At 72.2% G+C, this 43,005-nt stretch carries 39 protein-coding genes and 1 riboswitch; of the genes, 13 read left to right on the forward strand and 26 right to left on the reverse strand.

What is annotated here, in order from left to right; genetic code table 11:
* Positions 1 to 2: 2 nt before the first annotated feature.
* Entirely contained in the window at positions 3 to 1,346 is a 1,344-nt protein-coding gene (locus M8I34_RS36925; RefSeq protein WP_250057308.1) for a class II 3-deoxy-7-phosphoheptulonate synthase, read from the reverse strand.
* A 258-nt stretch (positions 1,347 to 1,604) separates the two neighbouring features.
* Between M8I34_RS36925 and M8I34_RS36930 the strand changes: the two genes are divergently transcribed.
* Positions 1,605 to 3,611 carry an anthranilate synthase family protein gene (locus M8I34_RS36930; RefSeq protein WP_250057271.1) on the forward strand — a complete coding sequence of 669 codons (2,007 nt, stop codon included), beginning with the start codon at positions 1,605 to 1,607 and terminating at the stop codon, positions 3,609 to 3,611.
* On the opposite strand, the gene M8I34_RS36935 is transcribed toward M8I34_RS36930, so the two are convergent.
* The 5 genes from M8I34_RS36935 to M8I34_RS36955 all read right to left on the reverse strand — a co-directional run bounded on the left by M8I34_RS36935 (position 3,577) and on the right by M8I34_RS36955 (position 8,796).
* Entirely contained in the window at positions 3,577 to 4,593 is a 1,017-nt protein-coding gene (locus M8I34_RS36935; protein ID WP_250057273.1) for a 2-hydroxyacid dehydrogenase, read from the reverse strand. The genes M8I34_RS36930 and M8I34_RS36935 overlap by 35 nt on opposite strands.
* Before the next feature lie 172 nt (positions 4,594 to 4,765).
* A complete protein-coding gene (locus M8I34_RS36940) occupies positions 4,766 to 5,794 on the reverse strand; it encodes a 6-phosphofructokinase (RefSeq protein WP_053210157.1) in 1,029 nt (342 codons plus the stop codon).
* Positions 5,795 to 5,993: 199 nt separating this feature from the next.
* The gene (locus M8I34_RS36945; RefSeq protein ID WP_244419955.1) at positions 5,994 to 6,638 is read right to left on the reverse strand and encodes a response regulator transcription factor; all 645 of its coding nucleotides are present in this window, start codon (positions 6,636 to 6,638) and stop codon (positions 5,994 to 5,996) included.
* A gap of 26 nt (positions 6,639 to 6,664) precedes the next feature.
* Positions 6,665 to 7,951 carry a MacS family sensor histidine kinase gene (gene macS, locus M8I34_RS36950; RefSeq protein ID WP_250057309.1) on the reverse strand — a complete coding sequence of 429 codons (1,287 nt, stop codon included), beginning with the start codon at positions 7,949 to 7,951 and terminating at the stop codon, positions 6,665 to 6,667.
* A 98-nt stretch (positions 7,952 to 8,049) separates the two neighbouring features.
* Positions 8,050 to 8,796: a 1-acyl-sn-glycerol-3-phosphate acyltransferase gene (locus tag M8I34_RS36955; RefSeq protein ID WP_244415328.1), complete on the reverse strand. Its 747-nt coding sequence runs from the start codon at positions 8,794 to 8,796 to the stop codon at positions 8,050 to 8,052.
* A 162-nt stretch (positions 8,797 to 8,958) separates the two neighbouring features.
* On the opposite strand from M8I34_RS36955, the gene M8I34_RS36960 reads away from it, so the two are divergent.
* Together M8I34_RS36960 and M8I34_RS36965 are read left to right on the forward strand one after the other, a co-directional pair.
* Positions 8,959 to 9,756, forward strand: a complete 798-nt coding sequence (locus M8I34_RS36960; RefSeq protein WP_250057276.1) for a carboxylesterase — start codon at positions 8,959 to 8,961, stop codon at positions 9,754 to 9,756.
* Positions 9,743 to 10,339, forward strand: a complete 597-nt coding sequence (locus M8I34_RS36965) for a hypothetical protein (protein WP_250057278.1) — start codon at positions 9,743 to 9,745, stop codon at positions 10,337 to 10,339. The genes M8I34_RS36960 and M8I34_RS36965 overlap by 14 nt, the downstream gene beginning before the upstream one ends.
* Before the next feature lies 1 nt (position 10,340).
* Here the strand turns inward: M8I34_RS36965 and M8I34_RS36970 are convergent, their stop codons facing one another.
* The 6 genes from M8I34_RS36970 to M8I34_RS36995 form a co-directional block, all read right to left on the reverse strand.
* Complete coding sequence (locus tag M8I34_RS36970) at positions 10,341 to 11,090, reverse strand: endonuclease/exonuclease/phosphatase family protein (RefSeq protein ID WP_284051230.1); 750 nt, start codon at positions 11,088 to 11,090, stop codon at positions 10,341 to 10,343.
* A gap of 124 nt (positions 11,091 to 11,214) precedes the next feature.
* Positions 11,215 to 12,156 carry an ROK family glucokinase gene (locus tag M8I34_RS36975; RefSeq protein WP_244415322.1) on the reverse strand — a complete coding sequence of 314 codons (942 nt, stop codon included), beginning with the start codon at positions 12,154 to 12,156 and terminating at the stop codon, positions 11,215 to 11,217.
* Between the two features lie 122 nt (positions 12,157 to 12,278).
* Positions 12,279 to 12,755: a DUF5304 domain-containing protein gene (locus M8I34_RS36980; RefSeq protein WP_250057283.1), complete on the reverse strand. Its 477-nt coding sequence runs from the start codon at positions 12,753 to 12,755 to the stop codon at positions 12,279 to 12,281.
* A gap of 105 nt (positions 12,756 to 12,860) precedes the next feature.
* The gene (locus tag M8I34_RS36985; protein WP_250057285.1) at positions 12,861 to 14,063 is read right to left on the reverse strand and encodes an ArsA family ATPase; all 1,203 of its coding nucleotides are present in this window, start codon (positions 14,061 to 14,063) and stop codon (positions 12,861 to 12,863) included.
* 2 nt (positions 14,064 to 14,065) lie between these two features.
* Complete coding sequence (locus tag M8I34_RS36990) at positions 14,066 to 14,569, reverse strand: SRPBCC family protein (RefSeq protein ID WP_244415316.1); 504 nt, start codon at positions 14,567 to 14,569, stop codon at positions 14,066 to 14,068.
* Positions 14,570 to 14,820: 251 nt separating this feature from the next.
* Positions 14,821 to 15,597 carry a metallophosphoesterase gene (locus M8I34_RS36995; RefSeq protein WP_244415314.1) on the reverse strand — a complete coding sequence of 259 codons (777 nt, stop codon included), beginning with the start codon at positions 15,595 to 15,597 and terminating at the stop codon, positions 14,821 to 14,823.
* Between the two features lie 273 nt (positions 15,598 to 15,870).
* On the opposite strand from M8I34_RS36995, the gene M8I34_RS37000 reads away from it, so the two are divergent.
* A complete protein-coding gene (locus M8I34_RS37000) occupies positions 15,871 to 17,667 on the forward strand; it encodes a long-chain fatty acid--CoA ligase (protein WP_250057287.1) in 1,797 nt (598 codons plus the stop codon).
* A gap of 198 nt (positions 17,668 to 17,865) precedes the next feature.
* On the opposite strand, the gene M8I34_RS37005 is transcribed toward M8I34_RS37000, so the two are convergent.
* A complete protein-coding gene (locus tag M8I34_RS37005; protein ID WP_244415310.1) occupies positions 17,866 to 19,008 on the reverse strand; it encodes a glycosyltransferase family 4 protein in 1,143 nt (380 codons plus the stop codon).
* A 224-nt stretch (positions 19,009 to 19,232) separates the two neighbouring features.
* Here M8I34_RS37005 and M8I34_RS37010 point away from each other — a divergent pair, with 224 nt between their 5' ends.
* Positions 19,233 to 20,555, forward strand: a complete 1,323-nt coding sequence (locus M8I34_RS37010) for a glycosyltransferase 87 family protein (RefSeq protein WP_250057310.1) — start codon at positions 19,233 to 19,235, stop codon at positions 20,553 to 20,555.
* 94 nt (positions 20,556 to 20,649) lie between these two features.
* Here the strand turns inward: M8I34_RS37010 and M8I34_RS37015 are convergent, their stop codons facing one another.
* From M8I34_RS37015 to M8I34_RS37035, 5 genes are all read right to left on the reverse strand, one after another.
* On the reverse strand, positions 20,650 to 22,035 hold the full coding sequence (locus M8I34_RS37015) for a hypothetical protein (protein ID WP_250057289.1): 1,386 nt from the start codon (positions 22,033 to 22,035) through the stop codon (positions 20,650 to 20,652).
* Between the two features lie 51 nt (positions 22,036 to 22,086).
* A complete protein-coding gene (locus tag M8I34_RS37020; RefSeq protein ID WP_250057291.1) occupies positions 22,087 to 23,127 on the reverse strand; it encodes an NlpC/P60 family protein in 1,041 nt (346 codons plus the stop codon).
* A gap of 233 nt (positions 23,128 to 23,360) precedes the next feature.
* A complete protein-coding gene (locus tag M8I34_RS37025; protein ID WP_250057293.1) occupies positions 23,361 to 24,386 on the reverse strand; it encodes an NlpC/P60 family protein in 1,026 nt (341 codons plus the stop codon).
* A 303-nt stretch (positions 24,387 to 24,689) separates the two neighbouring features.
* Positions 24,690 to 26,063, reverse strand: a complete 1,374-nt coding sequence (locus tag M8I34_RS37030; protein ID WP_250057294.1) for an NYN domain-containing protein — start codon at positions 26,061 to 26,063, stop codon at positions 24,690 to 24,692.
* Positions 26,064 to 26,081: 18 nt separating this feature from the next.
* On the reverse strand, positions 26,082 to 26,321 hold the full coding sequence (locus M8I34_RS37035; RefSeq protein ID WP_030086623.1) for a hypothetical protein: 240 nt from the start codon (positions 26,319 to 26,321) through the stop codon (positions 26,082 to 26,084).
* Between the two features lie 292 nt (positions 26,322 to 26,613).
* Between M8I34_RS37035 and M8I34_RS37040 the strand changes: the two genes are divergently transcribed.
* Both M8I34_RS37040 and M8I34_RS37045 read left to right on the forward strand, forming a co-directional pair.
* Entirely contained in the window at positions 26,614 to 27,294 is a 681-nt protein-coding gene (locus M8I34_RS37040) for a rhomboid family intramembrane serine protease (protein WP_244419952.1), read from the forward strand.
* Complete coding sequence (locus M8I34_RS37045) at positions 27,291 to 27,572, forward strand: Lrp/AsnC family transcriptional regulator (protein WP_244415300.1); 282 nt, start codon at positions 27,291 to 27,293, stop codon at positions 27,570 to 27,572. Before M8I34_RS37040 ends, M8I34_RS37045 begins: the two co-directional genes overlap by 4 nt.
* Positions 27,573 to 28,132: 560 nt before the next feature.
* Here the strand turns inward: M8I34_RS37045 and M8I34_RS37050 are convergent.
* The 3 genes from M8I34_RS37050 to thiO all read right to left on the reverse strand — a co-directional run bounded on the left by M8I34_RS37050 (position 28,133) and on the right by thiO (position 30,444).
* Positions 28,133 to 28,873 carry a thiazole synthase gene (locus M8I34_RS37050; RefSeq protein WP_250057311.1) on the reverse strand — a complete coding sequence of 247 codons (741 nt, stop codon included), beginning with the start codon at positions 28,871 to 28,873 and terminating at the stop codon, positions 28,133 to 28,135.
* A 123-nt stretch (positions 28,874 to 28,996) separates the two neighbouring features.
* A complete protein-coding gene (gene thiS, locus M8I34_RS37055; RefSeq protein ID WP_030086555.1) occupies positions 28,997 to 29,224 on the reverse strand; it encodes a sulfur carrier protein ThiS in 228 nt (75 codons plus the stop codon).
* Positions 29,221 to 30,444, reverse strand: coding sequence for a glycine oxidase ThiO (gene thiO / locus M8I34_RS37060; protein WP_250057295.1), 1,224 nt, complete (start codon positions 30,442 to 30,444; stop codon positions 29,221 to 29,223). Before thiO ends, thiS begins: the two co-directional genes overlap by 4 nt.
* A riboswitch (TPP riboswitch) is annotated at positions 30,442 to 30,554 on the reverse strand. Its footprint overlaps the gene before it by 3 nt.
* A gap of 152 nt (positions 30,555 to 30,706) precedes the next feature.
* On the opposite strand from thiO, the gene M8I34_RS37065 reads away from it, so the two are divergent.
* From M8I34_RS37065 to M8I34_RS37085, 5 genes are all read left to right on the forward strand, one after another.
* Entirely contained in the window at positions 30,707 to 31,948 is a 1,242-nt protein-coding gene (locus tag M8I34_RS37065; RefSeq protein ID WP_250057296.1) for an FAD-dependent oxidoreductase, read from the forward strand.
* 119 nt (positions 31,949 to 32,067) lie between these two features.
* Positions 32,068 to 32,433, forward strand: a complete 366-nt coding sequence (locus M8I34_RS37070) for an Rv2175c family DNA-binding protein (RefSeq protein ID WP_030992359.1) — start codon at positions 32,068 to 32,070, stop codon at positions 32,431 to 32,433.
* 119 nt (positions 32,434 to 32,552) lie between these two features.
* Complete coding sequence (gene thiE / locus M8I34_RS37075) at positions 32,553 to 33,215, forward strand: thiamine phosphate synthase (protein ID WP_250057297.1); 663 nt, start codon at positions 32,553 to 32,555, stop codon at positions 33,213 to 33,215.
* 173 nt (positions 33,216 to 33,388) lie between these two features.
* The gene (gene metF, locus M8I34_RS37080) at positions 33,389 to 34,306 is read left to right on the forward strand and encodes a methylenetetrahydrofolate reductase [NAD(P)H] (RefSeq protein WP_250057298.1); all 918 of its coding nucleotides are present in this window, start codon (positions 33,389 to 33,391) and stop codon (positions 34,304 to 34,306) included.
* A 36-nt stretch (positions 34,307 to 34,342) separates the two neighbouring features.
* Positions 34,343 to 35,614, forward strand: a complete 1,272-nt coding sequence (locus tag M8I34_RS37085) for a hypothetical protein (protein ID WP_250057299.1) — start codon at positions 34,343 to 34,345, stop codon at positions 35,612 to 35,614.
* A 163-nt stretch (positions 35,615 to 35,777) separates the two neighbouring features.
* Here M8I34_RS37085 and M8I34_RS37090 read toward each other — a convergent pair whose 3' ends face one another.
* The 5 genes from M8I34_RS37090 to M8I34_RS37110 form a co-directional block, all read right to left on the reverse strand.
* On the reverse strand, positions 35,778 to 37,295 hold the full coding sequence (locus tag M8I34_RS37090; protein ID WP_250057300.1) for an NAD(P)/FAD-dependent oxidoreductase: 1,518 nt from the start codon (positions 37,293 to 37,295) through the stop codon (positions 35,778 to 35,780).
* Positions 37,296 to 37,387: 92 nt separating this feature from the next.
* On the reverse strand, positions 37,388 to 38,008 hold the full coding sequence (locus M8I34_RS37095; RefSeq protein ID WP_250057301.1) for a DUF4126 domain-containing protein: 621 nt from the start codon (positions 38,006 to 38,008) through the stop codon (positions 37,388 to 37,390).
* Positions 38,009 to 38,382: 374 nt separating this feature from the next.
* Positions 38,383 to 38,997 (reverse strand): TetR/AcrR family transcriptional regulator, encoded by a 615-nt coding sequence (locus tag M8I34_RS37100; RefSeq protein WP_030992349.1) that lies wholly within the window; start codon positions 38,995 to 38,997, stop codon positions 38,383 to 38,385.
* Positions 38,998 to 39,132: 135 nt separating this feature from the next.
* The gene (locus tag M8I34_RS37105; protein WP_250057303.1) at positions 39,133 to 41,340 is read right to left on the reverse strand and encodes a YhgE/Pip domain-containing protein; all 2,208 of its coding nucleotides are present in this window, start codon (positions 41,338 to 41,340) and stop codon (positions 39,133 to 39,135) included.
* On the reverse strand, positions 41,312 to 42,304 hold the full coding sequence (locus M8I34_RS37110) for an ATP-binding cassette domain-containing protein (protein ID WP_250057304.1): 993 nt from the start codon (positions 42,302 to 42,304) through the stop codon (positions 41,312 to 41,314). Before M8I34_RS37110 ends, M8I34_RS37105 begins: the two co-directional genes overlap by 29 nt.
* A 228-nt stretch (positions 42,305 to 42,532) precedes the next feature.
* Between M8I34_RS37110 and M8I34_RS37115 the strand changes: the two genes are divergently transcribed.
* On the forward strand, positions 42,533 to 43,005 hold a 473-nt coding region (locus M8I34_RS37115; protein ID WP_250057306.1), incomplete at its 3' end, for an SAV_6107 family HEPN domain-containing protein.

Consider the following 43,005-nt stretch of genomic DNA (forward strand, 5'->3'; position numbering starts at 1 on the left):
CCTCACTGATCGCGGTACATCTCCGCCACCAGGAAGGCCAGGTCCAGCGACTGGCTGCGGTTGAGCCGCGGGTCGCAGGCGGTCTCGTAGCGCTGGTGGAGGTCGTCGACGAAGATCTCGTCGCCGCCGCCCACGCACTCGGTGACATCGTCACCGGTCAGCTCGACGTGGATACCGCCCGGGTGCGTACCGAGGCTCTTGTGGACCTCGAAGAAGCCCTTGACCTCGTCCAGCACATCGTCGAAGCGCCGGGTCTTGTGACCGGAGGCCGCCTCGAAGGTGTTGCCGTGCATCGGGTCGCAGATCCAGGCGACCTGCGCGCCGGAGGCGGTGACCTTCTCGACCAGCTCGGGGAGCTTGTCGCGGACCTTGTCCGCTCCCATGCGGGTGATGAAGGTCAGCCGGCCCGGCTCACGCTCCGGGTCGAGCCGCTCGATGAGCGTCAGCGCGTCTTCCGCCGTGGTCGTCGGGCCGAGCTTGACGCCGATGGGGTTGCGGATGCGCGCGGCGAACTCGATGTGCGCACCGTCCAGCTGACGGGTGCGCTCGCCGATCCAGACCATGTGGCCGGAGACGTCGTAGAGGTTGCCGGTGCGCGAGTCGACACGGGTCAGCGAGGACTCGTAGTCGAGGACCAGCGCCTCGTGGGAGGCGTAGAACTCGACGGTGCGGAACTCCTCCGGGTCCACTCCGCAGGCGTTCATGAAGTTCATCGCGCGGTCGATCTCGCGGGCCAGCGCCTCGTAGCGCTGTCCGGAGGGCGAGGACTTCACGAAGTCCTGGTTCCAGGCGTGCACCTGCCGCAGGTCGGCGTAGCCGCCGGTGGTGAAGGCGCGCACGAGGTTCAGGGTCGCCGCGGAGGCGTGGTACATCCGCTTGAGCCGCTCGGGGTCCGGGATGCGGGCCGCCTCGGTGAACTCGAAGCCGTTGACGGAGTCGCCGCGGTAGGTCGGCAGCGTCACCCCGTCGCGGGTCTCGGTGGGCTTGGAGCGCGGCTTGCTGTACTGGCCGGCGATCCGGCCGACCTTGACCACCGGGACGGACCCGGCGTAGGTCAGGACGGCACCCATCTGGAGAAGCGTCTTGAGCTTGTTACGGATGTGCTCGGCGGATACGGCGTCGAAGGCCTCCGCGCAGTCGCCGCCCTGAAGCAGGAACGCCTCACCACGGGCGACGGCTCCCAGGCGCTCGCGCAGCTGGTCGCACTCGCCCGCGAAGACGAGCGGCGGATAGGACTCGAGCTCCGCGATCACATCGCGCAGAGCCTCTTGGTCCGGCCAGTCAGGCTGCTGCGCCGCGGGCAGGTCTCGCCAGGTGTGGCCACCGGCGTGGGTTTCAGCGTTCACGGTCACAAGCCCCACATTACGGGGTCCGCCGAGGCTGTCCGTCCGGGCATCCGGACTTTGAGACGCACTGCACTCGGACGGTCCGGTAGGGTGCCCCTCATGTGCACGCAACCGGCCATGAACAGGAACTGGTGGTGGACCGCTCATCCGGCGGCCCACTGATTCGCGCGCACACCACCTACTTCGCGAAGGCCGCCCGAGGGGCGGCCTTCAGCCTTTCCGGCGGCCGTTCCTCCCCTGTCCGGAAGGAACCCCGTCATGCACCGCGAGCCCCCAGCCCGCACCGACGCCGCCGCACTCGTCCAGCGGCTGCTCGACCCCGCCTGCCCGCCCTTCGCGCTGCTGCACCGCCGCTCCCCGGGGCGGGAGACGGCCTCCCCCACCGTCGAGGTGCTGATCGGCGAGGTCGACGAGGTCGGGCGGCTGGCCGACATCCCGCTGGGCGAAGGGGTGCCGGACGCGCCGGTGACCGATGCGCTCGCCCTGATCCCGTTCCGGCAGATCCGCGAGCGCGGCTTCCGGGCCCATGACGACGGCACCCCGCTGGCCGTGCTGCGCCCCCGCGAGAGCGCCGAGCTGCCCCTGGACGAGGTGCTGGCGGCACTGCCCGGGCACGACGTACAGGTGACGGACGGGGCGTTCGACGTGGACGACGACGCCTACGCCGAGATCGTCGGGCGGGTGGTACGGGACGAGATCGGCACCGGCGAGGGCGCGAACTTCGTGGTCCGCAGGACGTTCGAGGGCACCATCGCGGACTTCTCGGCGGCCGACGCGCTGGCGCTGTTCCGGCGGCTGCTGTCCGGTGAGCGCGGTGCGTACTGGACGTACGTGGTGCACCGCCCCGGGGTGCGCACTCTGGTCGGCGCCAGCCCCGAGGTGCATGTCCGGATGACCGGCGGGAGGGGCGGAGGCGAGGCGCTCCCGTCCGAGGACGGCGGGCGGGCGGCCGGAACGGTCGTGATGAACCCGATCAGCGGCACCTACCGCTACCCGGAGGGCGGCCCCACCCCCGAGAGTCTGCTGGCGTTCCTCGGCGACCGCAAGGAGGTCGAGGAGCTGTCGATGGTGGTGGACGAGGAGCTGAAGATGATGTGCACCGTCGGCGACAAGGGCGGGGTGGTGATCGGGCCCCGGCTCAAGGAGATGGCGCATCTCGCGCACACCGAGTACGAGCTGCGCGGCCGGTCCACCCTCGATGTGCGCGAGGTGCTCAAGGAGACGATGTTCGCGGCGACGGTCACCGGGTCGCCGGTGCAGAACGCCTGCCGGGTGATCGAGCGGTACGAGCCGGTGGGCCCCGACGGGCGGGGCCGCGGCTACTACGCGGGGGCGCTGGCGCTGATCGGCCGGGATGCGGGCGGCGCACAGACGCTGGACTCGCCGATCCTGATCCGTACCGCCGATATCGCCGCCGACGGCCGGCTGCGGGTGCCGGTGGGCGCCACCCTGGTCCGCGCCTCCGACCCGCACAGCGAGGTCGCCGAGACACATGCCAAGGCCGCGGGTGTGCTGAGCGCGCTGGGCGTACGGCCGGCGCCGGCCCGTCCGGCGGGCGCGGACCGGGGGCAGCGGCTGGCCGACGACCCCCGGGTGCAGGCCGCGCTGGATGCCCGCCGCGCGGACCTGGCGCCGTTCTGGCTGCGGATGCAGACCACCGCGCCGACCGCGGAGCTGAGCGGGCATGCGCTGGTCGTCGACGCGGAGGACACCTTCACCGCGATGCTGGCGCATCTGCTGCGCACCTCGGGGCTGACCGTCACCGTGCGCCGTTTCGACGAGCCGGGGCTGCGCGAGGCCGCCCGTGCGCACCGGGGCCCGATCGTGCTGGGCCCGGGACCGGGCGACCCGTCGGACGCCGCCGACCCCAAGATGCGCTTTCTGCGGTCGCTGACCGCCGAGCTGGTCGCCGGGCACCGCGACGGCCTGCTGGGGGTGTGCCTGGGTCATGAACTGCTCGCCGCCGAACTGGGGTTGGAGATCGTCCGCAAGGAGGTGCCCTACCAGGGCGCGCAGGAGCGGATCGACTTCTTCGGGCACCAGGAGACGGTCGGCTTCTACAACACCTTCACGGCCCGCTGCGACGACACCACGGCGACCGAACTCGCCATGCACCGCGTCGAGTTGAGCCGGGACGCGGAAACGGGAGAGGTGCATGCGCTGCGCGGTCCGGGCTTTGCCGGCGTGCAGTTCCACCCCGAGTCGGTGCTGAGCCTGGACGGCGCCTCGGTCACCGCCCAGCTGTTGGCAGCTGTCCTCGTGTGACCAGCATGTTCTCGTTGGTGCGGTGGGCCAGATAGTCCTCGACATTGGCCACGGTGGCCTCGACGATCTGACCCACCGCCTCCTCGGTGAAGTACGCCTGGTGCGAGGTGACCAGCACGTTCCCGAAGGTCATCAGGCGGGCCAGGGTGTCGTCGTCGATGATGTCCAGGGACTTGTCGAAGAAGAAGAACTTGGCCTCCTCCTCATAGACGTCCAGCCCGACGCCGGTGAGCCGGCCGGCCTTGAGCGTCTCGACGAGGGCCGCGGTGTCGACGAGCCCGCCGCGGCTGGAGTTGACGAGGATCGCGTCGTCCTTCATCGCGGCCAGCGCGGCGGCGTCGACGAGCCGCCGGGTGTCCGCCACCAGCGGGACATGGAGGGTGATCAGATCCGCCTCGGCGAACAGCCGCTCCCGGGTGACGTACTTCATGCCCAGCTCGACGCAGCGCGGGTTCTCGGCGAGGTCCCAGCCCAGCAGGTTCATCCCGAAGCCATGGGCGATCCGGGTGAAGGCCTCGCCGATCTTGCCGGTGCCGACCACCCCCGCCGTACGGCCGCGCAGATCGCGGCCCATCAGGCCGTCCAGCCGGAAGTCGAAGTTACGGGTGCGGTTCGTGGCCCGGACGATCCGCCGGTTGACGGCCAGCGCGAGGGTCCAGGCGAATTCGGCGACCGCGTGGGGGGAGTAGAAGGAGACCCGGCCGATGCTCATCCCGAGGTCGGCCGCGGCCTCCAGATCGATGTTGTTGAAGCCCGTGGAGCGCTGGGCGATCATCTTCGTCCCGCCGGCCGCGAGGGTCTGGAGGACGTCCGCGCCCAGATCGGCGTTGACGCTGGAGCTGACGATCTCGTAGCCGCGCGCGATGGGGGCGGTGTCGCGGTTGAGGAAGACATCGAGGCTGCGGACCTGGTGACGGCCGGCGAAAGCCTTCTCCAGGAACGGCTGCTCATCCGCCTGCACACCGAAGGCGATGATCTCCACGAGCTCTCCCGGTTCTCCCGCCGGTTCCGTTCTCCCGCCTATGGGCGATAGGCCGGATATGCCGCGTAGGGCGAATATACGGCCCATCGCCCGGTGGTGCCGCCCGGAGTACGGGGCGGCGGCGGGAGGGCTACGGGATACGGGGTACGGGGAGAAGGGGCGGCGGTGCCGCTCAGCCGAAGAACACCCCGACCTCGGCATAGAGCGCCGGATCGACGGTCTTCAGCTTCGCGGTCGCCTCCGCGATCGGCACCCGGACGATGTCCGTGCCGCGCAGCGCGACCATCTTCCCGAAGTCGCCGTCGCGCACCGCGTCGATGGCGTGCAGCCCGAAGCGGGTGGCCAGCCACCGGTCGAAGGCGCTGGGCGTCCCGCCGCGCTGGGTGTGCCCGAGGACCGTCGTCCGCGCTTCCTTGCCCGTCCGTGCCTCGATCTCCTTGGCCAGCCACTCCCCCACCCCGGACAGCCGGACATGCCCGAAGGAGTCGGTGGAGCTGTCCTTGAGCACCATCTGGCCGTCCTTGGGCATGGCGCCCTCGGCGACGACCACGATCGGGGCGTAGCGGACCTTGAAGCGGGAGTCGATCCACCGGCAGACCTGCTCGATGTCGAAGCGCTGCTCCGGGATGAGGATGACGTTCGCCCCGCCGGCGAGGCCGGAGTGCAGCGCGATCCAGCCGGCGTGCCGGCCCATCACCTCGACGACCAGCACCCGCATATGGGACTCGGCGGTGGTGTGCAGCCGGTCGATGGCTTCGGTGGCGACACCGACGGCGGTGTCGAAGCCGAAGGTGTAGTCCGTGGCCGACAGGTCGTTGTCGATGGTCTTGGGGACGCCGACACAGGGGATCGCGTGTTCGCCGGAGAGCCGGGCGGCGACGCCGAGGGTGTCCTCGCCGCCGATCGCGATCAGCGCTTCGACCTCCTCCTTGGCGAGCGTCTCCTTGATCCGGCGGACGCCGTCGTCCTCCTTGAAGGGGTTGGTCCGCGAGGAGCCGAGAATCGTGCCGCCACGGGGCAGAATGCCGCGCACCGCCGGGATGTCCAGCGGCACCGTGTCGCCGTCCAGCGGCCCGCGCCAGCCGTCCCGGAAGCCGACGAATTCGTATCCGTACTCCTGGGTGCCCTTGCGGACGATGCCTCTGATCACTGCGTTCAGACCCGGGCAGTCGCCGCCGCCGGTCAGTACTCCGACCCGCATCGCTGCTTCACCTACATCCCGTCAGTGGCCGCGCACGGCCGTGTGTGAGCCGACCCCGGTCACGCTAATGGTGATCTGGGTCACTCAGGGGTGGGACAAACGGTGATGTCGGTGATTTAACGGGGAGTTGACCCGGGCCGTTCACCCGTACGAGCGGCTCCGGCCGGGTCATGGCCGGCCCGGCCGGTGACCGCGCCGGTCACGCCTCGTCGAGGCCGCGTTCTATCGCATAGCGCACCAGCTCCACGCGGTTGTGCAACTGGAGCTTGCCGAGGGTGTTCTGGACGTGGTTCTGCACCGTGCGGTGCGAGATGACCAGCCGTTCGGCGATCTGCTTGTACGAGAGTCCCTTGGCGACCAGGCGCAGCACCTCGGTCTCCCGGTCCGTCAACTGCGGTGCGCCCGGCTCGTCCGGCGTGGCCGGGGTCGGCTCGGTCGCCAGCCTGCGGTACTCGCCGAGCACCAGACCTGCCAGGCCCGGTGTGAACACCGCGTCGCCTGCGGCCGTGCGCCGCACCGCGTCCAGCAGTTCCTCGGTGCTCGCCGACTTCAGCAGATAGCCGGTCGCCCCGGACTTGACCGCCTCCAGGACATCGGCGTGCTCACCGCTCGCGGACAGCACCAGCACCCGCAGCGCCGGATTGGCGCCGACCAGCTCCTTGCACACCGCCACACCGGGCAGCCCCGGCAGATTGAGGTCCAGGACCAGCACATCGGGCCCCGCGGCCTGCGCCCTGCGCACCGCCTGGAGACCGTCGCCGGCCGTCGCCACCACCTCGCACCCGGCCTCCGCCAGATCCCGCGCGACCGCGTCCCGCCACATCGGGTGGTCGTCGACCACCATGACCTTCAGCCCCTGCTCGTTCACACTCAGGCCTTCCCCCGTTTTCCACCCCCGGGCGCGCCGCCCTTGGGGACCGTCAACTCCACTTCCGTGCCCTGGCCGGGGACCGAGACCCACTCCGCGCTGCCGCCCAGGTCGCGCAGCCGCCCGCGGATCGACAGGGCCACTCCCAGACGGCCCTCGCGCTCGGCGTCCGCGAGGCGGCCCTCGGGAATGCCGGGGCCGTCGTCGCGGACCGTCACGATCACCGCATGCGGTTCGTCCTCCACCAGGATCCATGCGTGGGCCGCGGCCCCCGCATGCACCCGTACATTGTCCAACGCGGCACTGACAGCGGCCGCGAGTTCGGCCGCCGCGGCGGCCGGCAGCGTGACCGGGGCGCCGGGCTCGGAGAAGGTGACACCGGCCCCCGCGTACGGCGCGAGCAGCGCCCGGACATCGCACGGCCCGTCGCCCGACGACGCCGAAGCGGCCCCGGTGGTCGCCGGGGTGTCCTCCCGTACGCCCTCGCCCGCCGGGTGCGGCACCGTGGACGCCGCGCCGCCGAACCGGATCCCGGGCGGCGACACCAGACCGCCGGCGACCAGGGTCCGCAGCGCGACCTCCTGTTCACCGGCCATCCGGCCGAGTTCGGTCGCCTCGCCGCCGATCTCGGCGCCGCGCCGCTGCACCATCGCCAGCACCTGGAGCACGCTGTCGTGGATGTCACGGGCCAGCCGTTCCCTCTCCCGGGTGGCGGCGTCGATCTGTAGGGCCCGGGCGAGGGTGCGCTCGCTGGAGCGGGCCACCTCGACGACATAGCCGAGGCCGACGCTGGCCACCCACACCAGCACCACGTTGTGGATGGTGTCGCGGGCCAGCTCCTGGCGCTCGACGAGATTGGCCACCGCCACGATGGTGGAGGCCACCGCGGCCCAGCGCCAGCCACCCTTGATCGCGAAACCGAGGACGGCGCCCGCCGTCCAGATGGACGGCAGCGTCGGCCCGCCGTCCATGATCCGGGCGTGGCTGTCGACCACGAGCGTGAGCAGGATGCCGCCGATCGCGAAGCCGAGGTCGGCGACCAGGAACTGCCGGGTGCAGCGCTCCGCCGAGGTCGTACAGCGCCAGGTCAGCACCATCCAGACGGTGAGCACGCCCATGTAGGCGGCGGCGCCCAGCGGATGGTCGTACTGCTGGTAGGAGAGCGCGACCAGGCACAGGGTGTAGACGAGGGTGAGGATCCGGTAGCCGGTGAGTGCGCGCCACAGCGGGAGTTCGACCGACATCCGCAGCACCTTCGGTGGGCGCTTGCCATGGCGTCTGGCGGCCATGGCCCCGCTCACCGTCGGTATATCCGTATCCGTGTCCGTATCCGTCATTGCCGTCCCCCTCGCCGGGCGCGTTCACGCCCGGTGTCGGCCCTGCCCGTCTATTCGGCGGCGGCCTTCCTGGCCCGCTCCGCCTCGGCCTTCTTCTTCGCCTCGGCCTGTGCCGTCTCGGCCTTCGCGGCATCGGCCAGCTGCCGCTTGGCCGCGGTCGCGTAGATGTCGACGTACTCCTGGCCGGACAGCTTCATGATCTCGTACATGACCTCGTCGGTGACCGACCGCAGGATGAAGCGGTCGCCCTCCATGCCCTGATAACGGGTGAAGTCCAGCGGCTTGCCGATGCGGATGCCCGGCCGGATCATCTTCGGCACGACCTTGCCCGGAGGCTGCACCTTCTCGGTGTCGATCATCGCCACGGGGATGACCGGCGCCCCGGTGGCCAGCGCCACCCGCGCCAGACCGCCCGGCTTTCCGCGGTAGAGCCGGCCGTCCGGGGAGCGGGTGCCCTCCGGGTAGATGCCGAACAGCTCACCGCGCTCCAGCACCTCGATACCGCTCTTGATCGCCGCCTCGCCCGCGCCCCGGCCGCCCGAGCGGTCCACCGGCAGCTGGCCCACGCCCTTGAAGAACGCGGCGGTCAGCCTGCCCTTCACACCGGGCGAGGTGAAGTACTCGGACTTCGCGATGAAAGTGACCTTCCGGTCCAGTACCGCGGGCAGAAAGAAGGAGTCCGAGAAGGAGAGATGGTTGCTCGCGAGGATCGCCGGGCCCTCGGCGGGGATGTTCTCGATGCCTTCCACCCAGGGCCTGAAGGCAAGCTTCAGCGACCCGCCGATGGAAAACTTCATTGCGCCGTAGATCAACCGACTGCCTCCTGTGTGTGACGCAAAGACCTTAACCTGCCCCGGTGGCGCGCTCGCGCCGCGGCGGTCGCCGGACCTATCCGCCCGCCGTCACTTTGCGTACCCTGAGGTAACTCGCCAGGCCCCCTCATCGATCGGAGTCCCCCCGTGCCGCTCCTTCCCGGAGCCGAGCCGTTCCGCCGTGACGGCGGAGAGGTCGGTGTCCTTGTGTGCCACGGCTTCACGGGCTCCCCCCAGTCCGTACGCCCCTGGGCCGAATATCTGGCCGACCAAGGACTCACGGTCAGTCTGCCGCTGCTGCCCGGTCACGGCACCCGCTGGCAGGACCTCCAGATCACGACCTGGCAGGACTGGTACGCCGAGGTCGACCGCGAGCTGCGGGCGCTGACCGAGCGCTGCACCTCGGTCTTCGTCTGCGGCCTGTCGATGGGCGGCGCACTGGCCCTGCGGCTGGCCGCCAAGCACGGCGACGCCATCAGCGGGGTGGCCGTGGTCAACCCCGCCAACAAGGTGCACGACGCCGCCGGGCCGCTGCTGCCGGTGCTGCGTCATCTCGTACGGACGACCAAGGGGCTGACGAGCGATATCGCCAAGCCCGGTTCCGAGGAGGTCGGCTACGACCGGGTGCCGCTGCACGCCGCGTATTCGGTGCGCCGCTTCTTCCAGCAGGTCGACTCCGAACTCCCCGGTGTCACCCAGCCGTTGCTGGTGATGACCAGCCCGCAGGACCATGTCGTACCGCCGGTGGACTCCGAGCGCATCCTGAGCCGGGTCTCCTCGACGGACGTCCGGCAGACGCTGCTGGAGCGCAGCTACCACGTCGCCACGCTCGACCACGACGCGGAGCGGATCTGCCAGGACACCTTCGCCTTCATCACCCGCCTCGCCCCCCGTGCGGGGGCGGACGCGGCTCAGGAGGGGACGGCGGCCAGTGGCGGAGCGTAGCCCCCGCGACCCCCGGGACCCGCTGGACGAAGAGGCCGCCTGGGCCGAGATCGTGGCGGGCTACGGCGACCAGCCGTCGTTCGCCGCGGGCGACGGCGACGGCAAGGCCGAACCGGCCGGGAGCAACGGCAAGAAGGACACCGAGCAGGACGAGGCCGGGGACGGCACGGCCGGGGACGGCACGGTCGGCGACAGCAAGACCGGCGACAGCAAGACCGGGGACAGCAAGGACGCGCCCGCCCGTCCGGGCAGCTTCGTCGTCTTCGCGCCGGGCGTCGGCCCCCGCAACTGGAGTGCCGCGGAGGCGTCCGACGACGACTTCGACGAGACCGACGAGGGCCACTTCACCCCGCCCGAGCCGCCTCCGCTGCCGGAGGCCGATGTCACCACCAAGTTCGCCTGGCTCGCGGTGATCGGCGGCCCGATGCTGCTGGTCGCCATGGTGCTGCTGCAACAGCCGGTGACGTGGTGGGTCACGGTCCTGGGCATCGGCGGCTTCCTCGGCGGTTTCGCCACCCTGGTGGCCCGGATGAAGAAGGACGACGAGGACGACGACCTGCCGGGCAGCGGCGCGGTGGTGTGAATCAGCCCGCGGCCGGCATCCGCAGTGCGGCCAGCACCGGCAGATGATCCGTCGCGGCCGTGAGGTCGCTCTCCCGTACCCCGGGCAGCCCGTGCGGCACACCGCAGCCGAGGACCTCCACGCCCTTCGTGGCGAAGATCGCGTCGATCCGCTGCTGCGGGTCCCGGGGCGTGGAGGTGAGCTCCCCGCCCCACGGCTCGGCCGCCCAGGCATCGGTCAGCGAGGCCGCCAGCCGCCGGAAGCTCGGGCCCTGCGGCCGCTCGTTGAGGTCACCCCCGGCAACGGCGTACGGCACGTCCATGGCGGCCAGCCGCTCCAGCAGCAGCCCGGCCTGCTCGTCCCGCTCCCGGGCGGCGAGGCTGAGATGGCAGCTGAGCACCCCGAGCCGGACCCCGCCGATGCGGACCACGGCCGTGGCGAAACCGCGCTGGTGCAGTCCGGGGGTGCGGGGCAGCAGGACGTCCTCGGTGTGCTCCACATGGGCGCGCAGGGTGGAAAGGATCATCGGTCCCGCGGCCGTGCCACCGCCGGTGACGTACACCAGACCCGCCGCGCGGGCCAGCCGCTCGGCGGCCTTGCGCCAGCGGAAGAACCGCGGCGCCTCCTGGATCAGCACGAGATCGGCGGCACAGGCCCGGATGACCCTGGCCAGCGCCGTCCGGTCGTCGCGCATCGAGCGGATGTTGTAGCTGAGCACGCGGATCACGGCCGTACCGTCGGGCTCGGTACGGGAGTCGGGAAGCGGGATCAAGGCGGCGGGTCCTCTCACCGGGATCGTCACGCGGGCCAAGATAGAGCACCGTCCGCCGCTTCCCCGGGGGGACGCGACGGACGGTGTCCTGCGAAAGAGCGGGCGTGGCAGGGCGCCCGGCCGCTCAGCCCTGGCGGGCCAGGTCGGCCGCGCCGACCAGACCGGCCTTGCCGCCGAGCTGGGCGGCGAGCACCTGGGCGTGCGGCCGCCACTGGTTGCCGACCAGCCAGCGGCGGAAGGACTTGCGGATCGGGTCCAGGACCAGTTCGCCCTCGTCCGAGACGCCGCCGCCGACGATGAAGGCCGATGGGTCGAAGAGCGAGGCGAGGTCGGCGAGACCGGCACCGGCCCAACGGGCCAGCTCGCGGAACGAGTCGATGGCGACCGGGTCGCCCTGGCGGGCGGCCTCGCTGACGTGCCGGCCCTCGATGCCCTCGGAGGTGCCGTCGCCGAGCGCCAGCAGGATCTCGGCGTTCTCGGGGGTGGCGAAGGCACGCTGGCGGGCGTAGCGCAGCAGGGCGCGGCCGGAGGCGTACTGCTCCCAGCAGCCCTGGCTGCCGCAGCCGCACAGCAGGCCGTCGGGCACGACCCGGATGTGGCCGAATTCGGCGGCGACGCCGAAGCGTCCGCGGCGCAGCTTGTTGCCGATGATGATGCCGCCGCCCAGGCCCGTGCCGAGGGTGATGCAGATGACGTCGCTGTGGCCCTGGCCCGCGCCGAACTTGTACTCGCCCCAGGCCGCGGCGTTGGCGTCGTTCTCGACCACCACGGGGAGGCCGACGCGCTGCTCGACCTTGTCCTTGAGCGGTTCGTGGCGCCAGTCGATGTTCGGCGCGAACAGGACCGTGGCCCGCTTCTCGTCGACATAGCCTGCGGCACCTATGCCGACGGCCTCGATGTGATGCCCGGACCCGACGGTCCGCACCGCGTCCGCGATGGCCTCGGTCAGCGCCTCGGTGGCATGCGGAGTCGGAACCTGGCATGTCTCAAGGATCGAGCCCTCTTCGTCGACCACGCCGGCCGCGATCTTCGTGCCGCCGATGTCGACGCCGATGGTGAGTCCCATGTGTCCCTCAGTTTTTCGCTCGAACCCCGCCAGGTCCCACCGTACCGGAGGTGGGGATGCCGCCCGTGCTCTTCAGGTGGTGGACCTGGGCGGCTTCCGCTGGGGTGCGAGGCCCTGAGGGATCAGTCGAGATCGATCCGCTCGGTACCGGTCGGGCCGTCGTCGTCGCGCGGATCGTCACCGCGGCGGCCCTCGGGATCCTCGTCGAGATCGTCGCGGGTCCAGCGGCGCTCGCTGCTCTCGACGGCGGAGCGGTAGGCGGCGAGCAGCTCGGAGCCGGCCGCGGCGAGGTGGTCGAAGAGGTCGGGGTTGCGCTCGATGACCGGCTCGACGGCGGCCTTGGCCTGCTTGAACAGCTGGCTGACGGCACCCTGCGCGGCGATGCCGCCCAGCGCGCCGGGCAGCTGGATACCGGCGAGCTTGTCGGTCACCGCCTCGGCGAGCTTGCGCAGTTCCTCCGTCGCGCTGCCCGGCTGCGGGCCGTGGGCGGCACGGTGCCGGGCCTTCTCGGCCGCGAGATCCTCGGCGCAGGCGGCCGCCCAGGCGTCGGCATCGGGCTCGGCCCCGCGGTCGGCGGGGCGCTCGGTGGCATCACTCATGAGGAACTCCGTGACTCCTGCGGCGAGGCGGTACGGCGAAAGGTGCGGGACGGACACGTCGGAACACAGCCCACCCTCGACGGTACCCGAACGGCGGTGCCGCGTTCAGTCGCTCTTGGGCCACAGGTCAGGATCGGGCGTGAATCGGATCTCCAGGGCGCCGTCGCGCAGTCCGGCGCCGGAGACGGTGCAGCGGCGCAGCGCGGAGGGGAGCGTACGGATCCGCCGGAAGCGGCCGACGGAGACCACGATCTCGTCACCGCGGCGCACCAGCCCGAGGCCCTTCCGGTCGGCGCCGGGCAGCGGCACCCGCCAGACGAGGATGCCGTCGGAGGCCAGCCGGTCCTCGACGGTCCAGGGGTCGGGGCGGTCCCCGTCGGCGGGCCCGTCCGTGCCGATCTCGCCGGCCGGTCCGTCGATCAGCTCGTCGAGCTCGTCGACGCCCTGCGGGTCGCGGCCCAGGTGCGCCACCTCGTGGACGGGGAGGTCGGGGAACTCCTCCCGCAGCGCCTTGAGGGCGGTCTGCTGACTGCCGGAGAGCGCGGCGAGGAACGGGTCGGACGAGCCGGTGGGCAGCAGCCGGTTGACGACCACACCGTCGGTGCGGCGGCCGTGCAGCGCGAGTCCGGCGCGGATGGTGCGCAGGTTGGCGGCGGCGACCGGGCCGGCGTCGGTGACCAGGCGTACGGAGGTGCCGGGGTCGTCGATCGCCCGCTGGACGGCGGCGAGTTCGCTCTCCCAGCGCTGGGCGGCGTCGTAGAGCTTCTGGGCCGGCATCGGGACGCCGGCGAGCTGGGCGAGCACCGGGCGCAGCGCGCGGGCCGCCTGCCGCTCGGGCGGCAGCAGACGGCGCAGATAGCGGCGGACCTGGGCGGGCAGGGCGAGCAGCCGGATCGTTTCGGCGGCGGAGGGCATGTCGACGACGACCATGTCCCAGTCGCCCGAGGCGTGTTCGGCGCGCAGCGCGTGCAGCAGCGCGAAGTCCTCGGAGCCGGGGAGTTCGGTGAGTTCGTCCTCGTCGAGGGGGCTGGCGCCGAGCAGGTCGAGGGCCGCACCGGCCCGCTCCTGGAAGGCGAGGAATTCCTGGCGGAAACGGTCGCCGGGGTCGATGCGCAGGGCGTGCAGGCCCGGCGCTATCGGGGTGGGTGCGTCGGCGCCGAGGGCGGTGCCCAGCACCGTTTCCGGCGCGCTGCTCTCGGTGGTGAGCAGGAGTGCCCGCGCGCCCCGGCGGGCGCCGGCCAGGGCGGTCGCGGCGGCGAGCGTGGTGCGGCCCGCGCCGCCGGGGCCCGTGACGAGGACGATGCGCACGCTCAGAGCTTCTTGGCCTCGTCGGTGGACTCGGCCGCGCCGGCGGGCCCGGCGGCGTGGTCGGCGGGGCCGCTCTCCACGCGCTTCTTCAGCCCGGCCAGCGCACGGTCGATGATGACCTTCTCGGCCTTGCGCTTGATCATGCCGAGCATCGGGATCTTGACGTCGACGGTGAGCTGGTACGTCACCTCGGTGCGGGCGCCCTCGCCCAGCGCGGCGAGACGGTAGGAACCGTCGAGCGCGCGCAGCATCTGGGACTTGACCAGGGACCAGCTGACCTCGTTCTCGCCGGTCCAGGTGTAGGCGAGGGTGTGGTCGTCCTTGATCGCCCCGGCGTCCAGCAGCAGGCGCACCTGCTCGGCGCGGCCACGGTCGTCCTTGGCCAGCACCTCTGCTTCCTTGACCTCGCCGGTCCATTCCGGATAGCGGTCAAAGTCGGCGATCACTCCCATCACTTCGGCGGGTGCCGCCTCGATCGTGATGCTCGAGCTGGTGTGTTCGGCCATCGCCGTGACTCCTCCATGCCGCTTCATGCCGGTCCGCCGACTCCTCCCCGGCTCTCAGCTTCTCCCCCACTCTCGACTTCGCCTGAGCGGGAGGACCCCCATGAGCCGGGGAGACCCTAATTTACGCGGTGTCTCTGCTGCTGAAGGCTACCGCGCGGGCAACGGCGGGCGGACACCAGCAGGCCCGGCACGACGGGGCGGGGCGGCGGCCGGCCGCTCACCGCCGGGCCCGCGACCAGAGGCGTCCGGGCTCACCACTCCATGACGTAGGGCGTCCCGGTCGCATTGAAATGGCCGACATTGATGCATTCCGTGCCGCCGATCCGGGCCCGGCGGGCGAGCGGCTGGTGCACGTGGCCGAAGAGGGAGTAGCGCGGCCGGGTGGTGCGGATGGCGTGCAGCAGGGCCGCGCTGCCGCGCTCGAAGCGGCGGGCGACGGTGTCGTAGCAGAGCTCGGGGACGTCGGGCGGGATATGGGTGCAGAGCACGTCCACCTCGCCGACCGCCTCGACCTTGGCGGCGTACTCCTCGTCGCTGATCTCGTACGGCGTGTTCATGGGTGTGGTCAGGCCGCCGCCGACGAACCCGAAGACCCGGCCGCCGATCTCCACCCGCTGCCCGTCCAGGACGGTGGTGCCCGGTCCGGTGAACTCGGGCCACAGGCGCGGGATGTCGACGTTGCCGTAGGTGGCGTACGTGGGTGTGGGGAAGGCCGCGAAGAGTTCGGCGTACTGCTTGCGGACCGCGCCCTCGATGACCGACTCGCGGCTCACGCCGGCGCGGTCGAGCCCGGCCCACAGCCGGCGGCCCAGCTCGCGGGCCTCCTCGAAGCGGCGGGCGGTGCGCAGTTCGACCAGCGCGTCGGCGTTCCCGACGCCGAAGAGGTCGGGGAAGATGCCGCGCGAATGGTCGGCGTAATCGAGGAAGAGGACCAGGTCACCGAGGCAGAGCAGGGCGTCGGCGCCGGTTCCGGCCGCCGCGAGGTCCCGGCTGTTGCCATGTACGTCACTGACCACATGCACACGCATGGCGTCACCCTAAATCGCGCGGGCGGGCGCGGGGAGGGGTACGCGGACCTGGGGTTACTTTCGGGTCACCTACCCGCTGGTCTAGTCTGCGCGGGACAGTCCCCACGGCGTGTCCCGCGGTGTGTGACGCATCAAACATCTGGCCTTTCCCCCCTATCCCAAAAGCAATACCCATGGGTAACGTCCGGGCAGTCCAATCCCCCCTGCATGTCGTGGACCGCCGCCGGTGTACACACAGCGTCGTGGCGCCGGCGCTTTTGAGGAGCAGCAGTCTTGCGCGAGTTCAGCCTTCCGGCCCTGTACGAGGTCCCCGCGGACGGCAACCTGACGGACCTTATCCGTCGAAATGCCGCGCAGCACCCGGATGTTGCCGTCATGGGACGCAAGGTGAACGGCGCATGGCAGGACGTCACCGCCGTCACCTTCCTCGCCGAGGTCCGCGCCGCCGCCAAAGGTCTGATCGCCTCCGGCGTGCAGCCCGGTGACCGGGTCGGCCTGATGTCGCGCACGCGCTACGAGTGGACGCTGCTGGACTTCGCCATCTGGAGCGCCGGCGCCATCACCGTCCCCGTGTACGAGACCAGTTCCGCCGAGCAGATCCAGTGGATCCTCGGCGACTCCGGCGCGGTGGCCTGCCTGGTGGAGTCCCCCACGCACGAGGCGACCGTCGAGTCGGTCCGCGACCGGCTGCCGGGGCTGGAGAACATCTGGCAGATCGAGCGGGACGCCATCGCCCGGCTGCGGGCCGCCGGCGCCGACATCTCCGACGCCGAGGTGGATGCGCGCAGCGCGCTCGCCGACGCGGACTCGCCCGCCACCATCGTCTACACCTCCGGCACCACCGGCCGCCCCAAGGGCTGTGTGCTCAGCCACCGCAGCTTCTTCGCCGAGTGCGGCAACATCGTCGAGCGGCTGCGCCCGCTGTTCCGTACCGGCGAGTCCTCGGTGCTCCTCTTCCTCCCCATCGCGCATGTCTTCGGCCGGCTGGTGCAGGTCGCCGCGGTGATGGCGCCCATCAAGCTGGGCCACGCCCCCGACATCAAGAACCTCACCGACGACCTCGCCTCCTTCCGGCCGAAGCTGGTCCTGGGCGTGCCCCGGGTCTTCGAGAAGGTCTACAACTCGGCGCGGGCCAAGGCGCAGGCCGACGGCAAGGGCAAGGTATTCGACAAGGCGGCGGACGTCGCGATCGCCTACAGCCGCGCGCTGGACACCCCGGAGGGCCCGTCCCTCGGCCTGAAGGTGAAGTACAAGGTCTTCGACCGGCTGGTCTACGGCAGGCTGCGCGCCGTCCTCGGCGGCCGCGCCACCCACGCCATCTCCGGCGGCGCCCCGCTCGGTGAGCGCCTCGGCCACTTCTACCGCGGCATCGGCTTCACCGTCCTGGAGGGCTACGGCCTGACGGAGTCCTGTGCGGCGACCGCCTTCAACCCCTGGGACCGGCAGAAGATCGGCAGCGTCGGCCAGCCGCTGCCCGGTTCGGTCGTGCGGATCGCCGACGACGGCGAGGTGCTGCTGCACGGCGAGCACCTGTTCACCGAGTACTGGAACAACCCGTCGGCCACCAAGGAGGCGCTGTCCGACGGCTGGTTCCACACCGGCGACCTCGGCACCCTCGACGAGGACGGCTACCTCGCCATCACCGGCCGCAAGAAGGAAATACTGGTCACCGCGGGCGGCAAGAACGTCGCCCCGGCCGTGATCGAGGACCGCATCCGGTCACACGCCCTGATCGCCGAGTGCATGGTCGTCGGCGACGGCCGGCCGTTCATCGGCGCGCTGGTCACGCTCGACGAGGAGTTCCTGCCCCGCTGGGCCGAGGAGCACGGCCACTCCGCCGATGTGACGCCGTCCCAGATCGCCGAGGACCCGGAGCTGCTGGCCGCCGTCCAGCGCGCCGTCGACGACGGCAACGCGGCGGTCTCCAAGGCCGAGTCGGTACGCAAGTTCCGCGTACTGCCGACCCAGTTCACCGAGGAGTCGGGCCATGTCACGCCGTCGCTGAAGCTCAAGCGGAACGTGGTGGCGAAGGACTTCGCGGAGGAGATCGAGGCGATCTACCGCGGGTAGGGCCTGACCCGGACGACAGGCGCTGGGCGCGTCCGGCCCGCGCCGGGGCCGAGGCCGGTCCGGTACGAACGAAAATCCGCCGTCGTGGCTGCTCGCCACGGCGGCGGATTTTCGTTCGGCCGGGACACAGAACGCGGAACACGGAACACGGAACACGGAACACGGAACACGGAACACGGAACGCAGAACGCGGCAGCCCTACAGCAGTTCCTTCAGCCGTTCCGCCAGCAGGTCCCAGCGCCACTTCTCCTCCACCCAGGCGCGGCCGCGCGCGCCCATGGTGCGGCGCAGGGCGGGGTCCCGGAGCAGGGTGATGAGGCGGTCGGCGGTGGGGGCCGGGGAGCCGCCGGGGACGACCCAGCCCGTCTCGCCGTCCAGGACGGCGTCGGGGGCGCCGCCCGAATCGCCCGCCACCACGGGGAGTCCGGTGGCGGACGCCTCCAGGTAGACGATGCCGAGGCCCTCGACGTCGAGTCCGCCGCGGCGGGTGCGGCAGGGCATCGCGAAGACATCGCCGGCGCCGAAGTGGGCCGGCAGCTCCTCCCACGGGACCGCGCCGGTGAAGCGCACCGAGTCCCCGACGCCCTTCGCCAGGGCCAGCGCGTGCAGCTCCTTCTCGTACGGGCCGCCGCCGACGATCAGCAGGACGGCGTCGGGCACCGCGGCCACGATGGCCGGCATCGCCTCGATCAGGGTGTCCTGGCCCTTGCGCGGCACGAGCCGCGAGACACACACCACCACCGGCCGGCCGGTGAGCCCGAGCGCGGCCCGTACGGCGTCGCCCCCCGAACCGGGATGGAAGGTCTTCTCGTCCACCCCGGGCGGGAGTTGGACCATCCGCCCGGCGGCTTCCGGGGTGAGCGCACCGGCGATCCGCGAGCGGGTGTACTCGCCGAGGTAGGTGAGCGTGTCGGTGCCTTCGCCGATCCGGCGCAGCAGCCCGCGGGCGGCCGGCAGCTGGGCCCAGCCCGCCTCGTGGCCGTGCGTGGTCGCCACGATGCGGCGCGCGCCGGCCGAGCGGAGCGCGGGCGCCATCAGCCCGAGCGGCGCCGCCGCGCCGAACCATACGGAGGAGCAGCCGTGTTCGCGCAACAGCCCGGTGGCCCGCCGGGTCACCCTCGGGGTGGGCAGCAGCATCGTCGTACGGTCCCGTACGACCGGGAACGGCTGCTCGGCGTCGAAGGCGGCGGTGGCCGCGAGACCTTCCGCACCGCGCTTCCAGGTCGAGGCGTAGACGACGACCTGGGAGGGGTCCAGGCGCAGCGCCATGCTGTGCAGGAAGGCCTGGATGCCGCCGGGCCGGGGCGGGAAGTCGTTCGTGACGATCAAGGTCTTGTGCACGATGGTCTCTCGGCGGTCGGTCTCGGCGGTTCCGGCCCGACAGTACCGCTCGGCGGGCCCGGCGGGGCGGCCCGCCCTGCCGGTCCGGCCCTCGTCTACGGTCGTGACCAGCCGCCTACGGCGCCGTGCGGGCAGCGCGAGCGGGGAGCGGTGTGCAGGGCACAGTGTCCGGGGGCCGCAGACGGCGCCGGCGGGCAACGGCCGAGGAGGACGACGAGGTGACGATGAGCGGCATCGGCAGAGCACGCGGGGTGTGGCTCCCGGTCGCGGTATGGGCCGTGACCCGGGCCGTGGTCCTGCTGTGCGTCCTGAGGGTGCTGGTGCTGCCGGGGCCGGATGTCACCACCGATGTCTCGGTGATCTATCAGGGCTGGTCCGGGATCCTGAAGACCGGCACCTTCCCGCTGGCCGATGTGACCTGGCAGTACCCGCCGGCCGCCGCGCTCGCGATCCTCTCCCCCGGTCTGCTGCCGTTCCTGGACTACGCCCCGGCGTTCTTCACCCTGATCCTGGTCACGGACGCGGCGGCGCTGGCGCTGTTCCTGCGGGCCGGGCGGCGGGCGGGCCATCGCCCGGCGGGGGCCTGGGTGTGGATCGCGGGCGTCGCGCTGCTGGGCCCGACCGCGTACGCCCGCTACGACCTGATGGTCGTCGCCGTCGCCGCCGCCGCGCTGTTCGCAGCCGCCCGCCGGCCACGGGTGGCGGGCGCGCTGGTCGCCTTCGGTGCGCTGCTGAAGGTCTGGCCCGTACTGCTGCTGACGGGGGCGGCGGTGCGCGGCCGCCGGGCGCGCACCCTGTGGTGGAGCGCGGCCGGCACCGCGGCCGGGCTGGCCCTGCTCTTCGCGGCCGCCGCACCGGGCGCGTGGGCCTTCCTCACCTTCCAGCGCGACCGCGGTACGGAGGTCGAGTCGCTCGGCGCGCTGGTCTTCCATGTGGCCCGCCAGTACGGCTGGGACGGACAGGTGCTGCTGCACTACGGCTCGCTGGAGTTCCTCGGGCCTGGCGTTCCGTTCGTCAGCACCCTGGCGCTCACCCTGAGCCTCGCCGCCGTGGGCTGGCTGTTCCTGTGGCGGGTGCGCGCCCGGGAGTCCGGCCCCGCGACGCTGTGCGATGCCGCCTTCACCGCCACCCTGCTGTTCACGACCACCAGCCGCGTCATCAGCCCGCAGTACATGCTCTGGCTGGTGGGGCTCGCCGCCGTGTGTGTGACCGTACGGGCCAGCCGGCAGGCGCTGCCGGCGGTGCTGGTGCTGCTCGCCACCGGGGTCACGCTGCTGGAGTTCCCCGTCTGGTTCGCGGATGTCGTGGCGAGCGATCCGCGGGGCGTCGCGCTGCTGGTCGTGCGCAACGGGCTGCTGGTCGCCGCGTCACTGCTCGCCTGCCGCCGGCTGTGGGTCGCGACGCGCGGCAGCGGGCCCGGCCGTACGGAACCCGTCGGCGTGGTGGGCGCGCGCCGGCCGGTCGGCGAGACCACCGCCGCGACCGGGCGGCTCACGCGCCCCGCCCCGCAGGCACCGGCGGGCGGGCCGGCCGCATCGGGCCGGTGAACCGCCGTGGCGCACTGCCACCGCTCGCCCCCGCAGGACATGACGGACATCGGCACCCGCGCGGCCGGCCGGCCCGGCGGGCGCCCGCCCCCGCTCACCGCCGCAGCTGGGCCTTCACATAGGCCCGCCACTGCCGGGTGAACTCCGTGAGGTTGATGCCCAGTTGGGAGCGAAGGGCGCCGTCCGTCCGGTCGGCGCGGGCCGGCCGGCGGTGCCCGTCGCCGACGGCCCGTGAGGCCGGGCGGGAGCCGGCGGGGACCGCCGTGGCCGCCTCCATCGGTGCCCCCGCGCTCCCCGACGAGGCACGAAGCGCGCTCCTGCCCGCCGCCCGGTAGAAGGCGATCAGCTTGACCTCGCCGTACTTGCCGGCGATCATCCGGCAGGCCAGCCAGCTTCCCTCGTAGGCCTTGGCCAGCCGGCTCGCGCCGGCCTTGAAGCCGAAGTCCTCGTCGGTCGGCAGACGGGCGGGGACCTTGCCCCGGGCGAGCGCGCGCGTGAGTTCGGGGGCGATGGTGGCGGGCTTGCGGTGGCTGCCCCGGTAGGCGACCCAGTCGGCGAAGCCCTCCGAGAGCCACAGCGGGGTGGCCACCGTGGTGGCCGTACGGGTGGCGACATGCGCGGTCTCGTGGGTGAGGACCACTTTGCGCCCCAGGTCGTTGAGTTCCTCGTAGGCCTCGGGGTTGATGATCACGCGGTCCGCGGGCGTGGCCGTCGCGACACCGGCCTCACCGGTGGTGACCGCCGCGATCCCCGCATAACCGGACGCGTCGTCGCTGCCCATCAGCTGCGCCATCCGCTCGACCGAGTCCGGAGCCTCCACCACGACCTTCTCGGACCACTTCCCCTTCCAGGCGTCGGAGACCGCGGGCACCGCCCGGTCGACCCGGCGCGCGAGATCCTTCAGCCGGGCCAGATGCGCGGGCCCGCCGAGGACCAGGCTGTGCCGGCCGCGGACCAGTCGCACCGGGCCCTGGTCCCACAGCTGGCGGGTGCCGCTCTTGCCCGCCGCCGCGCCATCGGTGTCGGAGGAGATCAGCCAGCGGCCGTCGCGCCGGATCAGGGTGAGGTACTGGACGGCGTGCACCGGCGAGCTGTCGTAGCCCTTGAGGCGGTAGCGCAGCCGTACCTTGGCGGCCAGCCGCGCGTCGGATTCTCCGGCCCGGAGCGGGAAGGCCCCGGTCGAGTCGAGGTCGTAGTGCCAGTCGGCCAGCGGCACGCCTGCCAGATGGCCGAACATCGCGCGCTGACGGTCCCGGTATCCGGTGGCCCGCGGGTCGACGGAGGCGAGGAAGCCCGCCGCGTCCCGCCGCTCGACGGCCTGCGCACGGGTGTCGAGCATCCGCTGGACGTCCGGGAAGCGGGCCGGTGTCGAGGTCTCGGGCGCACAGCCGGCCACCGGGGCGAGCAGCGCGAGCAGCAGGGCGGCACAGCCCGCCGCCGCGGCCCGCGACGGCCGCCGTCTCGCCCACTGGTGTGACATGCGGACGATCGTAGATCCGGCCCGGCCGGGGCAAAAACGCTGCGCCCGGCCTCAGGGCCTGGTGATGGACGAGATCGGCATCATCCCGACGGGGTCGTAGCGGACCCGGGCGCCGGGATAGGGCGCGTGGACCACTTGGCCGTTGCCGACGTACATCCCGACGTGGCTGGCGTCCGAACGGTAGATGACCAGGTCACCGGGCTGCGCCTGGCCCAGCGACACCTGCCGCCCGGCGCCGCGCTGCGCCTGCGAGGTACGCGGGAGGGAGACGCCGGCCCGGCCGTAGGCCCATTGGGTGAGTCCGGAGCAGTCGAAGGCCGAGGGTCCGTTGCCTCCCCAGGCGTACGGGGAGCCGACCGCGGCGCGCACCGCGGCGACGGCCGCGGCGGCCCGCCCGGAGGCCGGGGCGGCTCCCCGCAGGTCCGGGACCGCCTCATGGCGCCCGTCGCTCCTGGAGGCCCTGGCGTAGGCCTCCCTGGCGTCCCTGGGGAGCGCGTTCAGCAGCCGCCGCGCGGTGGCCAGCTTGTGCTGGACGTCCTTCTTGTGGCGCGCGACCTCCTTGCGGCCGGCCTCCAGCTCCGCCAGCTTCCTGGTGGCCTCCCTGCGCTGCTGCTCCAGGGAGCGCTGTGCGGCCCGCAGGCCGTGCAGCTCGCGCGCCTGGCTGTTGCCGAGCCGGTCGAGGGCGGAGGCCTTCTCCAGGTAGGTGTCGGGCCCTTCGGAGAGCATCAGCCGGACGGTGGGGTCCATCCCGCCGGACCGGTACTGGGCGGCGGCCAGGGCGCCCAGCCTGCCGCGCATCCGGTTGACCCGCTCCTGGGTGCGGGCGGTGCGGTCCTGGAGGACCGCCACCTGCTTGCGCAGCTTCTTGGTCCGTGCGTCCGCGCCGTTGAACTTCTCGGTGGCCCGCTCCGCCTGCTCGTAGAGGTGGTCGACCCGCGCGGTCGCCGTATCGCGGCCGGCGGGGGCGGTGGGGTCGGCGGAGGCCTGCGGTGCCGACAGTGCGGCGGCCGCGGTCGCCAGGGCGGCCGACACCACGGTGACCCCGGCGAGAGTGGTCTGGCCGTGCTGCGAGGTACGGCGGTGGGACACCACGAGAGCCGCACTCCTTCCCTGTGCAGCCCCTGCCGCCCCGGGAGGGCGTCGGTGAACCGGACGCTGCGAGGGCAGACAGTAACGGCGCCGGTACGATCCGGCCAAAGCCGCCCTTTCGTACGCAAAAAGCCGCCCCGCCGGTGACTGTGCAGGTCACCGGCGGGGCGGGAAGTCAGCGGCCGAGGCCACAATTCGCCCGTTCGGGCGGCAGGTTGAGCGCGTTGTGAGGCTTTTCAGACCCGCACGCCGAACGCGAACGGCATGTTGCCGATCGGCTCGTAGCGCACGGCGGCGCCGGGCTTCGGCGCGTGCAGCACCTGGCCGTTGCCGGCGTAGAGGCCGATGTGGTGCAGGTCGCCGTAGAAGAGCACCAGATCGCCGGGCTTGAGGGCGCTCTGCGAGCCGATCCGGGTACCGGCGTTGGCCTGCGCCTGCGAGGTACGCGGCAGGGACTGGCCGGCCTGCTGGTAGGCCCACGACGTCAGACCCGAGCAGTCGAAGGACGACGGGCCGGTGGCGCCCCAGACATACGGGGAACCTATCTTGCCCTGGGCGGCGGCCAGGGCGGCCGCACCGCGCTGCGACGCCGGGACGTCATCACCGAGGTTGACCCGGTCGTTGCTGCGGTTGGCGCGGTTCTCCTCGGCCTGCATGGCCGCCCGCTCCTTGGCCGTCAGGGTGTTGAGGAGCTCCTGGGCCTTACCCAGCTTGTCCTTGATCTCGTCCTTCTTGTCACCGAGCGCCTTACGGGTCTCGGAGAGGTCCTTGATCTTGCTCGCGGCCTCTTCGCGCTCCTGGGCGAGCCGGCGCTGCTTGTCCGCGATGGTCTTCAGCTGGTCGGCCTGCTTGCCGCTCAACTGGTCGAGCGTGGCGGCCTTTTCGAGGTAGGTGTCCGGGTCACCGGAGAGGAACAGCTGGACCGAGGGGTCGATGCTGCCGCTGCGGTACTGGCCGGAGGCGACGGCGCCGAGGCCCTTGCGGAGCTGGTTGAGGTCACCCTGCCCGCGGGCGACCTTGTCCTGGAGGTCGTCGACCTCCTTCTGGAGCTTCTCCTGCTGCTCCTTGACCCCGTTGTACTTCTCGGTGGCCTGCTCGGCCTCCCCGTAGAGCTTGTCGACCTCGGACTTGACGTCCTTCTTCGACTGGTGGGGATCGGCCTGTGCGGCCTGGGACGAGAGAGCGACGGCCGCCGCGGCGGTGGCGGTGAGCACGGTCACGCGGGTACGGCTCGGCTGCTTGGGTCGACGGTGGGACGCCACGGGGGCGAGCTCCTTCTTCCTCCAGCCGCCTACCGGGAAGTGGGGGGTGAGACCCCGGCTCCGCGTGAACGCCGCGGACTCGGCGGTTCCTTCACCGTTCATCCCGGTTGGATGATCAGATTCATGAAGGTTCGGGGCTGACCTTAGTAACCGAGCTGTGATCGCTTCAAATCCTCAGAGGAAAAATCTGCGCCACGAGTCCCATCCTTTACCAACATCGCACAGGCAGTGAGCGCCACTTGACGCTCAGAGACGAATCGTTGGCGATTTCCGGTGTGCCGGCGGCTCGCGGTGGGCAGTGCGTCAGGTCCGGGCAAGTCGTTTGAGGAGCAGGGCCGATGCGACCGGCCGCGCCCCGGCCTTCGCCACACCGTCGGCCACTTCCCGGTCCGTGGAGACCACGACGACCGGGCGGCCGGGCGGTTCGGCCCGTACCAGCTGACGAATCAACTCATCGGCCGTTACGCCCGGTTTGCTGAAGAGGACCCGGACTCCGCGCGGCGGCGCGAGCAGCACCGGCGCGGCCAGCTCCGCCCCGTCGAAGACACACGTCATCTCCGCACCGGTCTGCGCCGCCAGCACCGCGAGACCGCCCAGCAGCCGCAGCCGCTGCTTGTCGAGCGGCATGGTCGGATAGCCGGTTTTGGTGACGTTGTAGCCATCCACCACCAAATGCGCCTGCGGCAGCGCCAGAAGCTGGTCGAGCAGCGCCGGGTCCATCTCCGACAGCGCCCGCGCCGCGATGTCCTTGGGCGTCATCCGGCCCGGCGCGACCGCCTCGACGGTGTCCGCCGGGTGGACGCTCGCGGGCGGCAGCGCCAGCTCGCGGCGCAGCCCCTGTGCCGCGTCCAGGACCGTGTCCAGCAGCAGCCGCAGCCGCATGTCCTCGACGCTGCGGCCCTCGCGTGCGGAGCGGCGGCTGGCCTCCAGCGCCGCCTCGGCCTCGGCGATCCGGGCCTTGAGCCGGCGCGCTTCGCTGTCCGCGGCGGTCTTCTCCGTGGCCGACCGGTCCCGTACGTCCGCCATGGCGGCCTCGGCCTTGCGCACCGCGGCCTCACCGCGCTTGACGTCGCTCAGCGCACTGCGCAGCTTGCGCCGCAGCGATTCGTTCTCCTTGCGGAGGGCGTCCAGGTCCCCCCGGATCCGGTCGGCCTCCGTACGGGCTTCGCCGCGCGCCTGCGCCAGCTCCTCGCGCAGCCTGGCCAGCTCCCGCTCGGCCTCCTCACCGGCCCGCTCGGCACGCGCCCGCTGCGCCTCCTCACCGGCCGCCGCGACGAGTTTGACCCACCCTTCGGGGCGCAGCACATAGGCGGCCGCCGCGACGTCGAGCGGATCGGCGGCCGCGGGCGGGGTGCCGTGCTCCAGGGCCTCGGCGAGCTCGGACTGCGCCTCGCGCAGCTTGCCGGCGATCCGCTGCCGGAAGACCGCGTCGCTCTCCAGCGCCGAAGCCATCGCATTTCCGGCGAACTTGGCCCGACGAGTCGGGGTGAACCGGGCGTACTGCCGCAGCGGGGGCGGGAGTTCGGCGAGAGTCAGCGCGCCGAACGACTCCGCGGTGAGCGCCACGACACGGCGCCGCACGCCCTCGGGCAGCGGACGGTCGAGCACTTCGTCGGCCGCACCCTCGGGTGCGTCGTCACGCTGGGCCCCCGGCTCCCCTTCTGGACGGTCCACCACGGCTGCATCGCTCCGATCTCAGGCGTTCGCGCCCGGACGGTCGACCAGTTCGATCTGGTCGACCGCGTTGCACCAGCGGCAGCGCACGGACTCGATGCTCTCACTGAGGACCTCGCGCTCCTCGACCGTCGGCGCCCCGGCGAGGTCCAGGTGGACGTACTCCACGACCTTGGACCGGCGGGTCACATCGAAACGCGTGAGGTTGCCGCACAGCGTGCAGCGCCACCGGGTTCCGTCCGTCGGCAGGGGAACAGCCATCGTGTCGTCCTCTTTCGTGCTCATCGTCTCGTGCTGCTGCGCGGTTCACGCGGTGCGCCGTCGGATCGCGGAAGTACGCAAAGTACTGCCTGTAACCCTACGGCCTGACGGGGGGCCGGTGCGGGCCCGCCCGGGTGCCGGGACGCGGCGAGGCACTCTGTCCCGATTGCCCGCATTGGGCCATGATCACCTCATGACGGTGCCGGCCCCCTCACCCCGTTCTCCCCGCTCGTCCGGTCTCCTCCCCCGCCCTCCGCGCCCCACCCGGTCGCTGGCCGCGGTGTTCTCGCGGGTGACGAATGTGCTGATCGGCCTGTGCTGTGCGGTCTTCGTGCTCGGCCCCGCCTCCGGCCTGAACCGGATATACGGCAGCGGCGATGCCCTGCTGAAGGCCCAGACCGCGTATTTCGAGCGGTGGGGCGTGATCCCGCTGGACCTGTGGAGCGGTTCGGTACGGGCGCTGATCACCCCGCTCACCGCGTTGTTCGTGCACGGCAGCTGGCTGCACCTGCTCGGCAACATGCTGTTTCTGTACGTCTTCGGCGCAATGACCGAGGCGCGCATGGGCCGGCTGCCGTTCGCCGCCTTCTACCTCATCATCGGCTACCTGGCGCTGCTCGGCTACGCGGCCGCACACGCCGCCTCGGGCCAGACGCTGGTGGGCGCCTCCGGCTCGATCTCCGGCGTACTGGGCGCCTTCCTCTTCCTGTTCCCCACGGCCCGGGTCACCAGCATCTTCCCGTTCCTGTTCTTCCTGCCCCTGCGCTTCCCCGCCTGGATCGTGCTGCTCTTCTGGTTCTTCCTCCAGTGGCACGCCGCGCAGGAGGATCCCCGCGGTCCCGGCGTCGCCTACCTCGCCCATGTCGTCGGCTTCGCGCTCGGGTTCCTCTACGCATGGGCCCGCTACGGGAGGGATAGTGTGGGGGCCACCAGGGGGGATGTCCGGGCGACCGAGGGAGAGAGCCAGCCGTGATCACGTCGATCGTGCTCATCAAGACCAACGTGGACCAGATCCCGGAGATCGCCGAGAAGATCGCCGCGCTGGAAGGGGTCAGCGAGGTCTACTCGGTCACCGGCGCCCACGACCTGATCGCAATGGTGCGGGTCGCCGCCCACGACGACCTCGCGGATGTCATCCCCGGCCGGATCAGCAAGGTCCCCGGCGTCGAAGCCACGGAGACGCACATCGCGTTCCGCACGTACTCGCAGCATGATCTTGAGGCTGCCTTTGCGATTGGGCTCGACGCGTAGCCCTTTCTTTCCCACGTTTTCGGCTGTCCCGCCGTGGCGGTTGTTCGCCGTTTGCCGCCCGCTGCGCGGTGCGCTCGCCGTTGTGCCTCTCCGCTGCGCTTTGCTTTGCGCCCACGTTTTTGGCTTTCCCGCCGTGGTTGGTTGTTCGCCGTTGCGCCTGCGGCGGGCGGGGTCGCTGCGCGGGGCTGTCGGGTGCGGTGCCGCTCCTCCGGACTTCGTCCTGCGGCGCGTCCCCTCCCGTGGGGGGATGGGGGACGGCTGGTGGGGGTGGGCGTAGGTGGTCCGGTGCTCCTTGTGGATCACATGGAGACGTGTACGTCGTTGGCTCGCCCCCATCCACGTTTACTTTCTCCACTCACGGGAGGGGACGGGCCGGAGGGGCCTGGTGTGTGGACGTAAAGCGAAGCAGTCCACACACCAGGCCCCGGAGGTCCGTCACCGCACCCACAGCCCCGCGCAGCGGCCCCGCCCGCCGCAGGCGCAACGGCGAGCGCACCGCGCAGCGGGCGACAAACGGCGAGAAACCCCCATGGCGGGAAAGCCAAAAACGTGGGAAGGGTCTAAAACGCTGGGCGTTCGGGGTCCAGTTCGGCCACGCCCTCGGTGGGGGAGGACGCGAGGGCGAAGTGGCGGCGGGGGATGCGGCCCGCGCGGTGTGCGAGGCGTCCTGCGGTGACCGCGTGCCGCATGGCCTCGGCCATCAGCTCCGGTTCCTGGGCGCGGGTGACCGCGGACGCCAGCATCACCGCCTCGCAGCCCAGCTCCATGGCCAGGGAGACGTCCGAGGCCGTGCCCGCGCCCGCGTCGAGGATGACGGGGACGCCGGCCCGCTCGGTGATCAGCTGGAAGTTGTGCGGGTTGCGGATGCCCAGCCCGGAGCCGATCGGGGAGCCCAGCGGCATGATCGCGGCGCAGCCCACGTCCTCCAGCTTGCGGGCCAGCACCGGGTCGTCGTTCGTGTAGGGCAGCACGGTGAAGCCGTCGTCCACCAGGGTCTCGGCGGCATCGAGCAGCTCGATCGGGTCGGGCAGCAGGGTGCGCTCGTCGGCGACGACCTCGAGCTTGACCCAGTCCGTGCCGAGCGCTTCCCGGGCGAGCCGGGCGGTGAGCACCGCCTCGCCCGCGGTGAAGCAGCCCGCGGTGTTCGGCAGCACCTTGATCTTGTGCCGTTCCAGTACGGACAGCACCGAGCCCTGCACGGTCGGATCCAGCCGCCGCATGGCGACCGTGGTCAGCTCCGTACCGGAGGCGAGCAGCGCCCGCTCCAGGATGTCGAGGCTGGGCGCGCCGCCGGTCCCCATGATCAGACGGGACGTGAAGGTGGTGCCGGCGAGGGTGAGGGGGTCGGAGCCCGCGGCGAAGGCGCTGTCGGGTGTGGCGGGGGTCGTTCCCCGGAGGGTTGCGGTGTCGGTCATGTCTGCGGGTCAGCCTCCCTGGACCGCGGTGAGCACCTCGACGCGGTCGCCGTCGCCGAGCGGGGTGGTGGGCCACTGGGTGCGCGGCACCACGATTTCGTTGACCGCCGCGGCCACCCCGGCGGGCGCCTTGGACAAGGTCGCGACGAGCCGGTCGAGGGTGAGCCCGCCGGGGACCTCGCGGGCCTCGCCGTTGACGGACACCGAGACGGTCGGGGTGGGGGTGGCGGCGTTCATACGGCCTGCTCCTCTGGGGCACGGGTGCGCTCGGGCCCCGGGGTGGTGGGGGTGAAGCGCGCGGGGGAGAAGGGGCGGGCCTCTTCGGGGAGGAGGCCGGTGGCCAGCACCTCGGCCATCGCGTCACCGGTGACCGGCGTCAGCAGCACGCCGTTGCGGAAGTGGCCGGTGGCCAGATGGAAGCCGGGCAGCGCGGTCGGCCCGAGCAGGGGGGCGTTGTCGGGGGAGCCGGGGCGCAGCCCGGCGCAGGTCTCGACGAGCGGCAGCTCGGTGATGCCCGGGACCAGCTCGTGCGCGTCCCGCAGCAGCTCGTAGACCCCGCCCGCGGTCACGGTGGTGTCCCAGCCCAGCTCCTCGCTGGTGGCGCCGACGACCAGTTCGCCGTTCTCCCGAGGGACCAGGTAGAGGGGGCCGCCGCGTACGACGGCCCGTACGGTGCGCGAGAGGAAGGCCGGGCTGCCCGCGGGCATGTCCGGCATCCGGAGCCGCAGCACCTGGCCCTTGACCGGCCGTACCTGCGGCAGCACCTCGTCGGGCACTCCGGCGAGCCGGCCGCTGTGGCTGCCCGCGGCCAGGACGACCTGACCGGCCGGGACCCGTGTGCCGTCGGCGAGTTCGGCGCCGGAGGCGCGGCCGCCGTCGACCGTCAGCCGCACGGCGGCGCTGCGGTGGAAGACCACCCCGGAGCGCTCACAGGCGGTCAGCAGGGCGCTCGCCAGCCGGCGCGGATCGACCTGGTGGTCGCCGTCCACCCGCAGCCCGCCGCGCACCCCGGGGGCCAGCATCGGCTCCAGGCGGCGGCACTCACGTCCCGTGAGCCACTGCGAGTCCAGTCCGGAGCGGATCTGGAGGGCGTGCAGTTCGCGCAGGTGGGCGCGGTCGTCGGCGTCCAGCGCGACGGCCAGCGTGCCGCAGCGCCGATAGCCGATCCGCTGCCCGGCGGCCTCCTCCAGCTCCTCGGTGAAGCCGGGGTAGCGCCGCGCGGAGGCGAGATTGAGGCCCAGCAGGGTCTGCTCGCCGTAGTGGAGCTCGGTGACCGCGGCCAGCATCCCGGCCGCGACCCGGGCCGCGCCGCCTCCGGGCGCGGGGTCGGCCACGGCGGCACTCAGCCCGCGGACGGCCGCCCGCCAGGCGGTGACCAGGCCGATGATGCCGCCGCCGATGACGAGCACATCAGGGCTCCGCGGGGTGGGATTCGCTCGTGTGGCAGATGCCTGCATGGGTGTCCAGCCCCTCCCTTCGCCGGCATGACCCGGATCAGGTTCGTACGGTCGGAGGCCGGCCAGCCTCCCTCTCAGCCCGGTGCGTCCGGGCTCCCGCGAGTGCGTGTATCGCTCACCCTAATACGGTGCCGCGACGCGCCGTAAGGCAGCGCCCGGGCGCCGGTGGGCGGCGCCCGGGCCGAGCCGGCCGTGACGCTGTGTCAGAGATCTCGTTGCGCGCTGCTGCGAGCGGCGTCACAGACCGTCCTAGAGTGATCGGGTGAGCGAGCAGAGCAAGTCCTCCCAGGCCCCTGACCGCACGCCGCACGTGGTGATCGCCGGCGCGGGAATCGCGGGTGTGCAGACCGCGGTCGCCCTGCGCGAACAGGGCTGGCGCGGCGCGATCACGCTCCTCGGCGACGAGCCCCACCAGCCCTACGACCGTCCGCCGCTGTCCAAGGCGGTGCTGCTGGGCAAGGCCGAGGGCTCCACCTTCGACATCGACTTCGCCGGGCTCGGCATCGAACTCCACCTCAGCCGCCCGGTCACCGCCCTGGTGCCGGACGCCCACGTGATCGAGACGGCCGACGGCCCGGTCCCCTACGACTACGCGGTCCTCGCGACCGGCGCCGCCCCGATCGTGCTGCCCGGCAGCGAGGGGCTGCCCGGCATCCATCTGCTGCGCACCCTGGACGACGCCGAGCGGCTGCGGCCGGTGCTCGCCGCCCAGCACGAGATCGTGGTCGTCGGCGCCGGCTGGATCGGTGCCGAGTTCGCGACGGCGGCGCGCGAGGCGGGCTGCGCGGTCACCGTCGTCGAGGCCGCCGACCGCCCGCTGGCCGGTGCGCTGCCCGCCGAGGTCGCCGCCCACATGACCGGCTGGTACGCGGACGCCGGAGCCGAGCTGCGCACCCACGCGCGGGTCGCGTCCGTCACGGCGGGCGCGGTCACCCTCGCGGACGGCACGACGCTGCCCGCCGACGCGGTGGTCATCGGGATCGGGGCCCGGCCCGCGACCGGCTGGCTGGCCGGCTCGGGCATCGAGGTCTCGCCGCAGGACGGCTCCGTACTGGCCGACGAGCAGCTGCGCACCTCCGTGGCCGATGTCTACGCGGTCGGCGACTGCGCCTCCTTCCCGTCGGCCCGCTACGACACCCGCCTGCTGATCCACCACTGGGACAACGCCCTCCAGGGCCCCCGTACGGTCGCCGAGAACATCGCCCGCGGCGAGGCGGAAGGGGTGGTCTACGACCCCGTCCCCTACTTCTGGTCGGAGCAGTTCGGGCGGTTCGTGCAGTACGCGGGCCATCACGGGGACGCCGACGAACTGGTCTGGCGCGGCGATCCGACCGGTGCCGCCTGGTCGGTGATCTGGCTGCGGGAGGGGCGGCTCGTCGCGCTGCTGGCCGTGGGGCGGCCGCGGGATCTGGCCCAGGGGCGCAAGCTGATCGAGCGGGGCGTGGCGCTGGACCGGGAGCGGGCCGCGAACGCGTCCCTGCCGCTGAAGGCCGCGGCGCTGTAGCCCGGGCGGTCCCTGCCCGTCGGTCGCCCGGGGGGTCCGCCGTCACCCTCCGGTGTGAGGAAGCCCCTGATGGCGATGCCCGGCTACCGGCTGTCAGTGCGAGGTGGCAGGCTTGTCCTGTGACCGAGATTGACGCAAACATCGATGGACTCGTCCCCGCCTGGCTCACCCTCCCCGACATCGCCGAACAGTTCGGCGTCGAGGTGACGCGTGTGCGGCAGCTGGTCAAGGAGGGCCAGCTGATCGCGGTGCGCCGCGGCGAGAACAGGGCGCTGCATGTGCCCGCCGATTTCATCCAGGACGACAAGGTGGTCAAGGGCCTCGTCGGTACCCTCACCCTCCTCAAGGACGACGGCTTCACCGACGAGGAAATGCTGGAGTGGCTGTTCACCCCGGATGAGAGCCTGCCCGGCACGCCCGCCCAGGCGCTGCGCGAGAATCGCGGCACGGAGGTGAAGCGCCGGGCCCAGGCGCTCGCCGTCTGACACCTCTGGCGCGGCCCGCTCCCAGCAGGCGACCGCACCAGCATCCGTAACCGCATCCGCGGGGCGTACGGACCGGAAGGCCCGGCCCGTACGCCCCCGACCTGGGGGGAAGCCGCCCGATGACCACCGCACGCCCGGCCCTGTCCGACGCCCGGCTCTACCTCTGCACGGACGCCCGCCGGCGGCAGGGCGACCTCCCGCAGTTCCTGGACGCGGTGCTCGCCTCGGGCGTGGACATCGTCCAGCTGCGGGACAAGGGCATGGAGGCCGGTGAGGAGCTCCGGCATCTGGAGGTCTTCGCGGACGCCTGCCGGCGGCACGGCAAGCTGCTCGCGGTCAACGACCGTGCGGATGTCGCCCATGCGGCGGGCAGCGAGGTGCTGCATCTCGGGCAGGGCGATCTGCCGGTCCCGGCCGCCCGCGCCCTCCTGGGCCCGGACGTGCTCATAGGCCGCTCCACCCATGCCGAGGCCGAGGTGGACGCCGCGCTCACCGAGCCCGGCGTGGACTACTTCTGCACGGGCCCGTGCTGGCCGACGCCCACCAAGCCGGGCCGCCACGCCCCCGGCCTCGACCTGGTCCGCTACACCGCGGCCCGCGCCCCCGAGCGCCCCTGGTTCGCCATCGGCGGGATCGACGCCGGGAATCTGGACGAGGTGCTGGAGGCGGGCGCCCGACGGGTCGTCGTGGTCCGCGCGCTCACGGAAGCGGACGACCCGGGAGCGGCGGCCGCCGCACTGGCGAAGCGCATCCGGACCTGGGACGCCCAGGACGTCTCCTGACCGTCCGGGCCGACCCGCGAGGGCGAGTGATGAGGATCACTTCGCCGGGCGGCGGGCGGTCTCCTGACGTCCGGGCGACCGGAAAATGTCCACCCAGTGGACATCAACCCGACCAACCAGGCATTACGCCGGACGCGGTTGGTGTGCGCCCGGCCGGTGGTTAACCTGCCGGTATGGCCCTAGGTACAGCTTCCACCAGGACTGATCGCGCCCGCACGGTGCGCGACCTGCTTGCTTCCGGTAAGCAGTCGTATTCGTTCGAGTTCGCCGCCCCCAAGACGGAGAAGGGCGAGCGGACCCTGTGGAACGCCATTCGCCGCATCGAGGCCGTCTCGCCGACGTTCGTCTCCGTGACGTACGGCGCCGGCGGCACCTCCCGTGACGGCACGGTGCGCGCCACCGAGCGCATCGCCACCGACACCACCCTGACCCCGGTGGCGCATCTGACCGCGGTCAATCACTCCACGGCTGACCTGCGCAACATCATCGGCCAGTACGCCGACGCCGGGATCCGCAACATGCTCGCGCTGCGCGGTGACCCGCCCGGCGACCCGATGGGCGAGTGGGTCAAGCACCCCGACGGCATCGGCTACGCGGCCGACCTGGTCCGTCTGATCAAGGAGTCCGGCGACTTCTGCGTCGGCGTCGCGGCCTTCCCCGAGATGCATCCGCGCTCGGCGGACTGGGACACGGACGTGGCGCACTTCGTCGACAAGTGCCGGGCCGGCGCGGACTTCGCCATCACCCAGATGTTCTTCTATCCCGAGGACTACTTCCGGCTGCGGGACCGGGTTTCGGCCGCGGGTTGCTCGACGCCGATCATTCCGGAGATCATGCCGGTCACGAACGTGCGCCAGATCGAGCGGTTCGCTCAGCTCAGCAACGCGGCCTTCCCGCCCGAGCTGGCCGAGCGCATCCTCGCCGTCAAGGACGACCCGGCGGCGGTACGCTCCATTGGTATCGAGTACGCAACGGAACTGTGCGCACGCTTGATGGCCGAGGATGTTCCCGGGTTGCACTTCATTACCCTGAACCACTCCACGGCGACCCTGGAAATCTACGAGAATCTGGGGCTGCACCAGCAGTCCTGATCACGGTTGCCGGCGAGCGGCGGAAGAGGGGCGTATATGGGCTGGACGGTCCTCTACATCGCGTTCGGCCTGGTCGCTCTGTGGCTGTTGGGTGAGGTCCTGCTCCAGAACAAGGCGCGGCTGCGCTGGCGGCTGTTGGCCTTCACCGGTTTCCTCGGCGTGGTCATCGGCGTCATCATCCCGTCAATAGTCGTGATCGGGCTGGGACTTGTCGCCTTCGCCATCGGGCAGACGAATGTGACGCTCTCCTTCCGCCGCGGCTTCACCACGGGCTGGGCGCTGGGCGGCAAGCCCGGGGCGTCCGGCGAGGGCGGTCGGCGCCGCAGGGCCCGCCAGTCCGGACCGCCGCCCGCCGAACCGACACTGGAGGTCTCCGGTCTGGAGGCGGTGGCGCCCACCGCCCGCCCCGGCCAGTTCGACGACGGGGGCCCGGACACCTTTGAGAGCACCGGCGGCTTCCGCAGCGTGGACACCTCCGCGGGGCGTGGCTCCTACGGCGGGCCGGGCTCCTCCGCGGGGCAGGACGCCTTCGCCGCCCAGGACACCTTCGTTGCGGGGCAGGAGGCTTTTGCCGCGCAGGACACCTTCGTCGCGGGGCAGGAAGCCTTCGCCGCGCAGGAGACCGTCGTCGGGCAGGGCTTCTACGACTACAACGGCGGCGACGGCTACCGCGCCCAGGACCCGTACCAGGACCAGCAGCAGGACCAAGGCGCCTACGCCACACAGGCGTTCGCCGTCCCGGACGACTTCGGGCGCCCCGACGCCACCGCCGTCTACGCCCCGCAGCCGATGCCCGAGGAGACCGGCCAGTACGGCGTCTACAGCCCCGACGCCCGCATCCAGCAGCCCGGCTACGGCGGCTACGACGCCTATAACGGCGCCGTCGGCAACGGTGACGGCAACGGCTATGCGTACGGCGGCGGTTACGACCAGACCGGAGCCGGCCAGGGCGCCTACGCCGACCCCTACGTGGACCCCTACGCGGACCCTTATGCCGACCCCTACGCGGCGTACGGCGACGGCCTGGGCCAGGGGCAGGGCCAGCAGGCGCCCTACGCCGATCCGTACCTCGGCGGCCAGCAGTACTCCGCGTCCTACGACCCCTACCAGCAGGCCGACCCCTACGCCCAGCAGCCCTACGCCGCGCAGCAGTACGACGCCCAGGGACAACCGCTCGGCCAGGGCTACGGCGAGACACCGCCCGGCGGCGTCTGGGTCCCCCAGCAGCGCGACGGCGAACTGCCGCCCGAGCAGCCCTACCCGCCGTACCAGCAGCCCGGGTACGACGGGCAGCAGTACCGCTACTGAGCCGGCGGCCGGGGACCGCTGCTGAGCCGGCGGCCGGGGCGGGGACCACGGCCGCGCCTCCCGCGCGTCGGTCCTCTCCCGCCGCGGTGCCTCCCGCAGCGCCCGTCACGCCCTCTCCTGGCGGCCGCCCGCTGCGCACCCTCGCCCGGCGCCCGCTACGCGCTCAGGTGGAGCCGTGCCAGTCGTCGCCGTTCACGATCAGGCCGGCCACGATCGCGCCGGACATCCCGGCGTGCGCCGGACCGCCGCCCGGGTGCGACCAGCCACCGACCGCGTAGAGCCCCGGTATCCGGGTGCGGTTGCCGGGCCGCAGAAAGCGGCCTTCCCGGCCCGCCAGCGCCGGTCCCGGCACCCCTGCGTCATCCGTGGGCGGCAGCACCTCCCGCCACAGCACCCGCTCCCGCAGCCCGGGAACCGCCGCCTCGGCGATCTCGGTCATCCGTTCCGCATCGGCCGCCACGGCCTCGCCGTCGTGCCAGTCGACCGGGCCGTGCGGCGCGACCGTCGCGGTCAGGGTCACGGCCTCATGGGCGTCGTCCGGCCGGGAGGCGGGGTCGTCCGGGCGCAGCACCGTCACCGTGGGCCGGTCACAGGGGGTCCGCAGCCCGGGGCCGTCCCCGAACACGCCCGCCAGCTCCGCCGTGCGGTCCGCGGCATGGACGACCGTGCGGTGCACGGCGTCCTCGGGGCGCGCGCCGCGCAGTGCGAGGCAGACCGTGAGCCGCGCGGTGGCGCGGTCGTCCGGTCCCGGGCCGGGGCGGACATCGTCCGCACCCCACGGCTCCCGCCCCCGGCAGAGCTCCACAAGCTGCACCGGATCGACGCCCGCCACCACGAACTCCGCCTCGGACACCCGCCCGTCGGCCAGCTCGACGCCCGACGCCCGGCCGTCCTTCTCCACGATCCCGGTCACCGCCGCGCCGAAGCTGAACTCCACCCTGCGCGCCAGGCAGCGTTCGTACAGCGCATCGGCCAGCGCCCGCATACCGCCGCGCGGATACCAACTCCCGAAGGTCTGCTCCATGTACGGCAGCACGACGGCGCTCGCCGGGGCGCTGCGCGGGTCGAAGCCGTACGCCAGCGCATGGCTCTCCAGCAGCGCGATCAGCCGGGGGTCCGCCAGCTCACGGCGGGCCACCTCGGCGAAGGTGGCGGTCGTGGGGCCCTTGCCCCGGCCGAACAGTCCGCGCCTGCGCACCGCCGGATACGGATCACGCCCCAGCACCCGCCAGTCCTCCCACAGCGGCTCCTCCAAGAGCGGCCGGCGGGTGGCGTCCCAGGCCTCGCGGGCGCGGCCCACCAGCGCGCTCCAGCGCTCCCCGGAACCCGCGCCCAGCGCCTCGTCCAGGGCCGTCAGCACCCCGGCACGCGAGGCGTTCGGCAGCGATACGGCCGTGCCGTCGGGGAAGACATGCCGGCTCGCGGGGTCGACCTGGGACAGCTCGACGCAGCTCTCCAGCGGCTCCCGGCCGGTCTTGAGGAACAGATCGCGGTAGACGGCCGGCAGATGCAGCAGGCCGGGTCCCGTATCGAAGGCGAAGCCGTCCCGCTCCCACCGGCGCACCGCGCCGCCATGCGTCGCGCCGCGCTCGAACACCGCCACCCGGTGGCCCGCGACGGCCAGCCGGGCAGCGGCCGCCATCGCGCCCATCCCGGCGCCGATCACCGCAATCCGTGCCATGCCTGCGACTTTATCCGGACCCACTGACAACGCCCGCACGGCCGGGTGCCGGGACCGGCAGCACCGGCGCCGCCACCCGCAGGAGCACTGCGTCAGGCCACCGGTGGCAGCACTTCCCCCGTCGTGGCCGGCCGCTTCTCCGCGCGCCGCTGCCTGCGGCGCCGGAAGAACCGGCGGATCCGCGACCACAGGAAGACCACCACCGCGATCCCCGCGGCCAGCAGCGCCGCCGCGATGACCGCGGCGGCCACCGGATGGAACACGGCGAAGGCGATGAGCGCGGCGACACCCAGATCCTCGGCGAGGCTCAGCACGATGTTGCTGGCCGGCTCCGGGGAGGTGTTGACCGCGATCCGGGTACCGGCCTTGACCAGGTGGCTCAGCAGCGCCGTGGAGCCGCCGACCGCGCCCGCCGCCAGCTCGGGCAGCGAACCGTTGTGGCCGGCCAGCAGCGCCGCCACGACGGCGCCGGCGACCGGCCGGATCACCGTGTGCACGGTGTCCCAGACCGAGTCCACGTACGGGATCTTGTCGGCGACGGCCTCGCACAGGAAGAGCACCCCGGCCACGATCAGCACATCGGGGCGCTGCAACGCCGCGGGCACCTCATCCGTGACACCGGTCGCGCCGAGCAGGCCGAAGAGCAGGACGACGGCGTAGGCGTTGATCCCGCTCGCCCAGCCACTGGTGAACACCAAGGGAAGTACGGACACGGCGGAAAGCGTAGGCCCTGGCTGGGGGCCGGTGCTCAGGTTTGAGTATCCGTACTCAGTCACCGAGATGAGTAGGTACGCGGATGGGCCGACACCCGCCCGGAAGGAAGAGTAGGGGCCACGGAAGGGAAGCGGCGCCGCACCGCCGACACGGGGCGGCGGAGCGGCGCGGCTCCCGGACGTGACGGGGGAACACGGGGGAGTACGGGGGAAGCGCTGTCCTGGTCGGATCGATGGGGGAACGATCCGTGCCAGGGCAGCGCACTCTTTTGTGCGTGCCCGCCGGGGGAAACGGTGCGCGTCGCACCTGACCAATACGGCGCGCACCGGCCTCCCTCCGGGGGAGCGCCTTCCGGGGGAGCGCCCACCGGGAGCTACGACGGCCGGCCGCTGACCCGCCCCTGGAGCAGCCGCGACAGCGCCGCGTGGACATCGTCGATCGACCGGTCCGGCTGGTAGGACTGCCAGTCCAGGGCGGCCACCAGGACCATGCCGAACAGCGCCGAGGCGGTCAGCGGGATGTCGATCTCCTCGCTCAGCTCCCCCTCTGCCACCGCCTCGCGCAGCACGTCCTCCACCACCGTGATGGCCCGCTCGCGCACCACCATCAGCGTCGACTGCCAGGCCCGGTTGGTGCGCCACAGCTCGGCGACGTAGAGCTGGGTGAGCGCCGGGTAACGGGAGATGAAGTCCAGCCCGGCCCGGATCATCGCGTCCAGCGCGTCGATCCTGCTGCCGCCCCGTCCGGTGACCTCCTCGGCGGCCGCCTGCAAGGAGGTCGCCAGCATCTCGATGCCGTGCCGCAGCAGCTCTTCGAAGAGAACGTTCTTGCTCGCGAAGTTGTAGTAGACGGTGCCCTTCGCGACGCCTGCCCGCTCGGCGATCTCGTCCACCGTGGTGGAGGAGAAGCCCTGTTCGGCGATGAGGGTGACCGCGGCCTCGAAGAGCTTGCGCCGGGTGGCGTCGCGGCGTGTGTTGGAGCTGTCCATGGGGGCGATTGTGCCGGTCCCCGACGATCGATGCGCGGCGCGGTGGGGGTCCCCCCGGACGGAGTCCGGGGGGAGTCTCCGGCAGGGCGGTGGTGTGGGGGCACCTCCCAGCGGTAGCTGGGGGAGGGCGGGCGCTCACAGGCTCAGCTCCGGGTGGAGGTCCTTCATCCGCACCATCTGGCGGCCGCGCGCCGTCAGGGACGTCAGCGCGAGCGCCCCCGCGGTGAACGCCAGCAGCACCACACTGCCCTGCCACACGGGCGCGAGTTCCCCGCCCGTGATGAGCCGGCGCAGCCCCTCCACGATGTAACTCATCGGCAGGTAGGGGTGGATGGCGGCGAAGAATCCCGGGCTGGTCTGCACCGGGTAGGTGCCGCCGGCCGAGGTCAGCTGGAGCATCAGCAGCGCCAGCACCAGGATCCGGCCGGCCGGGCCGAACTGCGCGTTCAGCCATTGCACGATCGCCGAGAAACAGGCCGTGACCAGGACGAGGAAGCCGACCGTGCCGGCCGCCCGCACCATCTCCAGGCCGATCGCGAAGTGCAATACGGACATCAGGGCCGCGGTCTGTAGTACTCCCACACCGAACACCGGCAGCCACCCGGACACCGCCACCCGCCAGGAGGGCGCACCCATCGCCAGTGCCCGCCGGTTGAGCGGCTGGATCAGCATGTACGCCACCATCGCGCCGACCCACAAGGACAGCGGGATGAAGTACGGGGCGAAGCCGGTGCCGTAGTTCGGCGCCTTGTGGGCGGCGGACGAGGCCAGCTGCACCGGGTCGGACATGACCTGGGTGCGCGCGTCGCGGGCCTTCTTGCCGTAGTCGGGAATCTGCTTCGCCCCGTCGTGCAGTCCGCCGGCCAGCTTCTGTGAGCCGTCGGAGAGCTTGAACATGCCGCCGTCCAGCGTCTGCGCGCCGTCCTTGAGCTTGCCCACACCGGAGTCGAGGTCGCCCATACCGGCCGCCGCGCGGCCCGTACCGTCGTGCAGCGCATACGCGCCGTCGTTGAGCTCGTCCGCACCGGCCGCCAGCCGGGCATTGCCCGCGGCCAGCTTGCGCGCCCCCGAGGACACCTTGTGCGCCCCGTCGTTGAGATCGTTGATCTTCTTGACGGCGGCGTCCATGTCGGCGCCCAGGGTCGGCCCGCGCTCGGCCAGGTCGCCCGCCAGGGAGTGCAGCGTGTCCAGGTCCCGGCCCAGTTGGTCGAGGTTCTTCTGGTCGTGGACGTAGCCGCTGACCTCCTCGGCCTTGTCCGCGGCGGTGGCCGCCTGCTCCTTGAGCTGCTTCAGCTCCGCGCACGAGGCGTCGAGTTCCACCGCGCTCTCACAGCGCAGCCGGTAGTAGGCGGCCAGATGGTCGGACATCCCCCGGGAGAGTTCCGCCCCCGTGGACGCCGCGGCGGGGAGCTTGTCGAGGTGGTCACGGACCGCCTGCGAACCGTCGGCGACGAGCTGCGCCGCCTCGCCGATCTCCTTGCCGTGCGCCCGGATGAAGGGCCCCACCTTGCCGACGACTCCGTTGACCGTGTCCGCCAGCTGCTGGGTTCCCTGCGCCACCTGCCCGGAACCGTCGGCCAGTTGGCGCGAGCCGTGCGCGGCCGTACCGGCTCCCCTGGCGAGGTCGGAGCTGCCCCGGGAGAGCCGCCCCGCGCCCGCGTCGAGATCGCCCAGGCCCGTCACCAGTTTGCCGCTGCCGTCCTTGGCGGTGCCCAGACCGTCGGCCAGTTTGCCCGCGCCGTCCTTCGCCTGCCCGATACCGTCGTTGAGCTGGTCGGCGCCGTCCGCGGCCTGCTCGGTCCTGCCGTGCAGCGTCGAGAACGAGACGAAGATCCTGTCCAGGAAGGTCCGCGACGACTTCGTGGAGGCCGCGGAGCGCACCTCGGAGAACACCGTCCGGGAGATCTGCCCGACGATGTAGTTGTTCGCGTCGTTCGTCCGCACCTTGAGGGCGCCGGTCTCCGGGTGGTCCCCCGAGCTGGAGGCGATCCGCCGGCTGAAGTCCTCCGGGATGGACAGCGAGAGGTAGTACGAGCCGTCCTCGACACCCTTGGCGGCCTCGTCGGCGTCCACGGGCTGCCAGTCGAAGGTGTGGCTGTCGCGCAGCCCGGACACGATGCTGTCACCGGCCGAGAGGTGCTTCCCGCCGACGGTCGCGCCGTTGTCCTCGTTGACCAGCGCGACCGGGATCTTGTCCAGCCGCCCGTACGGGTCCCAGAAGGACCACAGGTACAGCGCGCCGTACAGCAGCGGCAGCAACAGAAGGGCGGCCAGCGCGGCGCGCGGCAGCTTCCCCCGCCCGAACCGCTTCAGCTCAAGCGCGGCCAGCTTCGGCGAGCGCATCGGCCGCCCCCTCCTCGTCGTCGGTCCTGTCCTGGTTGTCGTGCTGGCTGGTTGCGGGGCCTTCGCCGGTCTTGGGGGCCGTGGGGGCGTCGCTGGTCTTGCTGGCCGCGTCGGCCGTGGTGGCCGCGGTGTCCGCGGGGTTCTCGCTGCCCCCGCTGCCCTCGCTGTTCCCGTTGGACCCGTCGACTGTGCCGGCCGCGGCGTCCGTGGTGGTGGGGGAGTCGCCGGGCGCGTCCTTAGGGACGTCCGGCTCCCGGCGGCCGCCGGTACGGACCAGCACCACGCCCTCGCCGTCCTGCGGCGGCTCGCTGCACACCGCGAGCACGGTGGTGCCGGCCGCCGCCAGGCCGCGCAGCATCGCCCAGGCCCCGGCGCGCTCGTCGTCGGACAGCTTCAGATCGGTGTCGTCGACGGCCAGCAGCCGGGGCCCGCCGATCAGCGCGAGCGCCACGGAGAGCCGCAGCGCCTCCAGCCGTTCCAGGTCGCGGACGGAGGTGCGGATCCCCTTGGGCAGCGACTCCAGGTCGAGGCCGGCCGCCGTGAGCGCGGCATCCACCAGGGCGCGGGCCTCGGCCCGGCGCTCGTGCCGCGGCCGCAGCAGCGCACGCAGTGAACCGCCGAACCGGCCCTGTAGCAGGGCGCGTTCGCGCAGGTGCTCGCCCACGGTGAGTGCGGGATCGAGCTCGGCGACCCCCGGCACATGGGCGAGCGCGGTGACGGAACGGACCGCCGCCCTCTTCTTCGGCAGCGGCAGTCCGCCGACCTCGGCGGTGCCTTCGGCGGACTTCATCCGGCCGGTGAGCGCGAGCAGCAGACACGTACGGCCCGAGCCCGAAGGGCCCTGTACGACGATCAGCGAGCCGGGCGCGGCGTTGAGGCCGATGTTCCGGAATGCCCATCCGCGGGGGCCCTTGACTGCGAATCCCGCGGCCGTGACCGCCGCCCCGTGCGGGGTGCTGTCCACGATCCCTCCTTGTACTGACTGGTCAGTGCAAAAAGTATGCGGTATCCCACCCCCCATTCCGCAAGGGGGTGTTCGAGGTTCATCCGGCGAATGCGCCTGCCGGTGCGTCCCCTTTTCGACGAAAGTGCAGGTCAGTGCCGATTGTCAGTGGTGTACGTCACGATGGGTTCATACGGTCCCGAATCGGCATTCGGTCCCGAACCGGCATGCGACGACAGGAGGTTCGTCATGGCAGCTCGTCCCAGTGGGGGCAGCTCCGCTGCGTACGGTCCCCCGAGCGATGTCCACCCCGTCCTGCGACGGGCGGCCGCACCACCCGCCGCCCTCGCTCTGCTCGCCCAGGCTCAGCAGGGCCTCGACGAAGCACAGACCCTGGAAACCCCCAACGAACAGTTCGCCACGGCACATCTGGCCGCGCTGCGCACCGCCGCCGCCGTCCTCGCCGTCCGCGGGCGTCCGGAGGCCACCGTGCGCCGCAGGCAGCGTATCCGCAGCGCCTGGGAGGTCCTCCCCGAGGTCGCGCCCGAACTCGCCGAGTGGAGCGCCCTGTTCGCCGCCGGCGCCGCCCGCCGGGCCAAGGCCGAGGCCGGCATAGCCGGCGCGGCCTGCCGCAGGGACGCCGACGACCTGCTGCGTGACGCCGCCATGTTCCTGCGCCTGGTGGAGCGGATGCTGCTCCTCCAGCAATCGTTGCCGCCACA

The organism is Streptomyces sp. MCA2 (assembly GCF_023544705.1).
Lineage (GTDB): Bacteria > Actinomycetota > Actinomycetes > Streptomycetales > Streptomycetaceae > Streptomyces > Streptomyces decoyicus.

What these genes read in the sequence shown, in the direction of transcription:
- M8I34_RS37100 (WP_030992349.1), bottom strand. Translation starts at nt 38,997, where the DNA reads ATGGACAGCTCCAACACACGCCGCGACGCCACCCGGCGCAAGCTCTTC.
- M8I34_RS37085 (WP_250057299.1), top strand. Translation starts at nt 34,343, where the DNA reads ATGGGCTGGACGGTCCTCTACATCGCGTTCGGCCTGGTCGCTCTGTGG.
- metF (WP_250057298.1), top strand. Translation starts at nt 33,389, where the DNA reads ATGGCCCTAGGTACAGCTTCCACCAGGACTGATCGCGCCCGCACGGTG.
- M8I34_RS36940 (WP_053210157.1), bottom strand. Translation starts at nt 5,794, where the DNA reads ATGCGGGTCGGAGTACTGACCGGCGGCGGCGACTGCCCGGGTCTGAAC.
- macS (WP_250057309.1), bottom strand. Translation starts at nt 7,951, where the DNA reads ATGGCCGCCAGACGCCATGGCAAGCGCCCACCGAAGGTGCTGCGGATG.
- M8I34_RS36930 (WP_250057271.1), top strand. Translation starts at nt 1,605, where the DNA reads ATGCACCGCGAGCCCCCAGCCCGCACCGACGCCGCCGCACTCGTCCAG.
- M8I34_RS36955 (WP_244415328.1), bottom strand. Translation starts at nt 8,796, where the DNA reads ATGAAGTTTTCCATCGGCGGGTCGCTGAAGCTTGCCTTCAGGCCCTGG.
- M8I34_RS36990 (WP_244415316.1), bottom strand. Translation starts at nt 14,569, where the DNA reads ATGGCCGAACACACCAGCTCGAGCATCACGATCGAGGCGGCACCCGCC.
- M8I34_RS36975 (WP_244415322.1), bottom strand. Translation starts at nt 12,156, where the DNA reads ATGGGACTCACCATCGGCGTCGACATCGGCGGCACGAAGATCGCGGCC.
- M8I34_RS36995 (WP_244415314.1), bottom strand. Translation starts at nt 15,597, where the DNA reads ATGCGTGTGCATGTGGTCAGTGACGTACATGGCAACAGCCGGGACCTC.
- M8I34_RS37015 (WP_250057289.1), bottom strand. Translation starts at nt 22,035, where the DNA reads ATGTCACACCAGTGGGCGAGACGGCGGCCGTCGCGGGCCGCGGCGGCG.
- M8I34_RS37090 (WP_250057300.1), bottom strand. Translation starts at nt 37,295, where the DNA reads ATGGCACGGATTGCGGTGATCGGCGCCGGGATGGGCGCGATGGCGGCC.
- thiE (WP_250057297.1), top strand. Translation starts at nt 32,553, where the DNA reads ATGACCACCGCACGCCCGGCCCTGTCCGACGCCCGGCTCTACCTCTGC.
- M8I34_RS37105 (WP_250057303.1), bottom strand. Translation starts at nt 41,340, where the DNA reads ATGCGCTCGCCGAAGCTGGCCGCGCTTGAGCTGAAGCGGTTCGGGCGG.
- M8I34_RS37050 (WP_250057311.1), bottom strand. Translation starts at nt 28,873, where the DNA reads ATGGGGACCGGCGGCGCGCCCAGCCTCGACATCCTGGAGCGGGCGCTG.
- M8I34_RS37010 (WP_250057310.1), top strand. Translation starts at nt 19,233, where the DNA reads ATGAGCGGCATCGGCAGAGCACGCGGGGTGTGGCTCCCGGTCGCGGTA.
- M8I34_RS37035 (WP_030086623.1), bottom strand. Translation starts at nt 26,321, where the DNA reads ATGGCTGTTCCCCTGCCGACGGACGGAACCCGGTGGCGCTGCACGCTG.
- thiS (WP_030086555.1), bottom strand. Translation starts at nt 29,224, where the DNA reads ATGAACGCCGCCACCCCCACCCCGACCGTCTCGGTGTCCGTCAACGGC.
- M8I34_RS36980 (WP_250057283.1), bottom strand. Translation starts at nt 12,755, where the DNA reads ATGAGTGATGCCACCGAGCGCCCCGCCGACCGCGGGGCCGAGCCCGAT.
- thiO (WP_250057295.1), bottom strand. Translation starts at nt 30,444, where the DNA reads ATGCAGGCATCTGCCACACGAGCGAATCCCACCCCGCGGAGCCCTGAT.
- M8I34_RS36945 (WP_244419955.1), bottom strand. Translation starts at nt 6,638, where the DNA reads ATGGTGGTCGACGACCACCCGATGTGGCGGGACGCGGTCGCGCGGGAT.